We start from the raw sequence: 56,410 nt of genomic DNA on the forward strand, positions 1-56,410 counted from the left end.
GATCTACACCCATATCGACAACGAATCCCTGCGGGTCGCTGCAAAGGCAAATCCCTTGTCACACGTTAAAAAAACGAAGAAAAAGGAACAATAAAGATTCGAAAATGCGGCAGCTCCAATTGGGAGCTGCCGCATTTTGATAAGGGCATCTTCCCTGCCCTGTTTATTTGTTCAGCAGGCCGGACCAGCTCCAGCTGTTCTCCATGGGGATGGTGCCCAGCCGCCAGACTGACACGCCGGTGACACCCAGCAGCTTTGCCGCTCGCAGGGCGGTCTCCACGCTGCGTCCATCCTGATACCAGAGGAAATACCGGCTGCTGTCCTCTGTGGTGTAGACGGCGTAGGACTGCTGGTACTCCTGGGACCAGCCCCACTCTGTGTCCTCCTGTGCCAATCGTTTCAGAGCTGTTTCCGTGGATGGATATATGGGCTTACCGGAGACCAGCTTGCCAGCCTCGTCAATTTGCCAGGCCACATTTTTACAACTGAAGCCCAGAACCACCTTGGCTGGGTCCACTCTGTCAGTCAGGGCCTTGAGCCCCAGATATACCTGGCCGATGGGGGCTGTGGCCGCGGTCTGATAATAGAAGCCGCCCTCAAAGCCGCTCATATCCCGGGCATCGTAGTCGTAGGCCATCAGGATGACCTTATCCGCCAGCTGACCGATGGCGGCGTAATCATAGCCGTCGTAATAGGCCCCGGTGGACAGCACCGGAGGCACACAGATATACAGAGACTTGTTCAGCCTGTTCAGCTCCTGCCGCAGTTCCTTCAAAAAGGCGGTGTAGTCCGCTTTTTGGGCAGCCCGCAGGCCCTCAAAGTCCAGGGTGACGCCCTGATAGGGATTTTTGCCGATAGCGTCGTAGTTGACGGAAATCCCCTGGATGATCTGACGCATGGCCTGTGTCCGGCCCTCCGCCGTGGACAGCATGTCTTTCAGGCTCTGGCCGTCCATAAAGACGCTCAGGTGCAGGTCTTCCAGGGACTCCGTCACCTCCTGATAGCTGTCCGGCACATAGTATTCGTTGCCGCCGTCCCGGGTGGTCACCAGCTTGGCCTGGGCACCGTCCCAGGTCATGCGGCTCCAGCCGGCGCTGACAGCGTCCAGCGTCTGACCCAGTTCCAGCTGACTGTAAGAGGAGATGGCGTAGAAGCCGTGGGCGAAATCGGTCTCCCGGCTGATCTTCTCATAAATGCGCACCAGCATAGCCGCCGCCTGAGCGCGGGTAGCGGTGGTATTGGGCGAGAAGGTGGTTGCAGAGGTTCCCTTGGTCATGCCGATCTCATAGGCCACCGCGATGTAACCCTTCCGGTCTGTCACATCAGTAAATGGCAAGGAGTTTTCCTTTTCAGCATCACGGGCAACTGCCTTAAGCCTGAGTGCCCGCACCAGCAACTCTGCCATCTCACCTCGGGTGATGGGCGTGTTGGGGCGGAAGTAAGGATCAGTCCCTGTCACATCGTGGGCCGCGGCAGTCTCAATGATCTCATACCAGGCACTGCCGGGGGGAACGTCGTAATAGGAGGCTTTCTCCGGCACCATGGTCTTCCAGCCCATCATCCGTACCAGCACCGCAACGAACTGGGCACGGGTCATGGAGTCCCTGTAACCGAATGTATTGGCGTTGTAGCCGTTCATCAGACCGTAGTCCACGGCTTTTCGGACTTCCGCCGCCAAGGCGCTTTCAGCCGGAACATCCGTGTATCCCTCTGCCGAGGCCGCGGGCACCAGCAGAGCCGCCGTCAGGGCCAGCGCCAGCAGGCAGGACAGGAGTTTTTTCATAAGGAGTCCTCCTTCTTTCGTGTTGACTCCATGATAACAGGTCATTTCCAAAATGTGTGAACGGTTCTTTAATTTTCAGGGCCGGATGGTTCCGGTGATGTGGAGGAACCGGATGTTACGATATTCGTAGCTGGATAGTGGCCGCCAGTCGGCGTCGTAGCTGTGGGCGGCCAGAAGCACATTGTTCGGTGTAATGGGGTTCCCCACGGACACAACCACCGGCGAGTGCTGGAAGGTTTCGCCCTTGAAGCTCAGCTGGACGATATCCCCCGGCAGCAGGTCCTCCAGACCGGCTGATTCCCCTACCGGCCCCACGGAGGGGGTCTTGCGGGTCATGAAGTTCCAGAAGTAGACCACTCCGGTCCAGGCGGGGGCTTTCTGGTTGGCGTCGATATAGTACCAGCCGAAGGTAGGCGTGAAATTCATAATGCCAGCACCGGCATAGACGCACTGAGAAGCGAAATTGGTGCAGTCTCCCCCCAGCTTTTCATAGTCGTAATAGGCCGGATTCCGGCCATAGGCCCACTGATGGGCGTAGAGCACCGCCGCCTGCCGGTCATAATCTCGCAAAAATCGCATAGCCGCCCCTCCCCTTTTTCTCAAGTCTATGCTGCAGATAGTCCGGAGAGCACAAAAAAACAGAGAGACGCCGAGCGTCTCTCTGTTTCGAGGGTTTTGATCAGGCCTTGTGGTCGCAGCCCAGCACGTCCACGATCTTGTGGGCCACCATTTCCTTGATGGCGGCGCGGGCGGGCTTCAGGTACTGGCGGGGATCGAAGTGATCGGGATGCTCAGCCATGTACTCACGGATGCTGGCGGTCATGGCCAGACGCAGGTCAGAGTCGATGTTGATCTTGCAGACGGACATGGAAGCGGCCTTACGCAGCTGCTCCTCGGGGATGCCGACGGCGTCGGGCATCTTGCCGCCGAACTTGTTGATCTTGGCGACGAAGTCCTGGGGCACGGAGGAAGAGCCGTGCAGAACGATGGGGAAGCCGGGCAGGCGCTTGGAGACCTCCTCCAGCACATCGAAACGCAGGGGAGGCGGAACCAGGATGCCCTTCTCGTTGCGGGTGCACTGGGCGGGAGTGAACTTGTAGGCGCCGTGGCTGGTGCCGATGGCGATGGCCAGGGAGTCGCAGCCGGTCTTGGAGACAAACTCCTCAACCTCTTCGGGACGGGTGTAGGAGGAATCTTCAGCAGAAACGCTCACCTCATCCTCCACGCCGGCCAGAGTGCCCAGCTCGGCCTCGACCACAACACCGTGGTCATGGGCATACTCGACGACTTTCTTGGTGATCTCGATGTTCTCAGCGAAGGGCTTGCTGGAGGCGTCGATCATGACGGAGGTGAAGCCGCCGTCGATGCAGCTCTTGCAGGTCTCAAAGCTGTCGCCGTGGTCCAGATGCAGGCAGATGGGCAGGCCGGTCTCGATGACGGCAGCCTCCACCAGCTTCATCAGATAGGTGTGGTTGGCGTAGGCGCGGGCGCCCTTAGAGACCTGCAGGATCAGGGGGGCGTTCAGATCCTTGGCAGCCTCGGTGATGCCCTGGACGATCTCCATGTTGTTGACGTTGAAAGCGCCGATGGCGTAGCCGCCGTCGTAGGCCTTCTTGAACATTTCGGTAGTGGTAACCAGTGCCATAATGTTTCACTCCTGTTCTTTATTTGTCCCGTCCCTCTCGGCACCGGACGATCTGAAAATAAGGGGTTCGTTAACAGATTGTCAAATACGGTGCTTCAAGCAGGCGAAAACGATTTTCTTTTATGATAATATCACAGAAAAATTAAATTGCAAGTATTTACAATTCTTTTTTTCAATGATATGATAGGTACGCTGATTTTTCCCATAAGACAACATATTTTTTGAGGAGGCTTTTTCTCATGAGCGAACTGAAAGGCGCATGTATCGTCGGCCAGTCCGGCGGTCCTACTTCCGTCATCAATGCCAGTGTCTACGGTGTCATTGACACTGCCCTGAAGAATCCCAATATCACCCGCGTTCTGGGTGCCGAGCACGGCATCAAGGGCGTGCTGAATGACCGGCTGTTCGACATGGCTCAGGAGGACCCCGCCGAGCTGGAGCTGCTGAAGTATACTCCCTCCTCCGCTCTGGGCTCCTGCCGCTACAAGATGGCGGACCCCGATGTGGACGACACCGATTACAAGCGCATCCTGGAGATCTTCAAGAAGTACGATGTCCGCTATTTCTTCTACAACGGCGGCAACGACTCCATGGATACCTGCAACAAGATCTCCAAGTATATGCAGAAGGTCGGCTATGAGTGCCGCGTGATGGGCGTGCCCAAGACCATCGACAACGACCTGTACGGCACCGACCACTGCCCCGGCTTTGCCTCCGCTGCCAAGTACATTGCCACCAGCTGCATGGAAGTCTATCAGGATGCCCGCGTGTATGACACCGGCATGGTCTGCATCATCGAGATCATGGGCCGTCACGCCGGCTGGCTGGCCGGTGCTGCCGCTCTGGCTACCGCTTACGGCGCCGGTCCCGATCTGGTGTACCTGCCTGAGGTGGACTTCGACATGGACGCTTTCCTGGCTGACGTGGAGCGTATTTATAAGGAGAAGGGCAACTGCATGGTGGCCGTGTCCGAGGGCATCCACTACGCCGACGGCACCTTCGTTTCCGAGGCCAAGACCTCTGCTACCGATGGCTTCGGTCATGCCCAGCTGGGTGGCCTGGCTTCCCTGCTGGCCAACATCGTAAAGGAGAAGACCGGCGCCAAGGTCCGCGGCATCGAGCTGAGCCTGCTGCAGCGCTGCGGCGCCCACCTGGCCTCTGAGACCGATATTGAGGAGTCCTACATGTCCGGCAAGGCTGCCGTGGAGAACGCCGTTGCCGGTATCACCGACAAGATGGTGGGCTTCGAGCGCACCTACGAGGACGGCAAGTACGTCTGCAAGACCAAGCTGCTGGGCTTGACCGATGTGGCCAACACCGAGAAGAAGGTCCCCCTGGAGTGGATCAACGCCGCTCATAATGGCGTGGAGAAGCCCTTCATCGACTACGTGCTGCCCCTGGTACAGGGCGAGCCCAAGCTGCCCAAGCAGGATTCCCTGCCCCGCTTCGCCAAGCTGAAGAAGGTCCTGGCGAAATAAGCGTTTCCAAAAGCATATGATCTGAAAAGAAGCGGCGGCTTGCCGCTTCTTTTTTATGTTACACGCTGCACCTGGCAAGATTTAAGGAACTGTTCACATGTTTTCTCGCCGTAACTGGCATAATGGTTACTATCATACAGAAAGGACAGGTGATGGATTTGCGCAGACTGCTGGGTGCGCTTCTCGCACTGGTGTTATGCTTCGGGATGCTGCCGGTAGGCGCGGATGCGGCCTCCTTTTCCGATGTGCCCAAAGGCCACTGGGCTTATGATGCCATCATGGCGGCAGAGACCCGGGGGCTGATCCAGGGCAGTGGCGGAAAATTCCGTCCCGGTGACAGCGTCAGCAGTCAGGCGTTTCTCTCCATGGTCTGCCGGGCCTGGGGCATGGATGACCGGAAGCTGGAGACCGGCGACCGCTGGGCGGAGCCTGCCATGGCCTTCGGTCAGTACGCCGGGTGGTTCGAGGAGGAGGAACTGACCCGGACCAGCCGCACCAAACCTATCACCCGGGAATTTGCCGCCAAGCTGCTGGTGAACGCCCTGTTTCCGGAGGAGCTGGAGCAGCGGGGCGCTGCTATCCGTTTTCAGGACCAGAATGAGATTGGCTGGGCCAGGCGGCCCTATGTACAGGCTGCCGCCCGCCTGGGGCTCATTACAGGATATGAGGACGGCACCTTCCGGCCTCAGTCACCCCTGACCCGGGCCGCTGCCGCTTCCCTGCTGAACCGTGCCCTGCAAATCAAAGAGTCAAACGAACCCGGAGAAAGCGTGCAGGTGCCCATCCTGATGTATCACGACATCTCCTATCTGGGCAGCGGCTACTCCAAAACGCCGGAGGTCTTCCGACGGCAGATGCAGGAGCTGAAGGACGCCGGGTTCCACACGGTGACCTATACCCAGCTCATAGATTTTGTGGAGAACGGGACGCCGCTGCCGGAAAAGCCCATCGTTATCAGCGTGGATGACGGCTACCGGAGCAACTATGAATACCTGTACCCCATTCTGCAGGAACTGGATATGAAGGCGGAAATCGCCCTGATCGGCGGCGCCATCCAATATTCTAGCTGGGGTCTGAAATGGGATGAGGTGCGGGAGATGGCGGACAGCGGGCTGGTATCCTTCCAGGCTCATACCGATCAGATGCACAACGACCAGACTTCTGAGGGCGGCCGTCTGGGGGTCCTGAAAGCCCCCAAGGAGTCTTGGACGGAATATGTGGAGCTGCTGGGAACCGATACGAATACCATTCTGAACAAGATCGAGCGAAAGACAGGGACCCGTCCCGTGGCGTTCGTCTATCCCAGAGGGAAGTGGAACACCATGGCAGAGGCTGTCATCCGTTCAGCGGGCTGCAAGGTCTCCGTGACCACCAAAGACGGCGTGGCAAAAATTACCCAGGGCGTTCCGGACTCCCTGCACCTCATGGACCGGATCGGCATGGACTTCCGGAACGGAAGTGTGGTTTCGGTGCTGATGCAATTCGGCTATCAAGGGGGAGCATGATTGCTTCCCCTTTTTTTCATGTCAGGTATTTTCAAGCCGCGGAATGTGATATAAAGGTACATGTTTGGAATTTCCGCTGCTCTTTTCGGCGGAAGAGAAGATGGAAGGATGGAATACTTATGACGCAGATATACGGAACTCTGGGCCCCGCCTGTGCCTCTCAGGAGATGCTGGAGGCCATGCTGCGCTCTGGACTGACCGGCATGCGGCTGAACCTGTCCCACTGTGACCTGGCCGACAGCCGGGAACTGCTGGATGCTTTCTGGGCTGCCGCAGAAGTTACCGGCACTCACCCCCAGCTACTGATTGACATGCAGGGCCCTGAACTGCGCATCGGTTCTGTGGCCCCCATGGAGCTGGTGGACGGCGCGGAGCTGGCTCTAGGTGAAGGCGGGATCAAAGTCCCCGCCGTGCTGTTCCCGGAGATGAAGGTTGGTGATGAACTGCTGCTGGACGACGGCAAGCTGGCCCTGGAAGTTCTGACGACTGGCACAGACCGGGCGCTGACCCGGGTGGTCCGGGGCGGAAAGCTCACCAGCAACAAGAGCATCAAGCTCACCGGCAAGGACATCCGCCTGCCGGTCTCCACGGAGCGGGATATCCGGAACATCCGTCAGGCTGCCGACTTCGGGGTCACCGCCTTGATGCAGCCCTTTGTCCACAGCGGCGAGGACTTGGTGGAACTGCGGCGAATTTTGGAGGAAAACGGCGCCGGCTACCTGGAGATTCACGCCAAGATTGAAACAGTGGAAGGTGCGCATAACCTGGACAGCATCCTCCCTTATGCGGACGCTATCGTCATTGCCCGGGGCGACCTTGGCAACGACATGCCGCTGTGGCAGCTGCCTGCCGTGCAGAAGGACATCTCTGCCGCCTGCCGAAAGGCCGGAAAGCCCTTCGTAGTGGTGAACCAGATGCTGGCCTCCATGGAGCGCAACCCGATTCCCACCCGCACGGAGGTCTCTGACATTTTCAACGCTGTGGCGGATGGTGCTTACGGCGTGATGCTGACCAATGAGACTGCTGTGGGCGCCCATCCTGTGGAAGCGGTCTCCTGCATGGCTCGCACTGCCGCAGACGCCGAACGCTGGCTGCAGGAGCGGCAGTAACAGACATCAAAAAGGACTGGCGGCGAGCCAGTCCTTCTTTTTTCTCATTTATTCTTCTGGTAGATGGTCCACAGGCCGTTCATCAGCAGATACTTGTCGTAGACGATGGGGTTGCGGCAGTAGCGGACGATGACCGGGGCATTGCCGCCGGTGGCCACCACGCTGACCTCCCGGCCGGAGAACTCCTCCCGGATACGGTCGATGATGCCGTCCAGCATGCCGGCGGTGCCGTAGACGATGCCGGAGCGCATACAGTCCTCGGTGTTCTTGCCGATCAGTGCCTTGGGATGCTGCAGGGAGATGGCCGGCAGCTGGGCTGCACGGCGGCTAAGGGCCTCCAGGGATACGTTGACCCCCGGAAGCAGCATGCCGCCCTCGTAGGTGCGTCCTTCGGAGATGACGCCGATGGTGGTGGCGGTACCCATGTCAATGGTGATGATAGGCGGCTGGAACCGCTCCAGTGCCGCCACAGCATCCGCCACGATGTCCGCGCCCACCTGGGTCTGAACAGTGAGGCGGATGTTGAGCCCGGTCCTGACACCGGGGCCCACCACCATGGGCGGTTTCCCCAGCAGACGGGTCAGCGCCTTCTCCATCATAAAGTTCAGCGGCGGCACCACGCTGCACAGAATGGCGCCTGTGACCTGCCGGTAGTCGAAATGGTACAGGGTAAAGAGATTCATCAGGTCAATGCTGATCTGATCCGCCGTTTTCCGGCTGTCCGTGTCCAGGGACGCCAGAAATTTCAGCTGCTGTTCCCCGTCAAACAGGCCGATGGAGGTGTTGGAATTGCCCACATCGATGGCAAGCAGCACAGGCCCCACTCCTTTCGTTCCAATGATCTTTTTTCTATGGTAACACGTCTTGCCGCAGCTTGCAAGTCCAGCCAAAAGCCGGTATACTGAAAAAAGGAAGGAGCTGAGACAGTTGTTCTATATCAAAACCATCCCATCGCCAGTGGGGCCACTGTATCTGGCCTCTGACGGCGAGGCTCTGACGGGCCTCTGGCTAGAAGGCCAGAAATATTTTGCCGCCACTTTGGACGGCGAGACCCAGGAGCAGCCGGACCTTCCAGTGTTCCGGCAGACGGGAGCATGGCTGGAGACCTATTTTTCCCGTACCCCCCTCCCTGCCCTGCCGCCTCTGGCGCCTCCGGGCAGTCCATTCCGCCGGGCGGTCTGGAAGCTGCTACTGGAAATTCCCTATGGCGAAACTTCCACGTACGGTGAGATCACCCGCAAACTCCGGGAGCGCGGTATCCCCACAGCTCCCCAGGCGGTAGGTGGTGCCGTAGGCCACAATCCCATCTCCATTCTAATCCCCTGCCACCGGGTGGTGGGGGCCAGCGGCAGCCTGACCGGATATGCCGGGGGGATCGAGAAAAAACAGTTTCTGCTTGCGCTGGAGGGCGTTGACCTGACGCGGCTGTATGTGCCGAAGAAAGGGACGGCGTTATGAAGGCAGAACAGTTTCCGTGCCCCTGCTGCGGCTGTCTGACCTTCCCGGGCTCCCCCGCCGACGCCTTGGCCTATATCTGTCCGGTGTGCATGTGGGAGAATGACCTATTCATTGCCTTCAACGATGAACCCAGTGATGAGAACCACGGCCTGACCCTGAATCAGGGACGGGCGAACTACCGCACGCTGGGCGTCTGCGACCCGCGTCTGGCCCCATATGCCCGCAAGCCATTCCCAAAGGAACTGCCATAAAAGAAGAAGCACCGGATATCCGGTGCTTTCTCTTTTACAGAATGATGCAGATCAGTCCACCGCTGCCCTCATTGATAATGCGGGTCAGGGTCTCCTGCAGCTTTTTCCGGGCGTCCTCCGGCATGCGTTTCAACTTGGTTTGCAGGTCGTCGCTGACCAGCTCGTGGAAGCTGCGGCCGAAGATGTTGGACTGCCAGATCTTGCTGGTATCCCCCTCAAACTCCTGCAGCAGATAATTCACCATGTCCTCGGACTGCTTCTCGTTGCCCACAATGGGGCTGACCGCCGTCTCAATGTCCGCCCGGATCATGTGGATGCTGGGGGCGCTGGCCTTCAGGCGGACGCCGTACCGGCCTCCCTGCTTCATGATCTCCGGCTCCTCCAGCTTCAGCTCGTCGATACCGGGCACCACGATGCCGTAGCCCGTCTCCCGCACATCTTTCAGGGCGCCCGCTACCTTGTCGTATTCCTTCTTGACCTCCGCTAGGCGGGTCAGCAGGCTCATCAGATCGCCGTCGTCCCCTACCTGGAAGCCGGACTGCTCCGACAGGGTCTGGTAGAACAGGCCTCTGGGCAGCCGCAGCTCCGCCGTCGCCACGCCGGTGCCCAGGTCGATAGAGGTGACAGCGGCCTCGCTGATGCTGTCGCAATCCCGCAGGGCCGCGATGACGCCGTCCACCTCCCGGATGTGATGCAGCTGGGCTGTGGTCTTTCGCACCGCCTCGTAGAGTCCCTCCTTCAAGGGATGGTCCGGAGGGAGGGCGTCCACCCAGGGCGGCAGGAACAGGTCCAGTTCCTGCATGGGGAACTCGTACAGGACGGCCTTCAGAATGGCCGATACGGCGTCCTCGTTCAGCTCCAGGCAATTCACCGGCACGCAGTTGACCTCGTACCGGGAGGCAATATCCCGGGTGATGGCTTGGGCCCGGTCGCTGCGGGGGTCCTGGGAGTTCAGCAGAACGATGAAAGGCTTCCCTAACTCCTGCAGCTCCCGGATAACCCGATCCTCTGCCTCCAGATAGTCCTCCCGGGGAATATCTGCCACAGTGCCGTCGGTTGTGATGACGATGCCAATGGTGGAGTGCTCGGCGATGACCTTCCGGGTGCCGATCTCCGCCGCTTCCGTCATGGGGATCTCATGGTCGTACCAGGGGGTGGTCACCATGCGGGGAGCATCATCCTCGTACTGGCCGATGGCGCCCTTCACCATATAGCCCACGCAGTCGATGAGCCGCACGGAGAAGGCCGCGCCGCCCTCCAGCTGGATCTGGGCCGCCTCCTCGGGGACGAACTTGGGCTCCGCCGTCATGATGGTCCGTCCGGAGCCGCTCTGGGGAAGCTCATCCCGGGCCCGCTCCTTCCGGTAGACATTCTCGATGTTGGGGATCACCTGGGTCTCCATGAACCGCTTGATGAAGGTGGACTTGCCGGTGCGGACCGGCCCCACCACACCGATGTAGATATCCCCCGCCGTGCGGGTGGCGATATTCTGATAGATACTGGTATTCATAGCAACCTCCATGCACCTGACGGCGCCTGTTCAGATTTGGCAGCCCCTCGCATGGAGTCTGCCTTTTCCGGCCATCGTCTTGATTTACTCTATGTCCCATGACGGCAAAGTATGACGGCCCGTCTTTCTTTGGCAAACTGCACAAAAGCAAATGGTTTCTTTCTCCAGGATTCGTTCCTTTTCCTCCTTTACAGCAATAATTTAGCATGGTAAACTACTACCGTAATAAACGATTGGGCAGCCGCCCAAAGATTTGGAGGATTTTGATATGAAGAAGTTGTTTGCTCTGCTGCTGGCCGCCGTGATGGTCCTGTCTCTGGCCGCCTGCGGCGCCAAGAAAGAGCCCGCTGCCGAGGAAAAGCCCGCCGCGGAACAGCCTGCCGAAACTCCCGCTGAGGAGCCCACCGCTGACAGCGACATGGCCTACGTCCAGAATAAGGGCGTGCTGGTGGTCGGCATCACCGATTTTGAGCCCATGGACTACAAGGACGCCGACGGCAACTGGATCGGCTTTGACGCCGACATGGCCAAGGCCTTTGCCGAGAGCCTGGGCGTGGACGTGGAGTTTGTGGAGATTGACTGGGACAACAAGGTTCTGGAGCTGAACAGCCAGGCCATCGACTGTGTCTGGAACGGCATGACGCTGACCGATGAGGTCACCAGCGCCATGGAGTGCACCAATGCCTACTGCATCAATGCCCAGGTGGTCATCGTTCCCGCCGACAAGGCTGACCAGTACCAGACCGTTGAGGCCTGTGCCGACCTGGCCTTCGCCGTGGAGGCCGGCAGTGCCGGTGAGGCGGAAGTTGACGCTCTTGGCTACAACTTCACCCCCGTCAAGGCCCAGTCCGACGCGCTGATGGAAGTTGCCGCCGGCACCTCTGACGCCGCTGTGATCGACTCCCTGATGGCTGCTGCCATGGTTGGCGAGGGCACCGGCTATGCCGACCTGACCTACACCGTGGGTCTGAACAGCGAGGAGTACGGCGTTGGCTTCCGCACGGGCTCCGACCTGGCCGCCGCGCTGAACGACTTCTTTGCCGCCGCTTACGCTGACGGCTCCATGCTCGAGTGCGCTGAGACCTATGGTGTCCAGGCTGCTCTGATCGCGCAGTAAGCATCTTCCCTTTTCCGCATACCAAACAGAGAGCGGACCTCCGCTCTCTGTTTTTGGCGGTTTACCCCACCCTACCAAACAGAGAAAGCAGGGCGATTCTATCTATGGAACTGATACTTGAACAGATGCCGGTGGTTCTCCACTCCCTGAACATCGGCTTTTTGCAGACGCTGAAGCTGTTCTTCGTGACGCTGATCGGCGCCATCCCTCTGGGTTTGATCATTGCCTTTGGCTCCATGAGCCGCTTTTCCCCGCTGCGTTGGCTGACAAGGCTGATCGTCTGGGTCGTCCGCGGTACTCCGCTGATGATCCAGCTGCTGATCATCTACTACTTCCCCGGCCTGGTGCTGAAGAACAACTGGTGGGGCAGCGGAGAGACCGGCCGCTTCATCGCATCGGCAGTGGCCTTCATTTTCAACTACGCCTGTTACTTTTCCGAGATCTACCGGGGCGGCATCCAGGGCGTGCCCAAGGGCCAACAGGAGGCCGGAATGGTGCTGGGTATGACCAAGAGCCAGATTTTCTTCAAGGTCACCCTTCTCCAAATGATCAAACGCATTGTGCCGCCCATGTCCAATGAGATTATCACCTTGGTGAAGGATACTTCCCTGGCCCGCATCATCGCGCTGCAGGAGATCATCTGGGCCGGTCAGGCCTTCCTGAAGGGCTCCCAGGGCATCTCCGGCGCTATCTGGCCGCTGTTCTTCACCGCAGTTTATTATCTCATCTTCAATGGTATTTTGACGGTTCTTCTGGGACGGCTGGAGCAGAAGCTGGATTATTTCCGTTAAAGGGGTGCTGATATGGCAATTTTGGAAGTACACAACATTGAAAAGCATTTCGGGGCGACCCGGGTGCTGGAAGACATCAGCTTCTCCCTGGAGCAGGGACAGGCGCTGGCGATCATTGGATCTTCCGGCAGCGGAAAAACCACCCTGCTGCGGTGCCTGAACTTTTTGGAGACGCCTGACCAGGGTCAGATTGTGGTCCAGGGCAAGACCCTGTTTGACGCTGCGGACCCCGATACCCAGCGGGAGAGCGAAATCCGCAAAAAGCGCCTTCACTTCGGCATGGTGTTTCAGTCCTTCAACCTGTTTCCTCAGTACACGGCTCTACAGAATGTGACTCTGGCCAGCCAGCTGCTGGCCAAGGAACAGCCCGATTTCAAGGCCAACAAGGCTAACATTCTTGCAGATATTGAGGTCCACGGCAAGGAACTGCTGGCGCAGATGGGCCTGGCGGACCGGTCTGGCCATTATCCCCACCAGCTCTCCGGCGGCCAGCAGCAGCGTGTGGCCATCGCCCGGGCGCTAGCGCTGAAACCGGACATCCTCTGCTTCGACGAGCCCACCTCTGCCTTGGACCCGGAGCTCACCGGCGAGGTGCTGAAGGTCATCCGCTCCCTGGCGGACCAGAAGACCACCATGATTATCGTCACCCATGAGATGGCCTTTGCCCGGGATGTGGCGGACCAGATCATCTTTATGGACGGCGGCGTAATCGTGGAGCAGGGAGATCCTCACCAGGTCATCGAGCATCCCCGGGAAGAACGTACAAAGCAGTTCCTGGCCCGCTACGCGGAAAACTGATCAATTGCAAAAGGACAGCGGACGGAGTTTTCCGTCCGCTGTTTTTCGATTCAGGCCCGCTTCCGGGGAATCAGCAGCAGCTTTTCCTGTGGGATGTCCCCCTCCCCTTCCAGCTGATTGGCCGCCAGAATGGCGTGGATGGTGGTGTTGTATTTTTTGGCCAGGTCCCAGGCGGTCTCCTGTCTGCCCAGACACCGCAGCACCAGGGACGGCGCTCCCGTCAGATCCTTGGGCGATTCTGTGTCCAGTTTTGCGGCGGAGATGCACACCCGCTTCACACGGCTGACGGCCTCCACCCGGAAGTCCACCGGGAACCGCACTTCGATCCCCCGGTCCCCAAGGCTGCTCTGTGCCTCTTCCGCGCAGACTGCCCGGGCCGTCACCTTGCAGCCCGCGGGCAGCTCCAGCTGGCAGCTGACGTCGATACACCGCTCCGCCATCAGAGGCACGCCTCCTTCGTCCAGATAGAGGACCCGGACCGCTGCTCCGGTCCGCAGGACTGTATAGTCCCCCTCCCGGCTGACGGACACGGCGCCGCAGCAGACATTCAGAGACAGCACGGATTCCGCCACTACTCCGATCTCCAGTACCTCCCGCACAGTCTGGCGGCGGGACATGCTCTCGAAAAATCCGGTGAGTGCCAGCGGCGCGGCGTCGTAGGTCATATCATAGGCTGTGGAGTACAGGTCATTCAGCAGCGTCAGCTCCTGTTCCTCCCGCAGCAGCGCGGTGGCATGGAGGTACAGGGTCACGGCGATCTGGCGGCCCTCAGGGTCGTCTCCGTCGATCTGAAGGTCCGTCCCGGTCAGCTGCAGCTGCAGCGACGGATCAGCTCCCTCCGGAGCGCCTTCGATCTCCATGATCTGGGAGAACGGAAGCTCGGCGGAAGTGGAACCGCAGCTTCCCTCGGCGGTACGGTACAGCACAGAGACGGAAAAGACACCTTTGAAGATCAGCTTGCTGCCGACGATTTTCGTCTCCGTGACCGTGCTGTTGATCTGACTGGTTAGCAGCTCGGCCGCACCGCTGCGGCCGGGCGACAGGTTCATTTCTTCTGTAAAGGTAAAATCCTTTTCAGATATTTGCGTTAAAAGAATCGCATGCTGCCGCTCCTGCCGTTTTTCCACCCGCAGCTCTTGATCTGCCTCCACATCTGTACAGAAGCTGATGGGAGTTTTCTGGTATCCCGTAATGCGGGTCACCAGCTTGCAGTGGGTAAAGATCTTCCGGGGATTCAGCATTCTGGTCTCCAGAAATTCCGTTTCTGTGTCGGCCGTCAGGCAGGTACAGCCAGGCAGACCCCGGCTGTCGCTCTCGGCGGTAAAAGGAATGGCGAATTCCAGCGTTCGGATACCGCCCTCTGCCTCCGGCGTGTACAGCACCGTGACACGGACTGTACCGGAGACCTCCGCTTTCCCGTCCCGCAGTTCCCGGCTGTGTATGTAGACCTTTCCGTCGGTGGTGATGATACGGGCGATGTCCGGGCAGTAGTCCGGCACGATGGTCTCCGCCGTTTCCTCCTGGGTCAGGGTCAATTCTCCCCCTGTTTCATATGCGTCCAGGCACGCTTTTTTCAATTCCAGCTCCATGAAGGGTCCCTTCCTTTCCTGGCAGTTCATGTCCTACTCTATGAACCGCCGGGAGCGCTTATGCCTGGATGTGGAACAATTTCCGCAGGATGCCGCGCAGGAATTTGGGGGATCTCCAGACCACGATGTTCATATCAATGCTCCTTTCTAACGCCGGCAGCAGGCGCAGCCGCATGCGATCAGCAGAAATGCCACCAAAAACAGCAGGGCGCCCACCGGGAAGATGGCCGCGATCAGGATCCCGGCCCCCAGGGCCACAGCGCAGATGCCCAGGATCCGGCAGCCGTCTCTGTTGCCACGAAACATGATGCCACGCCTCCTTTCCTCTGAACCAGTATATACGGGAGAGGCCGTCCAAGGTGCGAAAAAATACCGCCGAAGGTTGACTGCCTTCGGCGGTACCATTATTTTTTGCCTTCCTGCCAGTCTTTCAGGGGCTTCAGCTCCTCATAGAGCCGCAGATAGCTGTCGTGGCGGCTCTTTTGAATGTCGCCCCGACGGACAGCCTCCAGCACGGCACAGCCTTTTTCCTTGGTGTGGCTGCAGCCTACGAATCGACACCGATCCAGATAGGGGGCAAACTCCCGGAAGGTCTCCGGCAGGCGGTGCTTCAGCTCCAGGTTCAGCTCGTCAGTCTCAAAGGAGGAGAATCCGGGGGAATCCACCACCTCTGCGCCGCAGTTGAGCCGGAACAGCTCCACATGGCGAGTGGTGTGGCGGCCACGGCCCAGGGCGTCGCTGACCTCCCCTACCTGGATGTGAAACTCCGGGTCCAGCGCATTCAAAATACTGGATTTTCCAACGCCGGAGTTCCCTGTAAAGGCGGATAGCTTTCCAGCGATCAGAGGCTTCAGCGCCTCCAAACCCTCTCCCGTTTCTGCACTGACCCGCAGAGTCTGGAAGCCCGCGGCCCGGTAAATTGCGTAGAGCTCGTCGGCGCTGTCCAGATCGCACTTGTTCAGCAGGATGATGACCTCGCACCCTTTCAGGGCCGCAATGGCTGCCACCCGGTCAATGAGAAAGGGGTCTGTCCGGGGGATAGCGCCGGAAGCAATGACCACCAGCTGGTCGATGTTGGCCACGGCAGGACGGGCAAAGGCGTTGCGCCGGGGTAAGATCTTCTCTACGAAGCCTTCGCCGTTTCCCAGTTCCCGGACCTCCACCAGGTCACCCACCAGGGGAGAGATCCCGTCCTTTCGGAATTTCCCCCTGGCGCGGCAGGTCAGAAGCTCATTGCCGGTATCCACATAATAGAAGCCGCTGAGGGCTTTTTGAATACGTCCTTTGACCATAGCCCGCTCCATTTCAGACGAATGGCAGATAGTGACTCTGGGCCTGATCCATGATCCCGTCAAAGCAGACCTTGATAAACTGGTTGCCGCTGCCGCTGACAGTAACGGCGGCTACTTCGTCACTGCAGTTCAGCGTGGCGGAGAACTGGGGTTCCGTTTCGTTGCCCACATAGACCGTCAGTTCGACCGTGGTCCGGTCATCCTGAGGCAGCTTCACCGTGAACTCCTTGCGGACGGTGGACAGTCCGGAACTGACCTTGAAGGAAATGCCGTCACCTTCCTTGGCGGTGCTGTAGGCGTCCAGGCTCTGCCAGATGATCTCGCCGCCCGGACGTTCGCTGTCAACCGTATCGGCGCCCAGGCACTTCAAACCGGAATTTTCCATCTGTTTCAGAGCCTGGTCATAGGTCATGCCCACGAACTGCGGCACCGTGATCTCTTTGATCTCTCTGCCTTTGCTGACCACCAGGGTAATGGTATCCCCTTTTTTCAGCTCCTCATCCTTGGCGGGGATGGTGGAGATGATGTGGCCTGCCTCCACGGTGTCGTGGAACTGGTACTCCGATTCATCGGGGATCTCTATGGTCACCTTGTACTTTTCTTTCAGATTGGACAAAGCACGGTCGGCCTGGGCAATGGTCATACCCGTCACGTCGATCATGGTGCCTTTGTCCTCGCCGGCGCTGAGCCAGACCTCAATGACCGTATTGGGCTTGCGGATATCGTTCTCCGCCGGACTTTGTTTTGCGATGGTGTCTTTGGGATAGATATCGCTGAATACCCGCTCATCCGCTAACTTGATCTCAAAGATGTCTTTTACGCCGTCCAATGCTTCGGCCTCTTCCACGGTCAGTCCGAGTACAGACTTGACCACATACTGGTCCACCGGCGTATTGACGGATTTCAGAATGGAAGAAAGAAGTGTAAAAGCCAGGGCTGCGGCCAGCAGGCCGGCCACGGCTAACAATGTTGTCTTCTTCCAGCTGGATTTGGGAGCGGGGTCATCCTCCTCGTAGTCCCGCCGCCGGGGCTGTTCCCGGGAAGGCTGGGTCCGGTGGTGCGCTGGTGTTGTCGCGGTCCGGGTGCCGCCGGTCCGCAGCAACTGAGTAGGTTCATCGGTTTCCTCCGGACGGAGATCCGAGAGCTCAAAATCCAGGCTGACCCCTGGATTTTTCCGGAAGGCCTCCAGGTCGGCGATCATGGCGTCCGCGGAAGGATACCGCTTATCCGGGTCCGCAGTCATGGCCTTCATGCAGATCAGCTCCAGCTGCTCCGGGATGTCCTTGTTGATCTCGCGGGGTGCCAGGGGAATGGAGCTCAGGTGCTGGATGGCAACGGAAACAGCGCTGTCCCCCTCGAAGGGCAGTCGGCCCGTCAGCATCTCATAAAGCACCACACCGGCGGAGTAGATGTCACTGCGGGCGTCGGTCCGGTCTCCCCTGGCCTGCTCCGGCGAGATGTAATGGACGGAGCCCAGGGCCTCCTGGGTCAGGGTCTGGGCGGAGTTTTCCAGGCAGGCGATGCCGAAATCAGCCACCTTCACGCTGCCGTCCCGCAGGACCATGATATTTTGGGGTTTGATGTCCCGGTGGATGATGCCCCGGCTGTGGGCGTGGCTCAGGCCCCGCATGATCTGGGTGATGAAGTGCAGGGATTCCCGCCAGTTCAGCTGTCCCCGCTTCTCCATGTACTGTTTCAGGGTGATGCCGTCGATCAGCTCCATGACGATGTACTCGGTATCACCGCCGCGGGACACGTCATAGACCGACACGATGTTGGGGTGAGACAGCTGTGCGACCGCCTGAGATTCCGCGTTGAAGCGGCGACGGAAATCCTCGTCCTGGGCCAGATCGGCCTTCAGGATCTTGACCGCTACCAGCCGGTTCAGCCGGTGGCACTTGGCTTTATAGACCACCGCCATGCCGCCTGTGCCGATACGCTCCAGGATCTCATAGCGGTTGTCCAGCATTTTTCCAATGTAAGGATCCATGGTCTTACCCCCTTTCTCACAGCTTCTGCATCAGGACCACCGTCACATTGTCCGGTGCGCCCTGGCTTTTGGATATCTCCAGCAGCCGCTCCAGACAGGAGTCGGGACTGCCGCGGTGGATGACCTCAAAGAGCATCTCCTGGTCGGTGACAGTGTTCACCAGACCGTCGGTGCAGAGAAGCAGGTACTCCCCTGCTTTCATAGGACAGATGTAAACATCGCACTTAGCGTCGGCATCCGGACCCAGCGCCCGGGTAATGAGGTTGCGGTTGGGATGGCGACGGGCCTCCTCGGCGGTGATATCGCCCAGGTCCACCATGCGCTCCACCAGAGAGTGGTCCTTGGTAATGCGAGTGATGCCGTTTTCGCAGATATGGTAGGCCCGGCTGTCTCCCACGTTGGTGACCACAACACCGTCCGCATAGGATACGGCGGCCACCAGTGTGGTGCCCATGTTCCGGTAGTCCTCATTTTCTTCAGCCGCGGACCGGATAGCGTTGTTGGCAAGAGAGACCGCGTAAGCGCAGGCGGAGCGCAGCTGTTCCGGTTCCATTTCCGGTGTCAGGACTTTCTCAGCCTCTTCCATAAAGGTCCTGGTGGCGATCTGGCTGGCCAGCTGCCCACCGGCAGAGCCGCCCATGCCGTCACAGACCACACAGATGGTACGGTCGGGAGCCTCATGGATCATGTACGCGTCCTGATTCTCTTTTCGGACCAGACCGATATCGGTGATCCCCCAAGCATGCATCATAGCGGCTTCTCTCCTTTCTTTGCTTCTTCCATAGCCTTCCGGCGGAGCTGTCCGCAGGAGGCGTCAATATCCCCGCCCAGGCTCCGCCGCACCGTGGCGGTGATGCCGTGAGACTCCAACCTTCTCTGGAAGGCAGCAATGCGCTTGGAGGGCTTGAAGGGGCTCTCCACCACATCGTTGAGCGGGATCAGATTCACATGACCGGGCATCCCTTTCAGCTTGGCAGCAATGAGATCCGCCTGCCAGTCCTGGTCGTTGACGCCATCGATCATGGCATATTCAAAGGAAATCCGGCGGCCGGTCTTTTTGAAGTAGTCATGGCAGGCCGCAAACAGGTCCTCCACCGGATACGCCCGGTTCACCGGCATGATTCTGGAGCGGGTCTCCCCGTCCGGTGCATGGAGGGAGACCGACAACGTCAGCTGGGTCTTCAGCTCCGCCAGCCGCCGGATGCCGGGAATAACGCCGCAGGTGGACAGGGAGATGTGCCGCATGCCGATATTCATACCGTCGGGATGATTCACCAGCTGCAGGAATTTCAGCACGGTATCCAGATTGTCCATGGGCTCGCCGATGCCCATCAGCACGATGTTGGAGATGTCTAAGCCGGAGTCCAGCTGGGTGAACAGCACCTGGTCCAGCATTTCAGCGGGTGTCAAGTCCCGCACCTTGCCAGCAATGGTAGACGCGCAGAAAGCGCAGCCCATGCGGCAGCCAACCTGGGAGGAGATGCAGACGGTGTTGCCGTGGTGATAGCGCATCAGCACGGACTCAATGCAGTTGCCGTCCTGCAGTTCCCAGAGGTATTTGATGGTGCCGTCCTGCTGGGAGACCTGCTTTCGGGCCACCTTGGGAGCAGTGATGAAGCAGGTTTTCGCCAGCTTTTCCCGGAGGGACTTGGAGAGATTGCTCATCTCGTCAAAGCTCACCGCACCCTTGTGAAGCCAGGTAAACACCTGCTTTCCACGGAAAGCAGGTTCTCCCATGTCCCGCAGGGTATCGGTGATCTCCTCCAGCGTCATGGATTTCAAATCGATCATAAAAAGGACCTCACGGACGCCGCGTCATGCGGCAGATGTAAAAGCCATCCGTCCCGTGGCGCTGGGGCCACAGGGTCAGTCGGCCCTCTGTCTCTCCCACCGGCTGGGGCAGAGAGAAGGGCTCCATGGAAAAATCCGGGTGCTCCGCCAGAAAAGCGGTGGTCACCTCTTCGTTTTCCGTGGGCAGGATGGTACAGGTGGAATAGACCAGAGTCCCACCGGGGCGTACATACTGGGCGACATTCTCCAGAATGGCCGCCTGGATCACCGGCAGGGCAAACAGATCGTCCAGCTTCTTGTAGCGGGTGTCCGGCTTCTTCCGGATGATGCCAAGGCCTGAACAGGGGGCGTCCACCAGCACGGTATCAAAGGCGCTTTCCCACTCCGGACGGAAGAACCGGCCATCGGCGGAGGCGGTCTCCACGCAGGTGATACCCAGGCGCTCAGCGCCTTCCCGGACACGCTTCAGCTTGTTTTCATGGAGGTCGCAGGACAGGATATGCCCCTGGTTTCCCATGGCGAAGGCGCAGGAGAAGGACTTCCCGCCGGGGGCGGCACACACGTCCAGGACCCGCTGACCGGGCCGGACATCCGCAATCAGGGATACCAGGCGGGCCGCCGGGTCCTGCACCAAAAATTTACCCTCTCGGAAAGGCTTGAGAGCGGTCAGATCTCCGGTGCCGGAGAGCTCCAGGCAGTCCGGCACCCAACTGTGGGGTGCGGCCTGCACGCCGCAGGCGGTAAGTTCTTCCAGTAGTTCCTCCTGGGTAGTCCGCAGAGGATTTACCTGTACCGTCAGGGGCGCGATGCCGTTGTTGGCGGCCAGGAACGTCTCCGTTTCTTCCCTGCCCAGATAGGGCAGCAGCCGCTTCACCAGCCACTTGGGGTGGCTGTACCGGATGGAGAGATACCGTTCCGGGTCCCGGTCCGGGATGGCGGGCAGGTCGTTTTTATGCTGGGCGATCTTCCGCAGCACCGCGTTCACAAGGCCCGCGGCCTGCCCTCGCTTGAAGAGCTTGGCCAGATTGACCGACTCATTGACGGCGGCGCTGTCCGGGACCTTGTCCAGGAACAGGATCTGATAAGCACCCAGCCGCAGGATATCCGACAGCGGGGGCTGCAGGTGGTCAACAGGCTGAGAGCAGTACGCGCCCAAATAGAAATCCAACAGCATTTGATTTTGAAGAACACCATAAACCAGACGGCTGCACAAAGCGGCGTCGGGACCGGACAGGCCGTCCCTAGTGATCTGTGCTTTTAGGGCGGCGTCCGCCCAGGCGTCCTTGGTCCGGCAGGCGATCAGCACACGCAGGGCAGTTTTACGGCTCATTCGCGGCCTCCTCCCCTGCGGCCGCCGCCATTGCGGCCCAGGAAGATCAAAACGTACCGCAGCAGCTGCAGCATGGACATCAGCAGCGCCGCCACATAGGTCAGGGCGGCTGCCCGCAGGACTTTCTCTGCGCCCCGGACCTCGTCCTCGTCCAGCAGGTAACTGTCCTCAATGGTGGCGATGGCCCGACGGGAGGCGTTGAACTCCACCGGCAGGGTCACCAACTGGAAGATGGTAGTCAGAGAGAACAGCAGGATGCCTACCAGAAACAGGGGCTGGCTGTACAGCAGCAGGCCCACCAGCAGCAGGATGAAAGAGAACTTGGAGCCCAGCTGAGTGACGGGGATGATGGCACTGCGCACACGGATGGGACCATAGCCCACAGCGTACTGTACGGCGTGTCCGGCCTCATGGCAGGCCACGCCCACCGCGGAAATAGTGGCAGAAGCATACACATCCTCGGACAGATAAATGGTGTTGTCCCGGGGATCATAGTGGTCCGTCAGACTGCCCCGGCAGGGCCGGATGGGCACATCGTAGACACCGTGGGCCCGCAGGACCGCTTCCGCCGCCTGGGCGCCGGTGACATGGCGCCGGTTGGCGACGCTGTACCGGCGGAAGCTGCCGCTGACCTGGAACTGTGCCCAGAGAGACAGCAGAAACACCGGGATCAGCAGGATGCAATAGATGTTATTGGCCAGGAAATCGCCGTAGCCGTAGTAATAAGGCATAGAAACCTCCAATTCAGCATTCGATGGGATGGCCCAGCAGATAGGCGGCAGCCGTCATCCGCTTACCGCCCTGGGCCTGAAGCTCTGTCAAGCGAAGTACCTTGCCATCTCCACAGGCAATGTCAATGCCCAGTTTGCCCGCTGCCACGATGGTCCCGGGCTGAGCGGAGGTGGATTCTCCGGTTTCTTCGGCGGCGTAGAGCTTCATGGACTCACCAGAAATCACATCGGTGGTGGCGCAGGGCCAGGGGATCAGGCCCCGGATCTGGCAGGAGATGGCATGGGCGGACCGGGTCCAGTCCACGGGGGACATGTCCTTGGTCAGCATGGAGGCGTAAGTCATTTTGCTGTGGTCCTGGGGGATACGGACAGCCGTGCCGTTCTTCAGCGCGTCCAAGGTCTCGGACAGAGCCTCCGCTCCCAGTTCCGCCAGGCGCATAGTCAGGGTCAGAGCGTCCTCCCGGGGGTCAATTGCGGTGGTCTTCTGCAAAATCACGTCACCGGCGTCCAGTTCCTTGGCCATATACATGATGGAGACGCCGGTCTCCTCTTCCCCGTCCAGAATGGCCCAGTTGATGGGGGCGGCACCCCGGTATTTGGGCAGCAGGGACGAGTGGACGTTGATGGAACCGTACTGGGGGAAATTCAGGATATCCTCCGGCAAAATTTTACCGTAGGCCGCCACCACGATCAGCTCCGGCGCCAGCTTCTCCACGATGGAGAAGGCGTCGCCGTCCCGCATTTTCAGGGGCTGATAGACCTCCAGCCCCTGAGACAGGGCGTATTCCTTCACCGGAGAGGGCGTCAGCTTGTGCCCCCGGTTCTTGGGCTTATCCGGCTGGGTGAAGACGCCGCAGATTTCGTGGCCGTCTTCCACCAGACGCTTCAGGGACGCCACGGCGAAGTCCGGGGTCCCCATAAACAGGATGCGCATACTCACTGTTCCTCCCCTGCGGCTGCCTCGGCCTCTTCCCGCTCCAGGTACTCCCGCAGCTCGTCATCGGTCAGGAAATGATCGATGTGCTCCACATACAGGTGGCCGTCCAGATGCTCGATCTCATGGCAGAAGCAGCGGGCGTTCATACCCTCCCCCTCGGCCTCGAACCAGTTGCCGTCCCGGTCCTGAGCCCGGACACGAACCACGTTGGGGCGGGTGACAATGCCCCACTTGCCGGGGACGCTGAGACAGCCCTCCAGACCGGTCTGTTCTCCGCTCTGGGCGATGATCTCGGGGTTCACCAGCTCCAGATATTCCCCGGAATATTCGTCCATGACAATGCAGATCCGCCGCAGAACACCCACCTGGGGCGCGGCCAGACCGGCACCGTTGGCGTCCGCCAGGGTGTCCTGCATGTCGTCCAGCAGGGCGTGGAGACGGGAATTGAATTCCGTGACAGGGCGGCAGACCTTATTGAGACAAGACTCCCCCTGGGTGACGATTTTACGCAGTGCCATCGTGCTTACCTCCTTGACTACTCACTCCATGGTGTTGCAGTCCACAAACATATTTAATCCGCGGTTGGCGCGGTCCAGTGCAAATTCCTTCAAAAGCCAGCTGACCTGCTCCCGGGTGGCCTTGTCGTTGCGGCCTACCAGAAGAACGCGGTAGCGATAGCGGTTGTTGAGCTTCAGAACAGGTGCGGGAGCGGGACCCAGCACCTCTGGCTGGGAAGCCGCCAGTCCCGGCAGGGCGCAGAGCTGGCGCAGGGTCTCCCGGACACCTGCCGCCGCCCGCAGCACCGCTCCCTCCTCCGAGCCTGACACCGTGAAGGTGAACAGGTCCGCGAAGGGCGGATACCGCCGCAGCTTGCGCAGACGGATCTCGCTCTCGTAAAAGCGGTCATAGTCCTGCTTGGCAGCGCTGAGAATGACCTCGTTGCCGGGAGTATAGGTCTGGATGACAGCCCGTCCTGTTTTTCCGCCCCTGCCGGCCCGGCCCACCACCTGCGTCAGTAGGCTGAAGGTTCGCTCCGCCGCCCGGTAGCTGTCGATATACAGCGACGTGTCCGCCGACAGGACACCCACCAAAGTCACATTTTCAAAATCCAGTCCCTTGGCGACCATCTGGGTACCCAGCAGGATGGGGATACGCTCTGATTCAAACTGCCGCAGCAGTTTTTCATGGCCGCCGGTGGCGGTGTCCGCGTCCATCCGCAGGATGCCAGCCTCCGGGAACAGCTCCCGCAGTTCCTCCTCCACCTTCTGGGTGCCGGTGCCCACATGCTTCATGATGCCACCGCACTCCGGACAGACCTCCGTAGCCCGCTGGGAGTGGCCGCAGTAGTGGCACATGAGCCGCCCGTTGGCGGAGTGGTAGGTTAGGGGTACGCTGCACCGGGGACATTCCGGCACATGGCCGCACTCACCGCACAGCAGCATCCGGCTGTTGCCACGCCGGTTCAAGAACAGGATGCTCTGCTCCCCCCGGCTCAGGTTTTCCTCCAGCTCCCGGCGCAGGTCCGCGCCGATGAGCCCCGGATACCCCGCCCGGATCTCCTGCCGCAGGTCCGCAATGGTGACCTGGGGCAGGCTGTGGGCGTTATAGCGGTGCCGCAGCAGGACCTTATGATAGCTGCCCGATTCCGCTGCCCAGGCGGTCTCCACCGACGGGGTGGCGGAGCCCAGCAGCAGCGTGGCGTTCTGCCGGGCGCAGAGGTATTTGGCGATGTCCCGGGTGTGATACCGGGGCGGATTCTCCGACTGGTAGCTGCCCTCCTGCTCCTCGTCCAGGATCACCAGACCAAGGTTTTTCAGCGGAGCGAAGATGGCGGAGCGGGTACCCAGCACCACACGGACCTCTCCCCGACGGATGCGCTTCCACTGGTCGTAGCGCTCCGTCATGCGGAGAGAGCTGTGGAGCATGGCCACCTGCTCTCCGAAGTAGGAGGAGAATTTTCGCATGATCTGCGGGGTCAGAACGATCTCCGGCACCAGGACCATGGCGGTCCTTCCCTGCTCCAGTATTTCCTGAACCAGCCGAAGATAGACCTGGGTCTTTCCGCTGCCGGTGACGCCGTACAAAAGCGCTGCCTCCGGCTTTCCGCTCTTTGTCAGGGCGCAGATACCGTCAAAAGCGGCCTGCTGCTCCCCGTTCAGGACGATGGGCGCCCCTGGCTCCACCTGTTGGGGCGCCGGGACCCGCAGTGCCTCTTCCTCCGCAAACGACACGATACCGGCCTTCTCCAATCCCCGCAGAGTCTGCATGGAGGCGCCGGTAAAATAACAGATATCCGCGCTGGAGGCCCGCCCTGTGGCGGCCAGCAGACGCACTACCTCATACCGCATAGGGGCGCTGCGGCGTTTTGGTTCTGTGATCGCCAGTGCTTCCTCAGCGCTGACAGCCAGCTCCACCATACGGCGGGTCTTATCGCTGATCTTACGCTTTGCGGACGTTTCGCAGACCACCACTCCGGTTTTTTGCAAGGCCTTCAGCGTGGCGGAAACCTCCTCGCCGCAGGTGTCCCGCAGGCTTTCCAGCCCGGCGCTGCCGCCGCAGGCATACAGCACATCCAGTACGCCCCCGGCCCGGCGGACGGAGGCCGCCAAAGCATCGGCCTTTTCCCGGTCCATCGCCGGGTCTGCCAGACACCAGGTCTCCTGAAAGCGGTACCAAAGTCCGGCGGGCAGGATGGTCTTGACGGCTTCAAACAGCGTGCAGAAATACCGCTGCCGCATCCAGAGAGCCAGGGCAATGCCGTCACCATCCAGGACCGGCTCCCGGTCCAGGACTGACGCCAGAGGCTTCAGCCCCGGGGACTTTTCTCCTGTGGTGCGGGCCAGGATGATGCCCTCGGAGCTTCGATTGCCCCGGCCAAAGGGCACGGTCACCCGGACGCCCGGGACCGCCGCCTCCAGCAGCGGCTCCGGCACCAGATAATCATAGGGCTTATCAATGGAATAGGGCGCGGCGCTGACCGCGACTTTTACAATGACAGCGGTCTCCATGCCTCGCCCCTCCCCTGTTGTCTTACACGTATTATTCCTCGATGGTCAGATCCATGTGACTGGCGTCCAGCTTGCCCTCGGCCACTTCGTTGATAGCCAGAGTGACAGGCTTTTCATCCAGATGCTCACCGGTCTCCTCGGCGGTCTCGGCGATCTGACGGGCCCGGCGGGCCACCACGTTCACCAGCATATAGCGGTTGGGGACATAGCTTGTCAGCTTGTTCATTGCGGGATACAGCATCATAATACTCTACTTCCATTCTGCCTTTCAGGCTGAAATTTTTGATGGGGTTATTTGCCGCTGAGGACCGCCATGCGCTCCTTGGGTTTGCAGTGTTCGGCGGTTATAATGGCATCCAATTCGTTCACCGCGTTCTCCACGGTGTCGTTGATGACGAAATAATCATAGGTGTGGGCGGTCTGGAATTCCACCTTGGCCCGCAGCAGGCGCTTCTGGATCTTGTCCTGACTGTCGGTACCCCGGTCGGTCAGGCGGCGTTCCAGCTCCGCCCAGCTGGGGGGCGCGATGAAGATGCGCACGGTGTCCGGCCGCTTGCTGGTGACCTGGATAGCGCCCTGGACCTCAATGTCCAGAATAACGTCCTTCCCCTGCTCCATGGCCTCGTCCACGAAGCGCTTGGGGGTGCCATAGAAGTTCCCCACATATTCGGCGTACTCCAGAAATTGGTCCATGGAGATCCACTTACGGAAGGAATCCACGTCCATAAAGTGGTAATGGATACCGTCCAGCTCTCCGGGACGGGGGTCCCGGGTGGTGGCGGAGACGGAAAAATAGAGGTTTTTCCGCCGCTCCAGCAGTGCTCTGAGCACCGTGCTCTTTCCAACCCCGGAGGGGCCGGAAACAATAAAAGTTTTTCCCTTGGTCATGCTTTCTCCTCCGTATTGCCATCCAGCGGGCCGAACTTCTCCGGCGGCAGCGCCGACAGGATCACGTGGTCGCTGTCCATGATGAAGATGGATGCGGTCTTGCGTCCGTAGGTGGCATCAATCAGCATTCCACGCTCCCGGGTTTCCTGGACCATACGCTTGATGGGGGCAGAATCCGGACTGACAATGGCCACCAGCCGGTCCTGGGATACCATATTTCCAAATCCAATGTTGATGAGCTTCATAGTGTTACTCCACGTTCTGGACCTGCTCCCGCATCTTCTCCACTTCGGCCTTCAGGCCCACCACCACCTGAGCAATGGCCACGTCGTTGCACTTGGAGCCGATGGTGTTGGATTCCCGGTTGACCTCTTGAATCAGGAAGTCCATCTTGCGGCCCATAGGCTCGTCGGAGGCAATCATGGTCCGCAGCTGGGCCACGTGGCTCCGCAGGCGGACGGTCTCCTCGTCCACGGCCACCTTGTCGGCGTAGATGGCAGCCTCGGTCAGGATGCGCTGCTCGTCGATGGTGGTGCTCTGCAGCACCTCCTGCATCCGGGCGGTGAGCTTTGCCCGGTACTCCGCCACGGTCTGGGGAGAGCGCTCCTCTACCTGGCTGGTGTAGTTCTCGATGTTGGTCAGGCGGTTACCGATGTCCTCCGCCAGCTTGGCGCCCTCCACGGCCCGCATGGCGTTGTAGGCAACCAGAGCGTCATCCAGGACGGCACAGATATCGGCGCTGACAGTTTCCAGGTCCTCGTCCGCCTTGGTGACGGTCAGTACGTCCGGGAACCGGGCCAGCTGCTCCGGCGTCACATGAGACTCCGTGCTGCACACCTCCGCCAGTTCGTTGAGCGCACTGGCGTACTGAGCAGCCAGTTCCCGATTGACGGTGACCTTGGCCACATCAGCGGCAGAGGCATCCACAGTGATAAACACATCCACCTTGCCTCGGGAGATGGCCTGCTGGACATGCTGCTTGATGGCATCCTCCGCAAAGCTGTACATCCGGGGCATCTTCACTGTGCAGTCCAGATAGCGGTTGTTGACGGACCGGACCTCCACAGTGATATCCCGCTTGTTCAGGATCTCTTTTGCCCGGCCATAGCCGGTCATACTCTTGATCACGTTTTCTTCCTCCCTATTTTCAGCAGCAGAACCAGTATCCGCCGCCATTGCATAGCGTCCAGAGACAGCACAGAGGGATACAGGGATTTCCTGCGCAGACATCCGTGCCGAACGGCTGCCCGCCCGGACGGTAGGCGGACTGGGTCCCCTTTTCCATGAACTCCAGGGCCTGCCGGTACTCCGGGTTGCCCGGCTCCATCTGGCAGGCAGTCTGGTAATACCGCTTGGCCTCGTCCATCCAGCCACGCCGGTAGCAGACAGCGCCCCGCAGGAAGTTCCACTCCGCGTTGTGGTCGCTGTAATTGGCCAGCAGCGCCTCGGCACGGCTGAGATCGCCGGACTGAATGGCAATGCGCACCTGCTGCAGGACAGAACTGCTGCTGCGGCCCTGATACTGGCCGTACTGCTGCTGGTATCCGCCGTAGCTGCCGCCGGAAGCGCGGCTCCCTCCGCTCCGCCGGCGGTTGATCTCCTCGTAGGCGGCATTGATCTCTTTCATCTTTTCCTGTGCCAGGTCCGCCAGAGGATTGTCGTGGTAGTTGTCCGGGTGGTACTTCCGGGCCAGATCCCGGTATGCCTTTTTGATTTCTTCATCCGAGGCGTTTTCCGATACACCCAGGATTTGATAGGGATCGTTCATGTGGTCTCCTCAACATTCTTCTGTTTCTTTCTATCTGCTCCGCGCCCCATGGTGCGGAAGGTACCGTCCAGAACGGCCTTTCCAATCTGGAACAGGCCGGTGTATATGGTTTCCGACAGCAGCGGCGTCCAGACACCGAAGTCCCACAGCTCAAAGGCCGTGGCCATCATGTGGATGGAGTGATCCAGTGTGGCGGTGAACTCCCGGCGGCTGTCCGGGGGCCAAGCTCCGTCTGTCAGGCCAAACCGCAGTGCCACGGGATTATAGTTCCCGGAAGCCGCGTCTTTTTTCAAATCATCCGCCGCGTCGATCAAATAGACCCAGCGGCCCAGGTGGTACAGCAGCTGCTCCAGCACCCGCTGCCGGACGGGGTCCTCCACCTCCCCGGCGGCGCTGCCCAGCAGTACCGCGAAAGCGTCCGCTGCCCGGTCGATGGAGGGGCATTGTTCTCCCTCCAGCTGCGCCAGCAAATCCAGTTGCCGACGCACCGCCCGGTCAAAGCCGGGACGCAGAGATGACGCCTTCCGATAGGCAGGTTCCAAAACAGTGGAAAGGCCCCTGTATTTCAGACCGTGTAGCCAGTCGTGGTCCGCCACGCCGTCCCGCAGCTGCCAGTAGGCCAGGATGACGCTCTCATCAGCAGCCAGTTCCATGGCCGGGTCCTGCTCCAGAAACGCGTGGGCGTGGACCGGATGGACCAGACACCGGGCGTTTCCGGAAGGTCCCTCCTCCCGGTGGTAGAGCAGGATGGCCAGGTAGGTGAAATCATAATTCAGAATGAACCGGGCCGCCGTGCCGTACCGCCGCCCCAAGGTGTGGCAAAGGCCGCAGTACATGCGCCGGAACCGGGCCGCCTCCTCTGGGGGGAGAACGGCCAGGGGGGGCCTGACGTAGCCGAACACCGGGTCAGAAGAGCCGGACGATGGTGAAGGACAAACCGCCCTTCGCCTTCAGGCGTCGGTCATAACAGATGGCAGCCACGATGCCGACGAGAAACCCGATCACTGCCACGGTGTACTGCACAGCCACCGGAGCCCCCAGGAAGAATGCCGCCAGATAGCCCAGCAGGAACAGGACCACCGGGGTGGCATACACCAGCGCCACGATGCGGAGCATCTTCTGGGTGTCGCTCTGCACCACCACCTTCTGCCCGGGATGGGCACCGATGGGGTTGACGGCCTTGGCTTTGACAGCCGCACCGGAGACACCGCAGCCGGCGCACTCCTCGCAGTCATGGCCGCAGGCGGACTTCCGGGGAACGGAGATCACGGCGTGGTTGGGATCAAGAATACGTTCAACAGTTGCGATTTGGGTCATGGTACATTACTCCTGTGTTCATGCTTCCGGTGAGGTTTCCGTGTCCTGACCAGGCTCTTCTGTGGGTTCCTCCGGAAGCGGCTCGTGAGGCTCTCGGATGCGGACCTGGACCTGATAGTTTCCACTGACGCCGAGATCTCCGGCGTTGGAGGCCACCTCCACGAAGGCTGGGACCGTATAGGTACCGGAGGCGGCGGAGTAGTTGGTGAGGTCGGCCACCACGGTGATCTGATCTTCCGTGATCGCCTCCACATCCGCCGTGGTGCCGAAAACGCGGACTGTCAGTTCCTGGGTCAGGATGTCCACCCGCTTCCCGCTGGGCAGGTTGGCGTAGGTGAACTGCTGGGTAGTCACCTCCGCGCTGGTCATGTCCGCAAAGCTGACATCCAGCGTGGCACGGGTCACACCGCTGAGGTTCTGGCAGCCATCAGGGATGATAATGGGATAGGTGTGGTAACGGGGACCGCCGTTCAGCAGATCCAGCAGGTCCAGCTCGCCCAAAGTAATGGTCTCCACATTCCGCAGAGCGGCAGCATCGCCGGATACCACAATATACTCGGGCTTGATCTCGTAATTCAGATTGGACTTCCTGGCACCTGGAGACTCCTTGAAGTCCACCACCAGCTTCAATTCCTTGGTCACAAAGACCGGCAGGGTCACCTGGACGCTATCCACTGTAGGATGGATATTGGCACTGCTCAGCGGCTTGTTGTTCTTGTCAAAATACTGGAAGGTCAGCTCCTGTGATACGGTCTCCTCGGCACCGTCTCCGACGTCCAGAACCACCTTTACATAGCTGACGGGGTCAATGTCCTTGGCCTGTCCGCGAATCTCCAGGGTGTCCTGGGACAGCTGCAGCTGTCCGGCAGAATAGCCATCCGCCACATGACCGGAGAGCTCGCAGCGGATATCCACGATGCGGCGGTTCAGCTCGCTGATGTTCACCGTCACCTGGTTGCTGCTGGGCTTTCTGGACATATCACTGGAAAATTTGTCGTCATCATAGGAAAAGGTGCAGGGCACCTGCTGGATACCGGCCTTCTCCACATTGGAGAGGTCCACGTTGATGGTGATATCGTCCTGCTCCAGACGGGATACCTGGCGGCGTCCGCCCTTGACGGTGACATCCAGGGATGCAGTGGTATCATCCTCCAGCAGCATCAAGCCCCGGTCCGCCAGCTTGCTCTCTCCGTTGAAATTGACGGGAATGTCCGTAATGGTCTTCTCAATGACACGGTGTCCGCCGTTGTTGCCGAATTCATCGGCATAGATCCACATGGAGATGGCTGCCAGCAAAGCCAGCAGGATGTAAAGGGCCTTCCTCTTTTTTCCCTGTTCATTCTGCATCGTCCGCACCTCCGTTCTGTTTGGTGCGCAGCAGACCCGCAAGGCTGAACTTCTGCTTGTCCGATTCGTTTTCCTCCTGCGGCAGCAATTCATTCCGCAGGAGGTTTTCCAGGGTTTCTGGCTTCAGATGGCGCTTCAGCATGCCGCCGATGGCCACGGAGATGGAGCCAGTCTCCTCCGACACGATGACCACCACCGCATCGGAATTCTCGCTCATGCCGATACCCGCCCGGTGGCGCATACCCAAATCTCGGCTCAGGTTCACGTTTTTGCTCAGCGGCAGCATGCAGCCCGCGGCCAGCACCCGGCCCTGCCGGACGATCACAGCGCCGTCGTGCATGGGTGCCTTGACAAAGAAAATGTTTTTCAGCAGCTCGCTGGAGACAGAGGCGTCCAGCACCGTGCCGCTGCGGACCATGTCATCCAGCAGGATCTCCCGCTCAAACACGATCAGCACGCCGGTACGGGACTGGGACATCTCCGTGCAGGCCAGTACCGTCTGGCTGATGGTCTGCTCCATGCTGCTGGCGACCTCCGAATGGGTGAAGAACGCCATGAAGCGGCGGCTGCCCATTTCCTCCAGGATCCGGCGGATCTCCGGCTGAAACAGGATGATGAGGGCCAGGACACCCACTTCTACCATGCGGTTCAAAATGAAGTTGATCCCGTTCAGCTGCAGCAGGCCCGACAGCACCAGAGCCGCCAGGAATATAAACAGACCCTTCAGCAGGCTGGCGGCCTTGGTGCTCCGCACCAGAAGGAGCAGATGGTACATCAAAAATACCATGATGCCGATATCCAGGATATCCGTCACCTGCAGGGTCAGCAGATAGCGGCCGATATCAGCTGGGAATTCCATCAATTTCAGATCCATGGAAACGTCTTCATTCCTTTCGGACCGGATTACATTCGTTTTCTTATTATATAAAAGATGGCTGTCAATTGCAAGGTGAATTGGGGGAAAATTCACGGACTGTTCAGAAAATCACCGCAGAAGTCCACGGAACACCTCAAGAGTCTGATACACCTCTGCCGGGGTATTGAAATCAGAGACACTCAGCCGGACCGTACCCGTTTCCAGGGTCCCCGCTGTGCGATGCGCAAAGGGCGCGCAGTGGATACCTGCCCGGACGGCAATGCCACGCTCCGCCAGCTCCTCCCCCAGGACCTCCACATCTTTCTTTTCAGGCACCACCGACAGCACCCCTGCCTGCTGGCGAAGTCCGGGCAGGGCATAGACCCGCAGGCCCGGGATGGTCCGCAGTCCCTCCGCCAGCAGCAGGGTCAGCTGACGCTCCCGCAGGCAGATGGCATCCATCCCCCGCCGCTTCACATACCGGACGCCCTCCAGCAGCCCCGCGATACCGGGCATGTTGTGGGTGCCCGCCTCCAGCCGGTCCGGCAGGAAGTCCGGCATCTCCTGCCGGATAGAAAGGCTTCCGGTCCCCCCTTCCAGCAGTGTACGGACCAGTACACCTTCACCGCACAGCAGAACGCCGATCCCCTGGGGACCGTACAGGCCCTTGTGGCCGGGCATGGCGATAAAGGCTGCTCCCAGCGCTGTCATATCCAGCGGCAGGACCCCCGCCGACTGGGATGCATCGATGACCAGCGGAACCTTCCGTTTGCGGCAAATGGCGGCAATATCCTCAATAGGCAGGATGAAGCCGAACACGTTGGAAATGTGGTTGCAGATCACCGCGTCGGTGTCCGGCGTCACCAGCCGGTCAAAGGCGGCTGTAATGGTTTCTGGGTCGAACAGCGTTCCGGAGGCCACGGAGACCCGGGCATTCATAGCCAGCAGCGGCCGGGTGACGGCATTGTGCTCATAGCCGGAAACCACCACGTTTCCTCCGGGAGGCACCAGGCTTTTGATGGCGATGTTCAGTCCGTGGGTGGCGTTCATGGTGAAGACCACCTGCTCCGGATTGGACAAGGAAAACAGCTCCGCCAGCTCGCTGCGGCAGTCGAAGGCCGTCTCCGCCGCCCGCATGGCGGCCGGGTGTCCGCCCCGCCCGGGGGAACTCATGGTGGCTAAAGCCCGCTGCATAGCGGCGGCTACAGCGGGGGGCTTCTGAAACGTGGTGGCCGCGCTGTCCAGATAGATCATGGGGCCACCTCCCGGTAGGCGCCCTTCTGGTACAAAAATATCTGAACAGGGTCCAGCGCCGCCCTGTGCATGACGATCAGAGCCTGGGGCAGGTCGGCGACGGCCAGCCGCAGGACATAGGCACAGCCCAGGTCCGTCAGGTCTCTGGGTGCGCGAAAGATCTGACAGCGGATACCGGCCTTTTCCAGGACCCGCTGCATCCGTTGGGCATAGGTGACGGACCGGGCAAGGATCAAATAGTGCTCCACAGACACTCCTCCTCTCTGCACAGTCTATGCCGTTCAGGAGGTTCACGTGCTGTGAGACAGAAAAACGGCGGACCTTCCCAAGGAAAGTCCGCCGTCGCTTATGCACCTGCTTTTTCCAGCAGCACCACCGCGTGAGCCGCCATGCCGGAACCGTCTCCGGTGAAGCCAAGGCCCTCCTCGGTGGTGGCCTTGATGTTGACCTGCTCCGGGTCGATGCCCAGGGCCTCAGCTACGTTGGCCGCCATCTGGGGCCAGTAGGGTCCCACCTTGGGTGCCTGTGCCAGGAGGGTAGCGTCGATGTTCACCACTTCGAAGCCCCTCTCTCCCAGCAGCCGGCCCACCTCCCGCAGCAGCTTGACGCTGGAGATGCCGGCGTAAGCCGGGTCCGTGTCCGGGAACAGCTTACCGATATCCCCCAGCCGGGCGGCGCCGGTGAGGGCATCCATGATGGCGTGGACCAGTACGTCAGCGTCGGAATGGCCCAGCAGGCCCTTTTCCCAGGGAATGTCCACGCCCCCTAGGATCAGCCGCCGCCCTTCCACCAAACGGTGCACGTCATATCCGTGTCCAATGCGCAGATTTGTCATACCCGCTCCTCCCTGTTCTGCAGGATCGCCTCCGCCAGGATCAGGTCCGTTGGGGTGGTGATCTTCAGGTTTTCCTCGTCGCCCTCCACCAGGAAGACCACCTTGCCCAGCTGCTCCACGGCGGAACAGTCGTCAGTGACGGGGATGTTTTTCTCCAGTGCGTCCTGGAGGGCTGCTTTCAGGATGCTAGCTTCAAAGACCTGAGGGGTCTGGACGGCCCGCAGGGAGCTCCGGTCCAGGGTCTCCTCCACAGCGCCGCCGTCCCGGACCACCTTGACGGTGTCCTTCACCGGAACTGCGGGGGCTGCGGCGCCGCAGCGTACCGCCGCTGTGATCACATTGTCGATCAGTTCCGGCGTCACCAGGGGCCTGGCACCGTCCTGCACCGCCAGCAGCTCCGTGTCCGGCGATGCCTCCAGGGCAGCCAGCAACACAGAATGGGCCCGGGTCTCGCCGCCCCGGACCACCTTGGTGCATTTTTTGATACCATATGTACGACAGAGCTGGGAGATCTCCACCAGATCCTCTTCCCTGGTGGCTACCACAATCTCATCCACCATCCCTGCGTTCTGGAGCGCTGTCAGCGTCCGGACCAGCACAGGAACGCCGTCCAGAGGCTCCAGCAGCTTATTGACGCCGCCCATGCGGCTGGAGCTGCCGGCGGCGGCCACCAGCGCCGCGCACCGGGGGCGGCGCCGTTCCTTCACTTTTTTCAAAAACGATAGCATGGTTTCCTTCCTTCCGGTTAACTCACATAGGGACCGGCAGCTGCATCATGGCGCGGTCCAGCCGGCGCTCTACATCCTGATAGTCACTCTTTTGGGCCAGCACGATTTCGGAGATCATGATCTGCTTGGCAATATGGAGCATTTTCCGTTCCCCTGTAGAGAGACCCCGCTGGGCCTCCCTGTGCATCAGCGCCTTCACAACCCGGGCCACCTCATAGAGGTCCCCGCTTTTCAGGCGCAGCATATTCTCCTGGTAACGCTTGTTCCAGTTGGTGTTGGTCTCCACGGTCAAAGCGGGAATGGCGTCCAGCAGTGTCTCAGCCTCCTCGGCCGTGATGATCGCACGGACACCAATGGCGCCGCTGTTGGCCACCGGGATCTTCAGCACAAGACCGCCCATAGGCATCTTGAAGACATAGTATTCCTTTGTGATCCCAGTGACTTTTTCCTGGATGATATTGTCGATAACGCCGGCGCCGTGCATAGGATGCACGACCAGATCCCCAATGCTGAACATGGCAAGTCCTTTTCCTTTCCTGTCCGCGCGGTGACTGGTTCCCGCTCTGTCGGCCTATTTTTTCCATGATATCCCTGATACAGGCATATTATACCTATTTTTCGGGCATTTTACAAGCTGTTTTCTTAAAATTTAGAACATTTTTTGCAAAACAATCAGAAAAAACGGCGGACAGCCAAAAAGCCGCCCGCCGTTGTTCAAAAAAACAAATATTTACTTCTTGTTGGAGCGGCGCCAGATGTGCATTTTTTCGGCTTCCGCGATCAGTTCCTCCCGGAACTGAGGATGGGCGATATTGATCAGGCCCTCGGCACGTTCCCAAGTGGACTTGCCCTTGGCATTGAACTTGCCGTATTCCGTCACCAGCCAGTGGAGGTTGGTACGGGTGCAGGTGGCGATGGAGCCCTCCAGCAGGGTGGGACGGATGCGGGAGTGGAGCTCACCGGTCTTCTTGTCCTTCACGGTGGCGGAGCAGCAAATAAAGCTCTTGCCGCCCTTGGCCAGATAGGCGCCCATGACGAAGTCCTGCTGGCCGCCTGCGCCGGAAATGTGGCTGGTGCCGGAGGACTCAGAGGACACCTGGCCGTACAGATCGATGTCCACAGCGCCGTTGATAGAGATGAAGTTGTCGATCTGGGACACCCGGGCGATGTCATTGACATAGCTGACGGGAGCCGCCATGCAGGCAGGGTTGTTGTTGATATAGTCGTACAGCTTCTGGGAGCCGGCGGCGAAAGCGTAGACCTGACGGCCCTTGTCAAAGGGCTTGCAGGCGCCGGTCAGCTTTCCGGCCGCAGCCATGTCCACGAAGGCGTCCACGTACATCTCGGTGTGCACGCCCAGGTCCTTCAGATCGCTCTTGGCGATCATCTTGCCGATGGTGTTGGGCACAGAGCCAATGCCCAGCTGCAGGCAGGCGCCGTCGGGGATCTCGGGCACCACCAGGTTGGCGATGGCCATATCCACCTCGGAGGGCTCGCCGGAGCCGCCCAGGGTCTCCATGGGAGGATTCTCGCCCTCAACGATCATATCCACCTCGCTGATGTGGACGCAGTTCTCAAAGCCGCCCAGGCAGACGGGCATATTCTTGTTGACCTCCACGATGACGGTCTTGGCGCAGTCGCAGACGGCCTTCAGGTGAGAGCCGCCGGGGCCGAAGTTAAAATAGCCGTGCTCATCCATGGGAGCCACCTGGAACATGGCCACATCCAGGGTCTTGATGCAGTTGCGGTAGTAGCCGGGCAGTTCGGAATAGCGCAGGGGGATATAATAGGAGAAGCCCTCCTTGATGGCCTTCCGCTCGATGCCGGACATATGCCAGGAGTTCCAGGTAAAGTGGTCAGCGGCATTGGGCGTATCAAAAATAGCGGGACGGCGGGTCAGAATGCCGCCGCGGATGTTGATGCCCGTCAGGTCTTCCATGCGCTTGGCAAGTGCCTTATCCAGTGCGTTGGCGGTGCAGATGCTCCAGCCGTAATCCAGCCAGTCGCCGGACTTGACCACCTGTACAGCCTCGTCGGCAGATTTCAGTTTCTGCTGGTATTCTTCCTGATAGCTCATTGTACTTCCTCCTATTACGATTGCAATTTTTCTGCGTTAAAACTCACATTGTCAAGATTATAACAGGTGCAGCGAGAGATTGCAATGAAAACGTGAAAAAAATCACAAGTTTTTTCAAAAAAGATGCAGGCCCTTTTGGGACCTGCATCTTTGCAGATAAATCTTACTCCTCCACGGGAGCCTCTTCGGCTTCCTCGGCGGCGGGAGCCAGCAGAGCGCGGATGGACAGGGAGATCTTCTTCTTCTCCTCGTCCACAGCGGTGATCTTGGCCTCCACGATCTGACCCTCGGACAGGACATCCTCGGGCTTCTCGATACGGCGGTCAGCGATCTGGGAGATGTGGATCAGACCGTCCACACCGGGCACGACCTCGGCGAAAGCACCGAAGGTCATCAGCTTGACGATGCGGACCTCGGCCACGTCGCCAACGCTGTACTTGTTCATGAAGTTGGTCCAGGGATCCACGCTGTGGTCCTTGCAGCCCAGGGAGATCTTGCGCTTCTCGGGGTCGAAGGAGATGACGTACACATCCATGGTGTCGCCGACCTTGCAAACCTCAGCGGGGGTCTTGATGCGGCTCCAGGACAGCTCGGAGATATGTACCATACCATCCACGCCGCCGATGTCCACAAACACGCCGTAGCTGGTCATGGACTTCACGGTGCCGGTGTAGTGCTTGCCGACCTCGATAGAGCTCCAGACAGCCTCCTGCGCGGCCTTGCGGGCCTCGTCGGTGACGCTGCGGATGGAGCCCACCACGCGGCGGCGGGCACGGTTGACCTCGGTGATGCGCAGCTGGACCTTCTGGCCCTTCATCTCGGACAGGTCAGCGCCGCGGGGCATACCGCTCTGAGAAGCGGGCACGAACACGCGGACGCCCTTGACGGACACCACGATGCCGCCCTTGTTCTCCTCGGTGACAGTGCCTTCCAGCACGGTCTTCTCCTCAACAGCGGTCTCAATGTTCTCCCAGACCTTCACGGCGTCCAGGCGCTTCTTGGACAGCTCGGCGTAGCCTTCCACGTCGTTGACGCGGACAATGTAGGTCTCGATCTCGTCGCCGACCTTCACAATGTCCTCAGGCTTTGCGTTGGGGTCGTCGGTCAGTTCGCTCATCTTGATGTAAGCATACTGCTTTGCGCCAACATCGACCAGAACCTCAGTGGGGTTGATGGCCAGAACGGTGCCGGTGACCTTCTCTCCTGTATTTAAAGTTTTGAAAGACTGATTCAGTAATTCCTCGAAGGACTCCATACCCTCGGCCACTTTGATTTCTTCGCTCATCGTTGCATATACCTCCTTAATAATGCCAGCAGGTGTGGAGGCGCCGGCCGTAAGGCCCGCAACAGAGCAACCATGGAAGAAATCCGGCGAGAGCTCGTCCGCGTTCTCGATCTGGAGGACACGGGGGCATCTCTTCATGCAAATTTCCGTCAAATGTTTGGTGTTGGCGCTTTTACGGTCTCCCACCACGACCATCACGTCCACTTCAGCGGCGATAGAAGCCGCTTCGGCCTGACGCTTATGCGTAGCATTGCATATTGTATCAAATATTTTTGCGTTTGTACACTCTTTTTTTAGGATTTTCCAAGAAGTTTCAAAAAGTTCTCGGATACAGGTAGTCTGAGCCACCACTGTCACAGGGATCTCCCGGTTTTTGGGGTCCTTCTCAAGCCACATTTTTACTGCCTCGGGCCCTTCAAACACCAGAGGATGGCGGCACCAGCTAGCGATGCCGATGACCTCCGGATGGTGAGGCTCGCCGATGATGACCGGCTGCCGCCCCTCTTCCTCCGCCTGGGCCACCAGCTTCTGAATACGGCAGACGTTGGGGCAGGTGGCGTTGACACAGCGGACGCCCCGGCTCTCCAGGTCGTCCAGTACGCTTTTCAGCTCTCCGTGGGAGCGGATGACCACCGTGTCCCCGGAGCCTAGCTGGCTGCTGTCCGATATTTTCCGGATGCCCCGCCGGGCCAGATCCTCCACCACATAGCTGTTGTGGATCAGATCACCCAGCATCCAGCAGCCGCCGGTCTCCACCGCCGTCTTTTCTGCCAGATCCACGGCCCGCCGGACGCCGTAGCAGAATCCGGCGCTCTCCGCAAGGATGACCTTCACAGGGGCTCCCCCCCTACCGTCTGGCCGCCCAGGGCGTAGGCCTCTGCCAGAATGTCATCAGCGATCTTCTGCATCTCCTCAGAGGTGCCGTGGCGGCCTGTGTATACAGGGATGTACGGTTTGCCGAAGATGATGCGGGTCCGGTGGAACAGCTTCTTCTCCCCGTCCACAAACACCGGGATCATGGTGGCGCCGGTGCGGACGCCGATGACCGCCACGCCAGCCTTGGCGTGGGCAGGAAGGCCATCCTTGCAGCCGATGCCGTTGCGAATCACGGTGCCCTCCGGGAAAATCAGCAGGTTGTCTCCGCCTTTAATGGCCTGTATGGCAGTCTTGACTGCCTGGATGTCGTTGTCGCCCCGGCTGACGGGAAAGGCCCCCACATGCCGCAGCGCCCATGCCAGAGGCTTGAAGCGAAACAGCTCCTGCTTGGCCATGATGTGCACCCGGTAGTTGATGGGCAGCCGCAGCACTACCAGCAAGGGGTCCCAGTTGCTGGAGTGGTTGGGACACAATAGGGCGCCATGCTCCGGCAGATTTTCAAGCCCCTCCACCGTGGTGGGATGCAGAATGCGGCACACAAGGCCAACTACATAATAAGCAAATACAAAAAACGTACCCAGGGGTTTCATCTGGTCTTCTCCTTCATGATGTTCAAAAGGGCCTCCTCGCTCTCCGCGAAGGTCAGCTCCGTGGTATCCAGAAGAACGGCGTCCTCGGCCTGCCGCAGGGGCGCCGCGGCCCGGTGGGAGTCGTTCCAGTCCCGCTCCTGGATATCCTTCAGTACAGCTTCAAAGGGCTCCGGCGTACCCCGCTGCTCCAACTCCAGCATCCGTCGCTGAGCCCGGGCCTCCGGGGAGGCGGTCAGGAAGATCTTCACGTCGGCGTCAGGCAGCACCACAGTGCCGATATCCCGGCCGTCCATGATGACGTTGTTGGTGCGGGCCAGCTGGCGCTGCATTTCCAGCAGGAAAGCCCGAACAGCGGGATGGGCGGACACGGCGGAGGCGTACATGGAGATCTGCGGCAGGCGGATCTCCTTGGTCACGTCCGCACCGTTCAGCAGCATGTGCTGGAGGCCGTCTTCCCCGTAGGTCAGCTCCACATGGATCTCCGGAAGCCGGGCGGTCACCGCTGTTTCATCCTTCGGGTCAATTTCTTTTGTATAAATATAGTATCCGATGGTTCGGTAAATGGCGCCGGTGTCCACATATAAATAGCCGAGCTTTGCGGCAATACTGCGGGCCAGGGTGCTTTTTCCGGCACCGGAGGGGCCGTCGATGGCAATGCTGATGGTCTGCATGGTTCACTCTCCTGTCATGTTTCGTTCTCCGCCGCCGCAAGACCGGCGGCGCGGCCTGTTGCCCAGGCGATCTGCAGGTTGAAGCCGCCGGTATAGGCGTCCACGTCGATCACTTCACCTGAAAAGTACAATCCCTTTACAAGCTTTGACTCCATTGTAGCTGGGTTGATCTCGCCGACTTTAACACCGCCGGAGGTAATGATGGCGTCCGTGACCGGGCAGGGGCCCGCGATAGCGATTGGGAAATGCTTCAGCAGGCGCAGAAGCTCACGCCGCTGCTCCTTGGTCAGGTCATGGACCTTCTGATGGGGCGGAATCTCCGTCAACCCCACCACCACGGGGATCAGCTTCTGGGGCAGCAGATCGCCCAGAGCGTTGCAGAAGTCACTGTTGGCGTATTTGGTGAAATCCGACAGCAGCCGTTTGTCCAGCTGCTGCTCATCCAGCGCGGGCTTTAGGTCGATCTCCAGGCGGTACTTTTTCTTTTCAAAGCGCCGCATGTGGGCGGACGCCGACAGTACCAGCGGGCCGCTGACACCAAAGTGGGTAAACAACATCTCGCCGAAATCCGTGTAGATCTTCTTATCGTTTTCAAACACGGTCAGGCTGACATTCCGCAGACTCAACCCCTGCATCCGGGCGCAGAGATTCCCCTGTTCCCGCAAAGGAACCAGGGAGCCCCGCAGGGGCGTAACGGTGTGTCCGGCCTCGGCAGCCATGCGGTGGCCCTCACCTGTGGAGCCGGTAGCAGGATAGCTGACGCCGCCGGTGGCCAGAATGACCGCCTGGGCAGGATACTCCCGGCGTTCTCCCAGCACACCGCAGACGGTTCCCTCTTCGATCTCAAGGTGCACCGCCCGGTCCCGGACCAAGGTGACCCGCAGGGCCTTCAGCCGCCGCTCCAGGGCACCACTGATGTCAAAGGCACGGTCGCTGACGGGAAACACCCGGTTTCCCCGTTCAGTTTTCAGGGGTACCCCCAGCTCTTCAAAAAAAGCCATGGTGTCCCGGCCGTCGAACCGGGAAAAAACACTGTACAGGAACTTGCCGTTCTTCGGCGTGTTGGCCAGCAGGGTCTCCAGGTCCGCATTGTTGGTCACGTTGCAGCGGCCCTTGCCGGTGATATTCAGTTTCTTGCCCAACCGCTCGTTAGGCTCCAGCAGGGTCACAGAGGCCCCCTGCTCCGCCGCGCAGATGGCGGCCATCATGCCGGCGGCGCCGCCGCCCACCACTACGATCTGTTTACTCATCATCCATCTTTCCAAACACGCCGTATTCGTTCCAGATGTCTTCCAGTTCCTCGAAAGTCCTGGCGGCATCGGTGCCCATACGGTAAGCCAGTGCCACCAGCAGGGCGTTGATCAGAGACAGGGGCGCCACCATGGAGTCCACGAAGGATATCATCTCACAGGGGGCCAGCAGGGCCGCGTCGGACATCTGGTACACCGGGGACAACTCGTTGTCTGTCACGGCAATGATGGTGGCTCCCCGGTCCTGGGCAAATTTCACGGTGTTCATGGTCACCCTGGAGTAGCGGGGGAAGCTGATGGCGATCATCACGTCCCCGGGGCCGATGCGGAACAGCTGCTCAAAAATTTCTCCGGCGGCGTTGGACTGGACCAGGGTCACATTTTCGCACAGCAGGTGCATATAAAAGTTCAGATATCCGGCCACATAGGCAGAGGAGCGGACACCCAGAATATAGATATGGCGGGCGTTTTTGATGCGGTCCACCACATCGTCGAACTGGTTCCGGTCTGCCTGGGCAGCCAGCTCCCGCAGCTTGTCGATATCCGACTGCAGCACGGCACCCAACAAGTCCTGCCGCTCAAAGAGCTCCCCGGCCTGCTGGATGCGCTGGGTGGAGGTCAGACGGCTGCGGATCATCTCCTGCAGTGCCCGCTGCATACTGGGATAGCCGTCGTAGCCCAACTCCGAGGCAAACCGTACCACTGTGGATTCGCTGACGCCCACCAGCTTGCCCAGCTTGCTGGCGGTCATGAAAGCCGCTTTATCGTAATTGTCCAGGATGTACCCGGCAATTCTCTTTTGTCCCTTGGAAAAGCCGTTCATGCTGCTTTCAATGGTATGTAAAATGTTTTTCGCCACGGCCATTCCCTCCCCTGTTCGTTCTCTTTTTTATCTTACACACAGAAAATGCGCAGGTCTCCATGCGCATCCTGTCGTATTGTACCACAAACCCTGCAAAATTCAAACGGTTTTTGCAGGAAATTTTGCAAAGCTTGCAAAATGGAAGCGCGGACCCTTTGGCCCGCGCTCAGGCAGCTTGATTCAGGTTGCGGATGGCTCTTTCAGGGCGGCAACCTCGTCCGCCGTCAGATACCGCCATCTGCCAAGCGGAAGGTCACCCAGCTCCAGAGAATGCTCCCGGATCCGACACAGCCGCTTCACGGTCAGCCCACACGCAGCACACATCCGTCGAATCTGCCGGTTTTTGCCCTCGTGGATGGTGATGGACAGCTCCGCCGTCTGGCGGGTTTTCCGCAGGACCTCTACTTTTGCGGGGCGGATGGGTTCCCCCTCCAGGTCGGTAATGGCGGCCAGCTTTTCCGCCGCGCCGTCCACCGGGCCAAATACGGAGACTAAATAGGTCTTGTTGACCTCTCCGCTGGGATGCAGCAAATGCTGCATCAGATCACCATCGTTGGTCATCAACAGCAGGCCTTCGGAATCCAGGTCCAGCCGCCCCACGGGATACACCCGGGTCCCGCAGTCCCGCACCAGGTCCGCCACGGTCTTTCGGCCCTTTTCGTCGGACAGAGTGGTCACATAGCCCCGGGGCTTGTTCAGCAGCAGATAGACGTGCTCGGCTTTTGACGCCAAGAGGTTCCCGTCCACCCGGATGTCATCCCGATCCGGGTCCGCTCGCTGTCCCAGCTCCGCCGTCACTCCGTTGACGGTCACGCGGCCTGCGGTGATGTAATCCTCCGCTGCCCGACGGGAACACACCCCGGCAGCGGAGAGCAGTTTTTGCAGTCGTTCTTCCATATGTCAGTCCTTCTATCGGGCCAGTTTCAGCACTGCCAGGGCGGATTCCGCCCTGGGTGCCACGGATTCTCCGCACAGCAGGTCCACCCGGCCGACCTCCTGGCCGTCCAGGGTAAAAACAGCCTGTCCCACCTTGGTCCCGGCAGCCAGCGGTGCTGTCAGGGTATCTGTGAGCTCCAGGCGTGTTTCCAGCCTTTCCCCATCCGCGATGGGCCAGGAAAAGCTCTCCGCCGCCACCAGGGCCACGGTTTTCTGCGCGCCGTCCTTCACGGAGACCCGGCGAAGGGGCTGTCCCAGAACAGACAGGCGTTTGGCTGGATAGGCAGCAAAGCCATACGCATACAGCTCCTGGTGGTCAGCCCAGTCGTTTCCGTCCTGTAAGGTCACCGCCACCAGCCGCTGGCCGTTCTTCTCCATGCAGCTGACCAGGGTCCGGCCCGCTGCTTTGGTATAGCCCGTTTTCAGCCCGATGCAGCCCTCCGACCAGGAGAGCAGCTTGTTGTGATTGGTCATGGTGCGGCCGCCGATGGTGACGGTGCGGGTGGAGGCGATCCGGGCGAAGGTTTCGTTCTCCATAGCGGCGCAGGCTAGCACCGCCATGTCCCGTGCGGTGGAATAGTGGGTCTCCGCGTCCAGCCCGTTGGGGTTGGCGAAAGAGGTATGCACCATTCCCAGCTCCTTGGCGGTCTCGTTCATCATCTTCACAAAGCCCGCCTGGCTGCCGCCTACCTGCTCCGCGATGACCACCGCCGCATCATTTCCGGAGCACAGCATCAGACCGTAGAGCAGCGTCTCCAGGGTCAGCTGCTCCCCCTCCTTCAGGTACATGGAAGAGCCCTCTGTCAGGGTCGCCTCCCGCTTGACGGTCACCATGTCGGAGAGATTCCCTTCCCTGATAGCCACCAGGGCGGTCATGATCTTGGTGGTGCTGGCAATCAGCATTTTCGCATCCGTGTTCTGCTCATATAGCACCCGACCGCTGTCTGCGTCCACCAGGATCGCAGCCGCGGCCGAGGTACTCACAGCTTTTGACTGACAAGGGAGAATACTACACAGCATCAATACCACAGTCAGTACAACGGCAGCGCGCTTTGGCATGGTCCATCACCTCATTCGTTCACGGTGATGGTAGTATACCCCGCTCAGAGGGTCTCTTTTTCCTTCTTCTTGTCGATAATTTTTTCCACTTTATCCACGATCTCCGGGGCTATGTCTACGATGCGGTCCACCGTGTTCATAGGCGCTGCCGCTACAGGCAGCATCCGGGTGGTGCCGTCCTTGATGACCAGGAAGGCCACAGGGTCGATCTTCACGCCTGCGCCTGCTCCGCCGCCAAAGTTGGTGTTGGCGTTCTTGCCGTAGTCGCCGCCACCTCCGCCGAAGCCGAAGCTGATCTTGGAAATGGGGATCAGGGTCACGCCGTCGGGCGTGGTGATAGGCTGGCCGACGATGGTATTGGTGTCGGCCATGGCATGGACCTTATCCATGGTGGAGCGCATCAGCTCGGTCAGTGGATTTTTCTTCTCCGTCGTATTATCCATCTTGTGAACCATCCTTTCTGAATCTGAGAGCAAACCGCTCATATCATGCTGCCGGCTGAGGCGCCGGTGGTTTCTCTTTTGCTTTTTTCCGGAACCGCAGGAACCAGCGGAGCGCCGGAATGGCGATCCCCAGTCCCACGCCCAACAGGGTCCCGATGCGGGCGGTGACGCCCAGGGTCCCCTCGATCAGGGGCTTGGGAGCGTCAAAGTCGATGTCGGTATGGATGCTTGGCTCCGGGGTGTCCAGGACCTTTTCCAGCACCGGCATCCCTGTCCAGATGGCAGCTTGCAGGTAGCCGTACTGCTCCGCCGCCGCGGCCGGGTCATCTGCGCCTCCAAGAATCAGGATGACGGTCAGGGGGTGGATGCGGATGCCCCGGCGAGTCCGGTTCAGGGCCCGCTTCAAAGGCGGCCACAGGGTCCTGACCGCGTCCCTGATATCCGTCAAAGTGGGCTTTGGCAGGGGCTGTTTCTCTTTTTTCTCCTTCGGTTTCTCCGGTTTTTCTGTGGTCTCTTCCTTGGAAGGCTTTGACTTCTTTTTGCCGGGAAACACCCGGAAGCGGAACAGGCCGAATTTGACATCCACCACAGTGGAGCCGCCGGACAGCGTCACCCGCGCTCCCACGCGGGTCAGGCACAGCCACACCAGCAGTAAGACCAGGATGCCCAGAATCCAAAGCGTAATCAACGGCGCTCACCTCTCTTTTTCTCGGATATCTGCCGCTCAGTCCTCCGGGGCCGGGAAATCCGCGTTCTCCGGGGTGTCGGCGCCGACGATCTCCGCTTCCGCAACGGGGTCGATAACCTCACCGGTGTCGCTGAGGCGCATCTGTCCTTCCCCGCCCAGGTCCGGCATCTCCGGCAAATCGTCCAGGCTGGTCAGGTGGAAGGCCCGCAGGAACTGCTTGGTGGTACGGTACAGCCGGGGCCGTCCCGGCACCTGGAGCCGACCGCATTCTTCAATGAGCTTCCGCTCCTGCAGGAGGCCCATGGTATAGGAGCTGTCCACACCACGGATCTGGTCCACATAGGCCCGGGTGGTTGGCTGGTAATAGGCAATGATGGTCAGCACTTCCAGAGCGGGCTGGCTCAGCTTGGCGGGCTTCCGGATCTCAAAGGCGCGACGGATGATGTCGGCGTAGTCCGGGGCGGAACAGAGCTGCCAGCTGTCCTCAATATGCAGCAGGCGGATGCCCCGGCGCTCGTAGGCGTAGTAGTCCATCAGCTTCTGGAGCACCTGCTCCACTGTGGGCCGGTCCATGTCCATGGCCACGCAGATGCGGTCCACATGGACAGGCTCTCCGGACGCGAACAGGATGCCCTCAATGGCGGATTCTATTTCTTTCATCTCCATGGTTTCCATGGCGTGTTCTCCTTAAAAGGTCAGATTGTCAGGCATGTCGCCCTCCTGGCGGACGGTGCAGTCCGTCTCAGAACCGGCCAGATGCAGCACCCGGGCTTTGCAGAGCTCCAGCACCGCCAGGAAGGTAGCCACCACCTCGCTGCGGCTACGGTTCCCCTGAAACAGCAGCCGGAACCGGGTGATGCCGCCCTCTTTCAGGCGCCGCAGGATCTCTCGGGCTTTGCTCTCCACCGGGTATGGCTCATGCTGCACGATATCCTGGAAGGCTGTCTTGGGCGGCGGCAGAGCTCGCTCGGTCCGGCTCCGAATCTCCGCCATCGCCAGGATCAGGTCTGCCTTCTCCTGGTCGTACTCGTAAATCTTTCCCCGCTTCACCGGCTCCGGGTTGCGGGTGATGATGCTGCGGCCAAACTCCCCCATGGGCTCCATCCGCTTTGCCAGCATCTTGACACAGACATATTTTTCGCTGCGGCGCCGCTCCTCCAGAGACTGGATCAGGGCGTCCATCTCGCTCTGGGCCTCCTCATCCTCAATGGACAGCAGCATCCGGGTCTTGATATACACCAGATGGGATGCCATGGTGACGAACTCGCTGGCTACCTCCAGGTCCATCTTCTGCCGCTGCTCCAGCCAGGCGATGTACTGGTCGCAGATCAGAGAGATGGAGATGTCCTGAATCTCCATTTTGTTCTTGCTCAGCAGAAACAGGATCAGGTCCAGGGGACCCTCAAAGTCCTGCATCTCCTCCTCGGAGCGGGAGCGGACGACTTTTTCCAGTTTGAATACGGGATTTTCCAATGGTCACACCTCAAAAAAACAGGTTCAGCAAAAAGCCGTATACGCCCATGATGGCGTTGCCAATCAGGTTGCCTGTCAGACCCAGCCAGGACAACAGCAACAGCAGAATGATGCCGTACCGCTCGTACCGCATCAGCTGGACATAGAGCCGGTCCGGCAGCAGGACCGCCACCACCTTGGAGCCGTCCAGGGGCGGAATGGGCAGCAGGTTAAAAAGTCCCAGGCCGATGGACAGAGGTACCACCGTGTAAAGGCAGAAGGTAAAAACTGTGTCCCACATTGGGGTATAAGGAACGTAAAGGTAAACCACCTTACTGATTCCCAGCATCAGCAGTGCCAGCAGAAAGTTGGAAATGGGCCCCGACAGGGCTGTGAGAGCCATTCCCTGCTTGGGCTTTTTGAAATAGCCCGGGTTCACAGGCACAGGCTTTGCCCAGCCGAAGCCCGCTGCGAACATCATGACCAGGCCCAGCCAGTCGATGTGGCGCAGAGGATTCAGGGACAGGCGGTGCATCCGCTTGGCCGTAGGATCTCCCAGTGCCAGAGCCGCCAGACCGTGGCAGGTTTCATGGATGGTCAGGCACAGAAAGACGGCAACCACTCGAAGCGCCGCATCCCCCAGAGAACCGAGGTCCAGTGCCTGCAACAGATTTTGCAGATAGTGCAGAGGTGAAAATGCCATAACAGACTCCAAATCATAATAACCCAAAATATAGGATCATTATACCAGTTTGCAACACTAAATACAAGGAAAATTCAGAATAAACGAGAAAAGAGACAGGCGCGGATGCGCCTGTCTCTCTGGTGCTTATTCTGAAAGATTAGCCCTTCACCATGGAAGCGATCTCAGCAGCGAAGTTCTCCTGCTTCTTCTCGATGCCCTCGCCCTTCTCGAAACGCACGGCGTTCTTGAAGGTGATGGTGCCGCCCTGGGCCTTGGCCACGGAAGCGATATACTTCTCCACGGTCATGCTGTTGTCCTTGACGAACTCCTGCTGCAGCAGGCAGTTCTCGGCATAGAACTTGTTCAGCTTGCCCATGACGATCTTCTCGCGGACCTGCTCGGGCTTGTTGGCCATCTTGGGATCGTTGGCCATCTGGACCATCATGATCTTCTTCTCCTCGTCCAGAACGTCCTGGGTGACCTGAGTCTTGTCCCAGAAACGGGGATTCAGAGCGGCGATCTGCATGGCGGCATCCTTACCGGCCTCTTCCACCTTCTCGGCGGGCAGGTCGGTCTCCAGGTTCACCAGAACGCCGATCTTGCCGCCGGCGTGGACGTAAGCCACGGAAACGCCGTCAGCGAAGCGGGCGAAGCGGCGGACCTTGATGTTCTCGCCGATGACCAGGACCATCTCCTGCTGCTGCTGCTCAACAGTCAGGTCGGTGCCGTTGTACTTGCAGGCCATCAGGGCGTCCATGTCGGCGGGAGCTTCCTTGGCCACGGTGGCGGCCACGCCCTTGACGAAGTCCACAAACTTCTCGTTCTTGCCGACGAAGTCGGTCTCGGCGTTGACCTCGACCACCACGCCCACACCGTCGATGACAGTGGCGAAAGCCATGCCCTCGGCAGCGATACGGCCGGCCTTCTTGGCGGAAGCGGCCAGGCCCTTCTCACGCAGGTACTCCACGGCCTTGTCCATGTCGCCGTCGGAGGCGGCCAGAGCCTTCTTGCAATCCATCATGCCCACGCCGGTCATCTCGCGCAGGGTCTTCACATCAGCTGCGGTAAAAGCCATTTTTACTTTCCTCCAATTTATATGGTATCAAACACAGTCAGCGTCTGAAACTGCAAATTACTGAGCGTCCTCAGCCTTCTCCTCGACGGCCTCGGTCTGCTCGCCCTGCTTGCCCTCCAGCACGGCGTTGGCCATGATGGAAGAGATCAGCTTGATGGCGCGGATAGCATCGTCGTTGCCGGGGATGACGTAATCGATCTCATCGGGATCGCAGTTGGTATCGGCGATAGCGACCACGGGGATGCCCAGCTTGTGAGCCTCGGCGATGGCGTTGCGCTCCTTACGGGTGTCCACGATGAACAGAGCGCCGGGCAGCTTCTTCATGTCCTTCACGCCGCCCAGGTACTTCTCCAGCTTGGCGATCTCGCCCATGTGCTTCATGACTTCCTTCTTGGGCAGCATATCGAAGGTGCCGTCCTCCTGCATGGTCTTCAGCTGGTTCAGACGGTCCACGCGGGTACGCATGGTCTTGAAGTTGGTCATCATGCCGCCCAGCCAACGGGCGTTGACATAGTACTGACCGCAGCGGGTAGCCTCCTCGCGGATGGCCTCCTGAGCCTGCTTCTTGGTGCCGACGAACAGCAGGGACTGGCCGCTCTCGCTCAGCTGACGGACGAAGCTGTAAGCCTCTTCCAGCTTGCGGACGGTCTTCTGCAGGTCAACGATATAGATACCGTTGCGCTCGGTGTAGATATAGGGAGCCATCTTGGGGTTCCAGCGGCGGGTCTGGTGACCGAAGTGGACGCCTGCCTCCAGCAGGGCTTTCATGGATACGACGTTAGATGCCATAGTGTTGAGTTCCTCCAAATCAAATTTCGTTTTTACCTCCGGCGGCTTCATCCCCCCTGCTGACCCGGCTTTTTGCGGCCTAGCACGAACAGGAAGTCGACGCACCGTGCGGAATGCTGAAATATAATACCACGTTCACTGCGTCAATGCAAGTATTTTTTCCCAAAAAACCTCAAAAAATCTGGCTTTACCGGAATTTCCGCCGTCGTTTCTGCTCCAGATTGGGGTCCCGCCGCTGGAAGGGCTTGTCAATGAGGATGATGTCATCCCCAATGCGCTGGATGCACTCCCAGGGGATGTAAAACTCCTCCCCTCTACCGAACAGCCCGAAGAACCGGCAGGGACCGTAGACCACAATGGCGATCACCTGTCCCTCCGGAACACGGATGTCCACGTCCGCCACGAAACCCAGCCGGCAGCCATCACAAATATTGATGACCTCCTTACACCGCAGATCCCGGATCCTGCACTGCATCATCCATCCCTCCTTGTCAGGAAAGCCTATGCGCGCTCCCGGCTGTCCTATGCGCCCAGAAAGCGACAAAAGCTCCCAGTATAGGAAAAATCGGCAGCGGAAATACTGTCCCCAGAAGCTAACAAGGGGGCAGCAGCCATGCAGGGAAAAGTGGAGATTGCGGGGGTCAATACCGCCAAATTGAAGGTCCTGAAAAACGCGGAGACCATGGAGCTGCTGCGGAAGACCAAGGAGGGCGACCAGGAGGCCCGCCGTCAGCTGATCGAGGGGAACCTGCGGCTGGTGCTCTCCGTGATCCAGCGGTTCGCCAGCCGGGGCGAAAACGCCGACGACCTGTTCCAGGTGGGCTGCGTGGGCCTCATTAAGGCCATCGACAACTTTGATATCTCCCAGCCGGTGAAGTTCTCCACCTACGGCGTGCCCATGATCATCGGTGAAATTCGCCGCTACCTCCGGGACAACAGCGCCATCCGGGTGTCCCGCTCCATGCGGGATACCGCCTACCGGGTCCTGCAGGTCCGGGACCGCCTGATCTCGGAGAACCAGCGGGAGCCAACCGTGGAGCAGATCGCCAAAGAATTGGACATTCCCCGGGAGGAGGTGGTGTTCGCCATGGACGCCATCGTGGACCCGGTGTCGCTGTATGAGCCGGTGTATTCTGACGGCGGCGACGCCATCTGCGTCATGGACCAGGTCAGCGACACCCGCAATACCGACGAGAGCTGGACGGACCGCATTGCCCTGAAGGACGCCATGGCACGGCTGGACGAACGGGAGCGGCGCATTTTGTCCCTGCGGTTCTACGAGGGGAAGACCCAGATGGAGGTCTCCGCCGAGGTAGGTATTTCCCAGGCTCAGGTATCCCGTCTGGAAAAGGGCGCCATCAACACTATCAAAAAGAATATTTAAAAGGAAAAGAGGACGAAAAAGTCCTCTTTTCCTTTTAAAATAGGGTCTTGCATTTCATTTTAGTTCATGATATTCCTCTGGTAAAGGAGGTTGAAGCTATGAATATGAATCTTGAAAACATTCCGGAGAACACCGTCATCTATCTGCGCCGGACAGGCCCCTACGGCGGGGACAACCGCGACTTAATGGAACGCCTGAAAGCCTGGACCACCAGAAATGACCTGCTGGAAACCGGCACCATTTTGGGCATTGCCCGGGATGATCCCGCGCAAGCGCCGCCGGAGCGCTGCCGTTACGATGTCTGTCTGACTCTCCAGGGTCACTTCCCGGAACCGGAAGCGGGGATGTCTCTGGGACTGCTGCCCGGCGGGCGATATGCCTGCTTTCAGGGTCCTCACACACCAGAAGGCGTCCAGGCCCTCTGGCAGGATAGCTTTGCCGCCCTGCCGGAACTGGGCTTCTGCCCCGATCCGGCCCGTCCGGTGATGGAGCGCTACCGGCCGGAGCTGCTGGCCCAGGGGCTCTGCGAACTGTGCATCCCCGTCTAAACCTATTCTAACGAGCTGATATTGCCGAAGGTCCCGCCCTCCTCCGTCAGGATGAAGTCCGTGCTGACCTCCACATTCATATCGCCGGGGGTCTCACCACCGTCAGGGCACTCCGGGCGCTTGCCGTCCTCCGGCCGCTTCAGTTCAGACGGATCGATGACCGTGCCGTCAGGCAGGGTGATGGTGCCGTCCTCGTTGGGCTTTGGCCAATCCTTACCGGGCTGTCGGCCGGGGTCGCCCTCGGGCGGCACCATCCCCTCCGGTATCTCAAAGCCCTCGGGCGGCTCTCCCCCGTCAGGCCGGGGGCCGCCCATGCCGTGTCCGCCGGTCATTCCGGCGGCGCCGGCCAGCTGAGTTTCACCGTTCCAGAGAGTATAGGTCCCCTCCGTCAGGTCCGGGCTGGAGACTACCAGGTAGGTGAAGTCGTTAGCCGGGGTCCACTCCCCTGCCACGGTGCCGTCCTCCGCCTTCAGGGTGACAGTGGTGCCGCCCTGCTGGCGCTGGCGGAAACCAAACACCACATAGGGCTGGTCTCCGCCGTCGATGCGGTCCAGCATGTTGCCGGAGGCCGCCACGGTGCCGCCGTTGATGTAGATGCCGTTGTCAGAGTCGATACCCGCGTCCTGACTGCTGCCGCAGGCGGCGGCAATGACGGTGCCGCCGTTGATGACCAGCCAGCCGTTGGAGTCGATGCCGTCGCCCTCACCGGTGGCGCCGTCCACGTCGATGGTGAGCACGCCGCCGTTGATGGTGGTGACGGACACGCCGTCCTCGTTGGTGTTGATGCCGTCGTTGCCGGAGGTGATGTTGATGCTGCCGCCGTTTACCGTCAGGTGCAGCTCGGAATCCAGACCTTCGTTTTCGGCGGTGATGTTCAGAATACCTGTCCCCTGCTCTCCGCCGTCCACATTCATGGACATTTTGGAATAGAAGGCGCCGTCGTACTTGTGGAGCTTCTTGCTGTCCACCACTTCCGTGCCATCCTCATTGAGTTCCACGCTGTCCGGTTTGTAGATCCGGGCCACGTAGGAGCCGGTGATGTTGTTGACCGTGCCGTCGGCGATGATGACATTTGCCCCGGCGGCAGAGGTGTCCACGTCTTTGACGGCGGTCTCCGTATCCGTGGAGCCGCATTCATAGACGTTGTAGAAGATCACAGCGGGAGCCACCGTGCAGGTGATATCCGCACCGTTCAGGATCAGGGTCACCACGGCGTTGGGGTCCTCTTCGGCGTCCTCTCCCAGGTCCACGGCTACCTGTCCGGCGGACAAGCTTCCGCTGAGGACATAAGTGCCCGGCTGGGTGATGTGGACCACCGTGTGGGCATTGGCTTCCGCCTGACTGTGTTCGTCATCTTCGGTGCCCTCGCCGTAGGCGATACCCTGGCCCTCCAGATAAAACACGATGTCATTGGCGGTGTAGACAGCCGCCGTCTCGTCGGTGGAAACAGGCTGGCCGTCCACGGTGATGCCGCCATCGGATAAAAGAATGGCAGTCGCACCGTCATAGGTCGGTTGGGCTGTTTCCTGTGTCTCCGCCCTTTTCCCGCAGGCGGTCAGGGGTACCGCCAGCGCCAAAGCAAGCGCCAGCGCAGTCATTCGCTTCATATCATCACGTCCTTTCCGGTTGATGTGGACAGGATAGCAGAGATTTCTGAAATCTTTCTGAAATGCTTCCCTGCATTCGACGCCAGCCTCACCGCAGTTTTCGGCAGGTGTGGATAATGGCAATTGCAGAGATCACGAAGGTCAGGGCATCAGATACCGGCACGGACCACAGCACGCCGTCCAGCCCCAGGAACAGCGGCAGCAGCAGGGCAAAGCCCACGCCGAACACCACCTCCCGGACCATGGACAGCATCGTGGACAGCAAAGCCTCTCCCAGGGATTGAAGGTAGATGAAGGTGGCCTTGTTGATGCAGGCCAGGGGCAGCAGGCAGAGATAGACCCGGAAAGCCTTGACAGCGAACTCCGTGTAGTAATGGCTTTCGTTGGCCGCGCCGAAAATCTGAATCAGCTGACCCGGGAGGAACTCCGCAATCAGTAATGTCACGATACCCACGACAGTCTCCGCCGTCAGCAAACAGATGAACAACTGACGAGCCCGGTCCTTCCGTCCGGCGCCGATGTTGTAGCCCACGATGGGGATGCAGCCAGCCGCCATGCCGATCACGACGGAAATCACGATCTGGAAGAACTTCATCACGATGCTCACCACCGCCATGGGGATCTGTGCATGCTGTTCCTGACCGAAAATCTCGTCCATAGCGCCGTACTTCCGGATCATGTTGTTGATGGCCGCCATGGCCGCCACCAGGGAGATCTGGGCCAGGAAGCTGCACACACCCAGGGGAATGAAATGGCGGATCACGCCCCAGCAGAGGCGGAAACTACTCTTTTCCAGACGGACGGGTTTATCTTCAGCTTTCGCTGGGGGATGATGGTGCGGCGGTTGCCACCGTGCTGGCCAGATCCTGACAGCGGCGCTGGCGGTGTGGTATCTCTGCCACATGAAACACCGGGTCCAGAACGATGTTGGCAGCAGCACCGGCAAGAGTGGAAGCCATGGCGAATCGAGGACTGCCGTCAGAACGGATGATGGGATTCATGGCCTGGCCAAACATGTAGAACGGAATGCCCAGCGTAATCCAGAAGAAATACTCCTTGGCCTGGGCGAACGTCTCCGCGTTGACCCGGCCGCCGAAGGCAGTGAGGATGGGTTCCCGAAAAATCAGATACATGACGGTCAGAAGCAGGCTGCCGGCCACACACAGCACCACGGAGTTTCCGATGCTCCGGTGAGCATTTTCCTGATTGCGGGAGCCCAGGCAGATGCTGACATAGGCACAGCAGCCGTCGCCGATCATCACAGCCACAGCCAGGGCCACCACCGTCAGAGGGAACACAACGCCGTTGGCAGCATTACCATAGGAGCCCAGATAGTCCGCGTTGGCAATAAAGATCTGGTCCACGATGTTGTAAAGGGCCGCCACCAGCAGGGATATGACACAGGGAACCGCGTATTTCCGCATCAGGGTCCCCGGCTTTTCTTCCACCAGAAATGCATTCTTCAATTCGCTCATGTGTTACCTCCTGAACACGCAAAAAAAATACAGCGTGAGGCCGCAACCGGATTTACGCAGTTACGCCACACGCTGTATTTTTGATTATATGTGGTTTTCGCAGCAGGCGCAAAGGTGGTTTTTCACAAATTTTCTTCTGAGAAAATTGACCTTTTCCCGGGAAAAGCGTACAATCATACCATCTGATTCAGGAGTGCTGTTTTATGGACTATCAAAAAATCAAGGACTTTCGCAATACTCATAATCCCTATTCCCAGCGGCTAGGCATTTTCGTGGAGGAAATCGGCCCCGGCTATGCCCGGGTCACCAAAACCGTGGGACCAGAGGACGTGAACCCCCTGGGTGTCCCCCACGGTGGTGTGTATTTTTCCATGGCAGACACCGCCGGCGGCTCGGCCATGGCTTCTCATGGCCGCATGGCTGTCACCGTGAACTGCAATTACAACTTCATGCGCAGTGCCAAGGTGGGCGATACCCTGACCGCTGAAGCCCGTGAAGTCAAAGCCGGAAGAACCCTCTGCGTCTATGACGTGCGGATCACCGACCAGGACGGAATGCTGCTGGGCACCGGAACCTTCACGTTCTATCAGTTGGAACAGGAGATCGATTTTTGAATGGAATACAATTACCCATAAAAAAGCTGACGTCAATTTTTGGCGTCAGCTTTTTTTGCTTATTTTTTGAAGCTGTCCTTCAACGACACGCTGCGGTTGAACACCATGTGTTCGGGGCTGGAGTCCTTGCTGTCCAGGCAGAAATAACCCAAACGCATGAACTGGAAGGACGGGGCGGTCTTTCCCTTCTTCTCCGTCTGTTCATAGACCTCAGCTGCAGCCTTCAGGCCAGCCTCCACCTTGCAGCCCTGGAGGACCTCCAGGGAATCGGGATTCAGGCACTCCAGGAAGTCTTTGTCGGCGCCGTCGGGAGACTCGTCGGAGAACAGGTTGTCGTAGAGCCGGACCTCGGCGTCCACGGCGGTGGCGGCATCCACCCAGTGGATGGTGGCACCCTTCACCTTCCGGCCGTCGGCGGGGTCGCCGCCCCGGCTCTCGGGATCGTACTCACACAGGACCTCGGTGATGTTGCCGTTCTCATCCCTCACGCAGCCGGTGCAGGTGATAAGGTATGCACCCTTCAGACGGCACTCGGGCCCGCCGGGGAACAGACGCTTATATTTGGGCACCGGGGTCTCCAGGAAGTCGTCGGCCTCGATATAGAGATTCCGGGAGAAGCTGACCTCCCGGGTACCGGCGGCGGGGTCCAGAGGATTGTTTTCCACGGTGACGGTCTCGGTTTTGTCCGCGGGATAGTTGGTAATGGTCAGCTTGATGGGCCGCAGAACGCCCATGACACGCTCAGCCGTCTCGTTCAGGTCCTCCCGCAGGCAGTGCTCCAGGAAACCGTACTCTACCACATTTGCGCTCTTTGCCACGCCGATACGCTCGCAGAAATTGCGGATGGACTTGGGAGTGTAGCCCCGGCGGCGCAGGCCGCAGAGGGTAGGCATCCGGGGATCGTCCCAGCCGGAGACCTTGCCGCCCTCCACCAGAGC

The 56,410-nt window shown here is 59.6% G+C and carries 59 protein-coding genes and 1 pseudogene (1 of these 60 cut by a window edge); 11 read left to right on the plus strand and 49 right to left on the minus strand.

From position 1 onward, the window contains the following. Positions 1-163 precede the first annotated feature (163 nt). The 3 genes from JQM66_RS05210 to fba all read right to left on the minus strand — a co-directional run bounded on the left by JQM66_RS05210 (position 164) and on the right by fba (position 3,428). Complete coding sequence (locus JQM66_RS05210) at positions 164-1,783, minus strand: S-layer homology domain-containing protein (RefSeq protein ID WP_235228821.1); 1,620 nt, start codon at positions 1,781-1,783, stop codon at positions 164-166. Positions 1,784-1,858: 75 nt separating this feature from the next. Then, positions 1,859-2,362, minus strand: a complete 504-nt coding sequence (locus tag JQM66_RS05215) for an amidase domain-containing protein (RefSeq protein ID WP_235228822.1) — start codon at positions 2,360-2,362, stop codon at positions 1,859-1,861. A 100-nt stretch (positions 2,363-2,462) separates the two neighbouring features. After that, positions 2,463-3,428 carry a class II fructose-1,6-bisphosphate aldolase gene (gene fba / locus JQM66_RS05220; RefSeq protein ID WP_235228823.1) on the minus strand — a complete coding sequence of 322 codons (966 nt, stop codon included), beginning with the start codon at positions 3,426-3,428 and terminating at the stop codon, positions 2,463-2,465. A gap of 239 nt (positions 3,429-3,667) precedes the next feature. Between fba and JQM66_RS05225 the strand changes: the two genes are divergently transcribed. From JQM66_RS05225 to pyk, 3 genes are all read left to right on the plus strand, one after another. Further along, the gene (locus JQM66_RS05225) at positions 3,668-4,906 is read left to right on the plus strand and encodes a 6-phosphofructokinase (protein ID WP_235228824.1); all 1,239 of its coding nucleotides are present in this window, start codon (positions 3,668-3,670) and stop codon (positions 4,904-4,906) included. A gap of 152 nt (positions 4,907-5,058) precedes the next feature. Next, positions 5,059-6,411: an S-layer homology domain-containing protein gene (locus JQM66_RS05230; RefSeq protein ID WP_235228825.1), complete on the plus strand. Its 1,353-nt coding sequence runs from the start codon at positions 5,059-5,061 to the stop codon at positions 6,409-6,411. 119 nt (positions 6,412-6,530) lie between these two features. Beyond that, complete coding sequence (gene pyk, locus JQM66_RS05235) at positions 6,531-7,520, plus strand: pyruvate kinase (RefSeq protein ID WP_235228827.1); 990 nt, start codon at positions 6,531-6,533, stop codon at positions 7,518-7,520. Positions 7,521-7,564: 44 nt separating this feature from the next. Here pyk and JQM66_RS05240 read toward each other — a convergent pair whose 3' ends face one another. After that, positions 7,565-8,335, minus strand: a complete 771-nt coding sequence (locus tag JQM66_RS05240) for a type III pantothenate kinase (RefSeq protein ID WP_235228828.1) — start codon at positions 8,333-8,335, stop codon at positions 7,565-7,567. 112 nt (positions 8,336-8,447) lie between these two features. Here JQM66_RS05240 and JQM66_RS05245 point away from each other — a divergent pair, with 112 nt between their 5' ends. After that, positions 8,448-8,978, plus strand: coding sequence for a methylated-DNA--[protein]-cysteine S-methyltransferase (locus tag JQM66_RS05245; protein WP_235228829.1), 531 nt, complete (start codon positions 8,448-8,450; stop codon positions 8,976-8,978). Continuing rightward, positions 8,975-9,229 carry a CPCC family cysteine-rich protein gene (locus JQM66_RS05250; RefSeq protein ID WP_235228830.1) on the plus strand — a complete coding sequence of 85 codons (255 nt, stop codon included), beginning with the start codon at positions 8,975-8,977 and terminating at the stop codon, positions 9,227-9,229. Before JQM66_RS05245 ends, JQM66_RS05250 begins: the two co-directional genes overlap by 4 nt. 34 nt (positions 9,230-9,263) lie before the next feature. Here JQM66_RS05250 and spoIVA read toward each other — a convergent pair whose 3' ends face one another. Beyond that, positions 9,264-10,739 carry a stage IV sporulation protein A gene (gene spoIVA, locus JQM66_RS05255; protein ID WP_235228831.1) on the minus strand — a complete coding sequence of 492 codons (1,476 nt, stop codon included), beginning with the start codon at positions 10,737-10,739 and terminating at the stop codon, positions 9,264-9,266. A 268-nt stretch (positions 10,740-11,007) separates the two neighbouring features. Here spoIVA and JQM66_RS05260 point away from each other — a divergent pair, with 268 nt between their 5' ends. The 3 genes from JQM66_RS05260 to JQM66_RS05270 all read left to right on the plus strand — a co-directional run bounded on the left by JQM66_RS05260 (position 11,008) and on the right by JQM66_RS05270 (position 13,445). After that, on the plus strand, positions 11,008-11,856 hold the full coding sequence (locus JQM66_RS05260) for a transporter substrate-binding domain-containing protein (RefSeq protein ID WP_235228832.1): 849 nt from the start codon (positions 11,008-11,010) through the stop codon (positions 11,854-11,856). 125 nt (positions 11,857-11,981) lie between these two features. Beyond that, positions 11,982-12,647 (plus strand): amino acid ABC transporter permease, encoded by a 666-nt coding sequence (locus JQM66_RS05265; RefSeq protein ID WP_456238718.1) that lies wholly within the window; start codon positions 11,982-11,984, stop codon positions 12,645-12,647. A gap of 12 nt (positions 12,648-12,659) precedes the next feature. Next, complete coding sequence (locus tag JQM66_RS05270; protein ID WP_235228835.1) at positions 12,660-13,445, plus strand: amino acid ABC transporter ATP-binding protein; 786 nt, start codon at positions 12,660-12,662, stop codon at positions 13,443-13,445. A 50-nt stretch (positions 13,446-13,495) separates the two neighbouring features. Here the strand turns inward: JQM66_RS05270 and JQM66_RS05275 are convergent, their stop codons facing one another. The 41 genes from JQM66_RS05275 to JQM66_RS05475 form a co-directional block, all read right to left on the minus strand. Next, the gene (locus tag JQM66_RS05275; protein WP_235228836.1) at positions 13,496-15,034 is read right to left on the minus strand and encodes a DUF3794 and LysM peptidoglycan-binding domain-containing protein; all 1,539 of its coding nucleotides are present in this window, start codon (positions 15,032-15,034) and stop codon (positions 13,496-13,498) included. A gap of 147 nt (positions 15,035-15,181) precedes the next feature. After that, entirely contained in the window at positions 15,182-15,340 is a 159-nt protein-coding gene (locus JQM66_RS05280; RefSeq protein ID WP_235228837.1) for a hypothetical protein, read from the minus strand. Between the two features lie 98 nt (positions 15,341-15,438). Further along, positions 15,439-16,326 (minus strand): ribosome small subunit-dependent GTPase A, encoded by an 888-nt coding sequence (gene rsgA / locus JQM66_RS05285; RefSeq protein ID WP_235228838.1) that lies wholly within the window; start codon positions 16,324-16,326, stop codon positions 15,439-15,441. A gap of 13 nt (positions 16,327-16,339) precedes the next feature. Beyond that, a complete protein-coding gene (gene pknB / locus JQM66_RS05290) occupies positions 16,340-18,316 on the minus strand; it encodes a Stk1 family PASTA domain-containing Ser/Thr kinase (protein WP_235228839.1) in 1,977 nt (658 codons plus the stop codon). Between the two features lie 16 nt (positions 18,317-18,332). Then, positions 18,333-19,067 carry a Stp1/IreP family PP2C-type Ser/Thr phosphatase gene (locus JQM66_RS05295; RefSeq protein ID WP_235228840.1) on the minus strand — a complete coding sequence of 245 codons (735 nt, stop codon included), beginning with the start codon at positions 19,065-19,067 and terminating at the stop codon, positions 18,333-18,335. Next, positions 19,064-20,107, minus strand: a complete 1,044-nt coding sequence (gene rlmN / locus JQM66_RS05300; RefSeq protein WP_235228841.1) for a 23S rRNA (adenine(2503)-C(2))-methyltransferase RlmN — start codon at positions 20,105-20,107, stop codon at positions 19,064-19,066. Before rlmN ends, JQM66_RS05295 begins: the two co-directional genes overlap by 4 nt. 10 nt (positions 20,108-20,117) lie before the next feature. Continuing rightward, complete coding sequence (gene rsmB / locus JQM66_RS05305) at positions 20,118-21,437, minus strand: 16S rRNA (cytosine(967)-C(5))-methyltransferase RsmB (RefSeq protein WP_235228843.1); 1,320 nt, start codon at positions 21,435-21,437, stop codon at positions 20,118-20,120. After that, positions 21,434-22,168, minus strand: coding sequence for a zinc metallopeptidase (locus JQM66_RS05310; protein ID WP_235228844.1), 735 nt, complete (start codon positions 22,166-22,168; stop codon positions 21,434-21,436). Before JQM66_RS05310 ends, rsmB begins: the two co-directional genes overlap by 4 nt. Positions 22,169-22,181: 13 nt before the next feature. After that, positions 22,182-23,102 (minus strand): methionyl-tRNA formyltransferase, encoded by a 921-nt coding sequence (gene fmt, locus JQM66_RS05315; protein WP_235228845.1) that lies wholly within the window; start codon positions 23,100-23,102, stop codon positions 22,182-22,184. 2 nt (positions 23,103-23,104) lie between these two features. After that, entirely contained in the window at positions 23,105-23,623 is a 519-nt protein-coding gene (def, locus tag JQM66_RS05320) for a peptide deformylase (protein WP_235228846.1), read from the minus strand. A 21-nt stretch (positions 23,624-23,644) separates the two neighbouring features. Beyond that, a complete protein-coding gene (gene priA / locus JQM66_RS05325) occupies positions 23,645-26,113 on the minus strand; it encodes a replication restart helicase PriA (RefSeq protein ID WP_235228847.1) in 2,469 nt (822 codons plus the stop codon). Between the two features lie 31 nt (positions 26,114-26,144). Further along, a complete protein-coding gene (rpoZ, locus tag JQM66_RS05330; RefSeq protein WP_235228848.1) occupies positions 26,145-26,357 on the minus strand; it encodes a DNA-directed RNA polymerase subunit omega in 213 nt (70 codons plus the stop codon). Between the two features lie 47 nt (positions 26,358-26,404). Next, positions 26,405-27,001: a guanylate kinase gene (gene gmk / locus JQM66_RS05335; RefSeq protein WP_235228849.1), complete on the minus strand. Its 597-nt coding sequence runs from the start codon at positions 26,999-27,001 to the stop codon at positions 26,405-26,407. Next, a complete protein-coding gene (locus JQM66_RS05340; protein WP_235228850.1) occupies positions 26,998-27,246 on the minus strand; it encodes a DUF370 domain-containing protein in 249 nt (82 codons plus the stop codon). The genes gmk and JQM66_RS05340 overlap by 4 nt, the downstream gene beginning before the upstream one ends. 4 nt (positions 27,247-27,250) lie before the next feature. Next, positions 27,251-28,129, minus strand: coding sequence for a YicC/YloC family endoribonuclease (locus JQM66_RS05345; protein WP_235228851.1), 879 nt, complete (start codon positions 28,127-28,129; stop codon positions 27,251-27,253). Positions 28,130-28,148: 19 nt separating this feature from the next. Beyond that, positions 28,149-28,769 (minus strand): J domain-containing protein, encoded by a 621-nt coding sequence (locus tag JQM66_RS05350; protein ID WP_235228852.1) that lies wholly within the window; start codon positions 28,767-28,769, stop codon positions 28,149-28,151. Continuing rightward, positions 28,766-29,671, minus strand: a complete 906-nt coding sequence (locus JQM66_RS05355; protein ID WP_235228853.1) for a DUF5685 family protein — start codon at positions 29,669-29,671, stop codon at positions 28,766-28,768. The genes JQM66_RS05350 and JQM66_RS05355 overlap by 4 nt, the downstream gene beginning before the upstream one ends. Positions 29,672-29,675: 4 nt before the next feature. Next, positions 29,676-30,086 (minus strand): SoxR reducing system RseC family protein, encoded by a 411-nt coding sequence (locus tag JQM66_RS05360; protein ID WP_235228854.1) that lies wholly within the window; start codon positions 30,084-30,086, stop codon positions 29,676-29,678. Positions 30,087-30,104: 18 nt separating this feature from the next. Further along, positions 30,105-31,433 carry a CdaR family protein gene (locus JQM66_RS05365; RefSeq protein WP_235228855.1) on the minus strand — a complete coding sequence of 443 codons (1,329 nt, stop codon included), beginning with the start codon at positions 31,431-31,433 and terminating at the stop codon, positions 30,105-30,107. Further along, positions 31,423-32,307, minus strand: coding sequence for a diadenylate cyclase CdaA (cdaA, locus tag JQM66_RS05370; protein WP_235228857.1), 885 nt, complete (start codon positions 32,305-32,307; stop codon positions 31,423-31,425). The genes JQM66_RS05365 and cdaA overlap by 11 nt, the downstream gene beginning before the upstream one ends. Positions 32,308-32,418: 111 nt before the next feature. Then, positions 32,419-33,543, minus strand: a complete 1,125-nt coding sequence (locus tag JQM66_RS05375) for an aminotransferase class V-fold PLP-dependent enzyme (RefSeq protein ID WP_235228858.1) — start codon at positions 33,541-33,543, stop codon at positions 32,419-32,421. Beyond that, positions 33,540-33,791, minus strand: coding sequence for a DUF3343 domain-containing protein (locus JQM66_RS05380; RefSeq protein ID WP_235228860.1), 252 nt, complete (start codon positions 33,789-33,791; stop codon positions 33,540-33,542). Before JQM66_RS05380 ends, JQM66_RS05375 begins: the two co-directional genes overlap by 4 nt. 98 nt (positions 33,792-33,889) lie before the next feature. Next, complete coding sequence (ispF, locus tag JQM66_RS05385) at positions 33,890-34,378, minus strand: 2-C-methyl-D-erythritol 2,4-cyclodiphosphate synthase (RefSeq protein ID WP_235228861.1); 489 nt, start codon at positions 34,376-34,378, stop codon at positions 33,890-33,892. After that, positions 34,375-35,106, minus strand: a complete 732-nt coding sequence (gene ispD / locus JQM66_RS05390; RefSeq protein WP_235228862.1) for a 2-C-methyl-D-erythritol 4-phosphate cytidylyltransferase — start codon at positions 35,104-35,106, stop codon at positions 34,375-34,377. Before ispD ends, ispF begins: the two co-directional genes overlap by 4 nt. 22 nt (positions 35,107-35,128) lie before the next feature. Then, positions 35,129-35,623, minus strand: coding sequence for a CarD family transcriptional regulator (locus JQM66_RS05395; RefSeq protein ID WP_235228863.1), 495 nt, complete (start codon positions 35,621-35,623; stop codon positions 35,129-35,131). Between the two features lie 213 nt (positions 35,624-35,836). Continuing rightward, positions 35,837-37,183 carry a butyryl-CoA:acetate CoA-transferase gene (locus JQM66_RS05400; protein ID WP_235228864.1) on the minus strand — a complete coding sequence of 449 codons (1,347 nt, stop codon included), beginning with the start codon at positions 37,181-37,183 and terminating at the stop codon, positions 35,837-35,839. A 163-nt stretch (positions 37,184-37,346) separates the two neighbouring features. Beyond that, complete coding sequence (locus JQM66_RS05405) at positions 37,347-39,302, minus strand: bifunctional 4-hydroxy-3-methylbut-2-enyl diphosphate reductase/30S ribosomal protein S1 (RefSeq protein WP_235228865.1); 1,956 nt, start codon at positions 39,300-39,302, stop codon at positions 37,347-37,349. Continuing rightward, positions 39,299-39,934: a lysophospholipid acyltransferase family protein gene (locus tag JQM66_RS05410; protein ID WP_235228866.1), complete on the minus strand. Its 636-nt coding sequence runs from the start codon at positions 39,932-39,934 to the stop codon at positions 39,299-39,301. The genes JQM66_RS05405 and JQM66_RS05410 overlap by 4 nt, the downstream gene beginning before the upstream one ends. Continuing rightward, the gene (cmk, locus tag JQM66_RS05415) at positions 39,931-40,605 is read right to left on the minus strand and encodes a (d)CMP kinase (RefSeq protein ID WP_235228867.1); all 675 of its coding nucleotides are present in this window, start codon (positions 40,603-40,605) and stop codon (positions 39,931-39,933) included. Before cmk ends, JQM66_RS05410 begins: the two co-directional genes overlap by 4 nt. 14 nt (positions 40,606-40,619) lie before the next feature. Continuing rightward, positions 40,620-41,855, minus strand: a complete 1,236-nt coding sequence (locus tag JQM66_RS05420) for a BaiN/RdsA family NAD(P)/FAD-dependent oxidoreductase (RefSeq protein WP_235228868.1) — start codon at positions 41,853-41,855, stop codon at positions 40,620-40,622. Continuing rightward, positions 41,848-42,714, minus strand: coding sequence for a MurR/RpiR family transcriptional regulator (locus JQM66_RS05425; RefSeq protein ID WP_235228869.1), 867 nt, complete (start codon positions 42,712-42,714; stop codon positions 41,848-41,850). Before JQM66_RS05425 ends, JQM66_RS05420 begins: the two co-directional genes overlap by 8 nt. Positions 42,715-42,897: 183 nt before the next feature. Then, positions 42,898-43,614 carry a pseudouridine synthase gene (locus JQM66_RS05430; RefSeq protein WP_235228870.1) on the minus strand — a complete coding sequence of 239 codons (717 nt, stop codon included), beginning with the start codon at positions 43,612-43,614 and terminating at the stop codon, positions 42,898-42,900. A 12-nt stretch (positions 43,615-43,626) separates the two neighbouring features. After that, positions 43,627-44,712, minus strand: a complete 1,086-nt coding sequence (locus JQM66_RS05435) for a D-alanyl-D-alanine carboxypeptidase family protein (RefSeq protein WP_235228871.1) — start codon at positions 44,710-44,712, stop codon at positions 43,627-43,629. Between the two features lie 44 nt (positions 44,713-44,756). Beyond that, positions 44,757-45,155: a GerW family sporulation protein gene (ytfJ, locus tag JQM66_RS05440; protein ID WP_235228872.1), complete on the minus strand. Its 399-nt coding sequence runs from the start codon at positions 45,153-45,155 to the stop codon at positions 44,757-44,759. 43 nt (positions 45,156-45,198) lie between these two features. Further along, positions 45,199-45,843: a hypothetical protein gene (locus JQM66_RS05445; protein WP_235228873.1), complete on the minus strand. Its 645-nt coding sequence runs from the start codon at positions 45,841-45,843 to the stop codon at positions 45,199-45,201. A gap of 36 nt (positions 45,844-45,879) precedes the next feature. After that, a complete protein-coding gene (scpB, locus tag JQM66_RS05450; RefSeq protein WP_235228874.1) occupies positions 45,880-46,518 on the minus strand; it encodes an SMC-Scp complex subunit ScpB in 639 nt (212 codons plus the stop codon). Positions 46,519-46,530: 12 nt separating this feature from the next. Continuing rightward, a complete protein-coding gene (locus JQM66_RS05455) occupies positions 46,531-47,316 on the minus strand; it encodes a segregation and condensation protein A (protein ID WP_235228875.1) in 786 nt (261 codons plus the stop codon). Positions 47,317-47,326: 10 nt separating this feature from the next. Next, a complete protein-coding gene (locus JQM66_RS05460; RefSeq protein WP_235228876.1) occupies positions 47,327-47,998 on the minus strand; it encodes a site-2 protease family protein in 672 nt (223 codons plus the stop codon). Between the two features lie 139 nt (positions 47,999-48,137). Then, positions 48,138-49,055 (minus strand): translation elongation factor Ts, encoded by a 918-nt coding sequence (gene tsf / locus JQM66_RS05465; protein WP_235228877.1) that lies wholly within the window; start codon positions 49,053-49,055, stop codon positions 48,138-48,140. Positions 49,056-49,112: 57 nt separating this feature from the next. Beyond that, complete coding sequence (gene rpsB / locus JQM66_RS05470; RefSeq protein WP_235228878.1) at positions 49,113-49,844, minus strand: 30S ribosomal protein S2; 732 nt, start codon at positions 49,842-49,844, stop codon at positions 49,113-49,115. A gap of 187 nt (positions 49,845-50,031) precedes the next feature. Then, positions 50,032-50,322 (minus strand): YlmC/YmxH family sporulation protein, encoded by a 291-nt coding sequence (locus JQM66_RS05475; protein ID WP_235228879.1) that lies wholly within the window; start codon positions 50,320-50,322, stop codon positions 50,032-50,034. Positions 50,323-50,457: 135 nt separating this feature from the next. On the opposite strand from JQM66_RS05475, the gene sigG reads away from it, so the two are divergent. Both sigG and JQM66_RS05485 read left to right on the plus strand, forming a co-directional pair. Continuing rightward, complete coding sequence (sigG, locus tag JQM66_RS05480) at positions 50,458-51,228, plus strand: RNA polymerase sporulation sigma factor SigG (RefSeq protein WP_235228880.1); 771 nt, start codon at positions 50,458-50,460, stop codon at positions 51,226-51,228. A 98-nt stretch (positions 51,229-51,326) separates the two neighbouring features. Continuing rightward, positions 51,327-51,776, plus strand: coding sequence for an AraC family transcriptional regulator (locus JQM66_RS05485; protein WP_235228881.1), 450 nt, complete (start codon positions 51,327-51,329; stop codon positions 51,774-51,776). A gap of 2 nt (positions 51,777-51,778) precedes the next feature. Here JQM66_RS05485 and JQM66_RS05490 read toward each other — a convergent pair whose 3' ends face one another. After that, positions 51,779-53,383 (minus strand): carbohydrate-binding domain-containing protein, encoded by a 1,605-nt coding sequence (locus JQM66_RS05490; protein ID WP_235228882.1) that lies wholly within the window; start codon positions 53,381-53,383, stop codon positions 51,779-51,781. 88 nt (positions 53,384-53,471) lie between these two features. Then, positions 53,472-54,858: pseudogene (locus JQM66_RS05495) on the minus strand (MATE family efflux transporter). Positions 54,859-55,061: 203 nt separating this feature from the next. Between JQM66_RS05495 and JQM66_RS05500 the strand changes: the two are divergent. After that, a complete protein-coding gene (locus tag JQM66_RS05500) occupies positions 55,062-55,472 on the plus strand; it encodes a PaaI family thioesterase (protein ID WP_235228883.1) in 411 nt (136 codons plus the stop codon). A 59-nt stretch (positions 55,473-55,531) separates the two neighbouring features. Here the strand turns inward: JQM66_RS05500 and JQM66_RS05505 are convergent, their stop codons facing one another. Next, on the minus strand, positions 55,532-56,410 hold the 3' portion of the coding sequence (locus tag JQM66_RS05505; protein WP_235228884.1) for a glutamine--tRNA ligase/YqeY domain fusion protein. It continues 852 nt past the right edge of the window; the window shows 879 of its 1,731 coding nt (coding positions 853-1,731); its start codon lies beyond the right edge, outside the window — the gene reads right to left on this strand; the stop codon is at positions 55,532-55,534.

Source organism: Oscillibacter valericigenes (assembly GCF_021531915.1).
Lineage (GTDB): Bacteria > Bacillota > Clostridia > Oscillospirales > Oscillospiraceae > Oscillibacter > Oscillibacter valericigenes_A.

Bases quoted from the DNA above. Each gene is read 5' to 3' on its own strand.
- scpB (WP_235228874.1), bottom strand. From the start codon at position 46,518: ATGGAAACCATGGAGATGAAAGAAATAGAATCCGCCATTGAGGGCATC.
- rsmB (WP_235228843.1), bottom strand. From the start codon at position 21,437: ATGAGCCGTAAAACTGCCCTGCGTGTGCTGATCGCCTGCCGGACCAAG.
- tsf (WP_235228877.1), bottom strand. From the start codon at position 49,055: ATGGCTTTTACCGCAGCTGATGTGAAGACCCTGCGCGAGATGACCGGC.
- fba (WP_235228823.1), bottom strand. From the start codon at position 3,428: ATGGCACTGGTTACCACTACCGAAATGTTCAAGAAGGCCTACGACGGC.
- JQM66_RS05430 (WP_235228870.1), bottom strand. From the start codon at position 43,614: ATGGAAGAACGACTGCAAAAACTGCTCTCCGCTGCCGGGGTGTGTTCC.
- priA (WP_235228847.1), bottom strand. From the start codon at position 26,113: ATGGAGACCGCTGTCATTGTAAAAGTCGCGGTCAGCGCCGCGCCCTAT.
- JQM66_RS05260 (WP_235228832.1), top strand. From the start codon at position 11,008: ATGAAGAAGTTGTTTGCTCTGCTGCTGGCCGCCGTGATGGTCCTGTCT.
- JQM66_RS05435 (WP_235228871.1), bottom strand. From the start codon at position 44,712: ATGCCAAAGCGCGCTGCCGTTGTACTGACTGTGGTATTGATGCTGTGT.
- cdaA (WP_235228857.1), bottom strand. From the start codon at position 32,307: ATGGATCTGAAATTGATGGAATTCCCAGCTGATATCGGCCGCTATCTG.
- JQM66_RS05500 (WP_235228883.1), top strand. From the start codon at position 55,062: ATGGACTATCAAAAAATCAAGGACTTTCGCAATACTCATAATCCCTAT.
- rlmN (WP_235228841.1), bottom strand. From the start codon at position 20,107: ATGATCGATTTGAAATCCATGACGCTGGAGGAGATCACCGATACCCTG.
- JQM66_RS05340 (WP_235228850.1), bottom strand. From the start codon at position 27,246: ATGAAGCTCATCAACATTGGATTTGGAAATATGGTATCCCAGGACCGG.
- fmt (WP_235228845.1), bottom strand. From the start codon at position 23,102: ATGCGCATCCTGTTTATGGGGACCCCGGACTTCGCCGTGGCGTCCCTG.
- ispF (WP_235228861.1), bottom strand. From the start codon at position 34,378: ATGACAAATCTGCGCATTGGACACGGATATGACGTGCACCGTTTGGTG.
- JQM66_RS05295 (WP_235228840.1), bottom strand. From the start codon at position 19,067: ATGATGCATGCTTGGGGGATCACCGATATCGGTCTGGTCCGAAAAGAG.
- JQM66_RS05485 (WP_235228881.1), top strand. From the start codon at position 51,327: ATGAATATGAATCTTGAAAACATTCCGGAGAACACCGTCATCTATCTG.
- JQM66_RS05250 (WP_235228830.1), top strand. From the start codon at position 8,975: ATGAAGGCAGAACAGTTTCCGTGCCCCTGCTGCGGCTGTCTGACCTTC.
- sigG (WP_235228880.1), top strand. From the start codon at position 50,458: ATGCAGGGAAAAGTGGAGATTGCGGGGGTCAATACCGCCAAATTGAAG.
- ispD (WP_235228862.1), bottom strand. From the start codon at position 35,106: ATGCTATCGTTTTTGAAAAAAGTGAAGGAACGGCGCCGCCCCCGGTGC.
- ytfJ (WP_235228872.1), bottom strand. From the start codon at position 45,155: ATGGATAATACGACGGAGAAGAAAAATCCACTGACCGAGCTGATGCGC.
- JQM66_RS05280 (WP_235228837.1), bottom strand. From the start codon at position 15,340: ATGTTTCGTGGCAACAGAGACGGCTGCCGGATCCTGGGCATCTGCGCT.
- JQM66_RS05215 (WP_235228822.1), bottom strand. From the start codon at position 2,362: ATGCGATTTTTGCGAGATTATGACCGGCAGGCGGCGGTGCTCTACGCC.
- gmk (WP_235228849.1), bottom strand. From the start codon at position 27,001: ATGACCAAGGGAAAAACTTTTATTGTTTCCGGCCCCTCCGGGGTTGGA.
- JQM66_RS05375 (WP_235228858.1), bottom strand. From the start codon at position 33,543: ATGATCTATCTGGACAGCGCGGCCACCACGTTTCAGAAGCCCCCCGCT.
- JQM66_RS05395 (WP_235228863.1), bottom strand. From the start codon at position 35,623: ATGTTCAGCATTGGGGATCTGGTCGTGCATCCTATGCACGGCGCCGGC.
- cmk (WP_235228867.1), bottom strand. From the start codon at position 40,605: ATGCAGACCATCAGCATTGCCATCGACGGCCCCTCCGGTGCCGGAAAA.
- rsgA (WP_235228838.1), bottom strand. From the start codon at position 16,326: ATGGTCAAAGGACGTATTCAAAAAGCCCTCAGCGGCTTCTATTATGTG.
- spoIVA (WP_235228831.1), bottom strand. From the start codon at position 10,739: ATGAATACCAGTATCTATCAGAATATCGCCACCCGCACGGCGGGGGAT.
- JQM66_RS05230 (WP_235228825.1), top strand. From the start codon at position 5,059: ATGGATTTGCGCAGACTGCTGGGTGCGCTTCTCGCACTGGTGTTATGC.
- JQM66_RS05275 (WP_235228836.1), bottom strand. From the start codon at position 15,034: ATGGAGCTGGAATTGAAAAAAGCGTGCCTGGACGCATATGAAACAGGG.
- JQM66_RS05365 (WP_235228855.1), bottom strand. From the start codon at position 31,433: ATGCAGAATGAACAGGGAAAAAAGAGGAAGGCCCTTTACATCCTGCTG.
- JQM66_RS05310 (WP_235228844.1), bottom strand. From the start codon at position 22,168: ATGCCTTATTACTACGGCTACGGCGATTTCCTGGCCAATAACATCTAT.
- JQM66_RS05225 (WP_235228824.1), top strand. From the start codon at position 3,668: ATGAGCGAACTGAAAGGCGCATGTATCGTCGGCCAGTCCGGCGGTCCT.
- pknB (WP_235228839.1), bottom strand. From the start codon at position 18,316: ATGGATCCTTACATTGGAAAAATGCTGGACAACCGCTATGAGATCCTG.
- JQM66_RS05490 (WP_235228882.1), bottom strand. From the start codon at position 53,383: ATGAAGCGAATGACTGCGCTGGCGCTTGCTTTGGCGCTGGCGGTACCC.
- rpsB (WP_235228878.1), bottom strand. From the start codon at position 49,844: ATGGCATCTAACGTCGTATCCATGAAAGCCCTGCTGGAGGCAGGCGTC.
- JQM66_RS05410 (WP_235228866.1), bottom strand. From the start codon at position 39,934: ATGAAACCCCTGGGTACGTTTTTTGTATTTGCTTATTATGTAGTTGGC.
- JQM66_RS05350 (WP_235228852.1), bottom strand. From the start codon at position 28,769: ATGAACGATCCCTATCAAATCCTGGGTGTATCGGAAAACGCCTCGGAT.
- def (WP_235228846.1), bottom strand. From the start codon at position 23,623: ATGGCACTGCGTAAAATCGTCACCCAGGGGGAGTCTTGTCTCAATAAG.
- JQM66_RS05460 (WP_235228876.1), bottom strand. From the start codon at position 47,998: ATGGCATTTTCACCTCTGCACTATCTGCAAAATCTGTTGCAGGCACTG.
- pyk (WP_235228827.1), top strand. From the start codon at position 6,531: ATGACGCAGATATACGGAACTCTGGGCCCCGCCTGTGCCTCTCAGGAG.
- JQM66_RS05475 (WP_235228879.1), bottom strand. From the start codon at position 50,322: ATGATGCAGTGCAGGATCCGGGATCTGCGGTGTAAGGAGGTCATCAAT.
- JQM66_RS05270 (WP_235228835.1), top strand. From the start codon at position 12,660: ATGGCAATTTTGGAAGTACACAACATTGAAAAGCATTTCGGGGCGACC.
- JQM66_RS05360 (WP_235228854.1), bottom strand. From the start codon at position 30,086: ATGACCCAAATCGCAACTGTTGAACGTATTCTTGATCCCAACCACGCC.
- rpoZ (WP_235228848.1), bottom strand. From the start codon at position 26,357: ATGATGCTGTATCCCGCAATGAACAAGCTGACAAGCTATGTCCCCAAC.
- JQM66_RS05210 (WP_235228821.1), bottom strand. From the start codon at position 1,783: ATGAAAAAACTCCTGTCCTGCCTGCTGGCGCTGGCCCTGACGGCGGCT.
- JQM66_RS05420 (WP_235228868.1), bottom strand. From the start codon at position 41,855: ATGAGTAAACAGATCGTAGTGGTGGGCGGCGGCGCCGCCGGCATGATG.
- JQM66_RS05265 (WP_456238718.1), top strand. From the start codon at position 11,982: ATGCCGGTGGTTCTCCACTCCCTGAACATCGGCTTTTTGCAGACGCTG.
- JQM66_RS05400 (WP_235228864.1), bottom strand. From the start codon at position 37,183: ATGAGCTATCAGGAAGAATACCAGCAGAAACTGAAATCTGCCGACGAG.